Origin of the sequence: Modicisalibacter sp. MOD 31.J (assembly GCF_020147985.1) — a bacterium.
Taxonomy (GTDB): Bacteria; Pseudomonadota; Gammaproteobacteria; order Pseudomonadales; family Halomonadaceae; genus Modicisalibacter; species Modicisalibacter coralii.
Window position 1 is genome coordinate 1 of record NZ_JAGXFF010000007.1, and the last position, 57,671, is coordinate 57,671.

The 57,671-nt window shown below is 67.3% G+C and carries 50 protein-coding genes and 2 tRNA genes (1 of these 52 running past the window's edge); 22 read left to right on the plus strand and 30 right to left on the minus strand.

The window, feature by feature from the left end; all coding sequences use genetic code 11:
* Positions 1–239: 239 nt before the first annotated feature.
* Positions 240–1,436: a tyrosine--tRNA ligase gene (gene tyrS / locus KGR00_RS22035; protein ID WP_224418172.1), complete on the minus strand. Its 1,197-nt coding sequence runs from the start codon at positions 1,434–1,436 to the stop codon at positions 240–242.
* Between the two features lie 116 nt (positions 1,437–1,552).
* On the opposite strand from tyrS, the gene KGR00_RS22040 reads away from it, so the two are divergent.
* Positions 1,553–2,662, plus strand: a complete 1,110-nt coding sequence (locus tag KGR00_RS22040; RefSeq protein ID WP_224418173.1) for an anhydro-N-acetylmuramic acid kinase — start codon at positions 1,553–1,555, stop codon at positions 2,660–2,662.
* Positions 2,663–2,683: 21 nt separating this feature from the next.
* On the opposite strand, the gene KGR00_RS22045 is transcribed toward KGR00_RS22040, so the two are convergent.
* A complete protein-coding gene (locus KGR00_RS22045; protein WP_129138260.1) occupies positions 2,684–3,829 on the minus strand; it encodes a PilT/PilU family type 4a pilus ATPase in 1,146 nt (381 codons plus the stop codon).
* Between the two features lie 37 nt (positions 3,830–3,866).
* Complete coding sequence (locus tag KGR00_RS22050; RefSeq protein ID WP_129138259.1) at positions 3,867–4,904, minus strand: type IV pilus twitching motility protein PilT; 1,038 nt, start codon at positions 4,902–4,904, stop codon at positions 3,867–3,869.
* A gap of 45 nt (positions 4,905–4,949) precedes the next feature.
* On the opposite strand from KGR00_RS22050, the gene KGR00_RS22055 reads away from it, so the two are divergent.
* The 5 genes from KGR00_RS22055 to metW all read left to right on the plus strand — a co-directional run bounded on the left by KGR00_RS22055 (position 4,950) and on the right by metW (position 9,011).
* The gene (locus tag KGR00_RS22055; protein ID WP_224418174.1) at positions 4,950–5,657 is read left to right on the plus strand and encodes a YggS family pyridoxal phosphate-dependent enzyme; all 708 of its coding nucleotides are present in this window, start codon (positions 4,950–4,952) and stop codon (positions 5,655–5,657) included.
* Between the two features lie 30 nt (positions 5,658–5,687).
* Complete coding sequence (gene proC / locus KGR00_RS22060) at positions 5,688–6,521, plus strand: pyrroline-5-carboxylate reductase (RefSeq protein ID WP_224418175.1); 834 nt, start codon at positions 5,688–5,690, stop codon at positions 6,519–6,521.
* Positions 6,522–6,533: 12 nt separating this feature from the next.
* On the plus strand, positions 6,534–7,124 hold the full coding sequence (locus KGR00_RS22065) for a YggT family protein (protein ID WP_129138256.1): 591 nt from the start codon (positions 6,534–6,536) through the stop codon (positions 7,122–7,124).
* Between the two features lie 70 nt (positions 7,125–7,194).
* Entirely contained in the window at positions 7,195–8,352 is a 1,158-nt protein-coding gene (locus KGR00_RS22070; protein WP_129138255.1) for a homoserine O-acetyltransferase, read from the plus strand.
* Entirely contained in the window at positions 8,352–9,011 is a 660-nt protein-coding gene (gene metW, locus KGR00_RS22075) for a methionine biosynthesis protein MetW (protein WP_224418176.1), read from the plus strand. Before KGR00_RS22070 ends, metW begins: the two co-directional genes overlap by 1 nt.
* 13 nt (positions 9,012–9,024) lie before the next feature.
* On the opposite strand, the gene sfsA is transcribed toward metW, so the two are convergent.
* Positions 9,025–9,783 carry a DNA/RNA nuclease SfsA gene (gene sfsA / locus KGR00_RS22080; RefSeq protein ID WP_224418177.1) on the minus strand — a complete coding sequence of 253 codons (759 nt, stop codon included), beginning with the start codon at positions 9,781–9,783 and terminating at the stop codon, positions 9,025–9,027.
* A gap of 1 nt (position 9,784) precedes the next feature.
* Positions 9,785–10,951 carry a pyridoxal phosphate-dependent aminotransferase gene (locus KGR00_RS22085; protein WP_224418178.1) on the minus strand — a complete coding sequence of 389 codons (1,167 nt, stop codon included), beginning with the start codon at positions 10,949–10,951 and terminating at the stop codon, positions 9,785–9,787.
* 235 nt (positions 10,952–11,186) lie between these two features.
* On the opposite strand from KGR00_RS22085, the gene dksA reads away from it, so the two are divergent.
* From dksA to hisC, 11 genes are all read left to right on the plus strand, one after another.
* A complete protein-coding gene (gene dksA / locus KGR00_RS22090) occupies positions 11,187–11,624 on the plus strand; it encodes an RNA polymerase-binding protein DksA (protein ID WP_224418179.1) in 438 nt (145 codons plus the stop codon).
* 63 nt (positions 11,625–11,687) lie between these two features.
* The gene (gene gluQRS / locus KGR00_RS22095) at positions 11,688–12,575 is read left to right on the plus strand and encodes a tRNA glutamyl-Q(34) synthetase GluQRS (RefSeq protein ID WP_224418180.1); all 888 of its coding nucleotides are present in this window, start codon (positions 11,688–11,690) and stop codon (positions 12,573–12,575) included.
* A 101-nt stretch (positions 12,576–12,676) separates the two neighbouring features.
* Positions 12,677–12,853, plus strand: coding sequence for a hypothetical protein (locus KGR00_RS22100; protein WP_203234768.1), 177 nt, complete (start codon positions 12,677–12,679; stop codon positions 12,851–12,853).
* Positions 12,843–15,806: an ATP-binding protein gene (locus tag KGR00_RS22105; RefSeq protein WP_224418181.1), complete on the plus strand. Its 2,964-nt coding sequence runs from the start codon at positions 12,843–12,845 to the stop codon at positions 15,804–15,806. Before KGR00_RS22100 ends, KGR00_RS22105 begins: the two co-directional genes overlap by 11 nt.
* Complete coding sequence (locus KGR00_RS22110; protein ID WP_129138248.1) at positions 15,784–17,184, plus strand: sigma-54 dependent transcriptional regulator; 1,401 nt, start codon at positions 15,784–15,786, stop codon at positions 17,182–17,184. The genes KGR00_RS22105 and KGR00_RS22110 overlap by 23 nt, the downstream gene beginning before the upstream one ends.
* A gap of 840 nt (positions 17,185–18,024) precedes the next feature.
* The gene (gene pcnB, locus KGR00_RS22115; protein ID WP_224418182.1) at positions 18,025–19,434 is read left to right on the plus strand and encodes a polynucleotide adenylyltransferase PcnB; all 1,410 of its coding nucleotides are present in this window, start codon (positions 18,025–18,027) and stop codon (positions 19,432–19,434) included.
* A complete protein-coding gene (gene folK, locus KGR00_RS22120; RefSeq protein ID WP_224418183.1) occupies positions 19,427–19,927 on the plus strand; it encodes a 2-amino-4-hydroxy-6-hydroxymethyldihydropteridine diphosphokinase in 501 nt (166 codons plus the stop codon). Before pcnB ends, folK begins: the two co-directional genes overlap by 8 nt.
* Positions 19,928–20,053: 126 nt before the next feature.
* Entirely contained in the window at positions 20,054–20,845 is a 792-nt protein-coding gene (gene panB / locus KGR00_RS22125; RefSeq protein ID WP_129138245.1) for a 3-methyl-2-oxobutanoate hydroxymethyltransferase, read from the plus strand.
* Complete coding sequence (panC, locus tag KGR00_RS22130) at positions 20,845–21,696, plus strand: pantoate--beta-alanine ligase (protein ID WP_129138244.1); 852 nt, start codon at positions 20,845–20,847, stop codon at positions 21,694–21,696. Before panB ends, panC begins: the two co-directional genes overlap by 1 nt.
* A gap of 165 nt (positions 21,697–21,861) precedes the next feature.
* Complete coding sequence (locus tag KGR00_RS22135; protein ID WP_129141844.1) at positions 21,862–23,040, plus strand: acetyl-CoA C-acetyltransferase; 1,179 nt, start codon at positions 21,862–21,864, stop codon at positions 23,038–23,040.
* A gap of 167 nt (positions 23,041–23,207) precedes the next feature.
* Positions 23,208–24,266: a histidinol-phosphate transaminase gene (hisC, locus tag KGR00_RS22140; RefSeq protein ID WP_129141845.1), complete on the plus strand. Its 1,059-nt coding sequence runs from the start codon at positions 23,208–23,210 to the stop codon at positions 24,264–24,266.
* A 91-nt stretch (positions 24,267–24,357) separates the two neighbouring features.
* On the opposite strand, the gene pnp is transcribed toward hisC, so the two are convergent.
* The 15 genes from pnp to rlmE all read right to left on the minus strand — a co-directional run bounded on the left by pnp (position 24,358) and on the right by rlmE (position 39,622).
* Positions 24,358–26,481 carry a polyribonucleotide nucleotidyltransferase gene (gene pnp / locus KGR00_RS22145; protein WP_129141846.1) on the minus strand — a complete coding sequence of 708 codons (2,124 nt, stop codon included), beginning with the start codon at positions 26,479–26,481 and terminating at the stop codon, positions 24,358–24,360.
* 174 nt (positions 26,482–26,655) lie between these two features.
* Positions 26,656–26,925, minus strand: a complete 270-nt coding sequence (gene rpsO, locus KGR00_RS22150; protein ID WP_129141847.1) for a 30S ribosomal protein S15 — start codon at positions 26,923–26,925, stop codon at positions 26,656–26,658.
* 105 nt (positions 26,926–27,030) lie between these two features.
* On the minus strand, positions 27,031–27,939 hold the full coding sequence (gene truB / locus KGR00_RS22155) for a tRNA pseudouridine(55) synthase TruB (protein ID WP_129141848.1): 909 nt from the start codon (positions 27,937–27,939) through the stop codon (positions 27,031–27,033).
* Positions 27,939–28,328, minus strand: a complete 390-nt coding sequence (rbfA, locus tag KGR00_RS22160) for a 30S ribosome-binding factor RbfA (protein ID WP_224418184.1) — start codon at positions 28,326–28,328, stop codon at positions 27,939–27,941. Before rbfA ends, truB begins: the two co-directional genes overlap by 1 nt.
* A gap of 21 nt (positions 28,329–28,349) precedes the next feature.
* A complete protein-coding gene (gene infB, locus KGR00_RS22165; RefSeq protein ID WP_224418185.1) occupies positions 28,350–30,881 on the minus strand; it encodes a translation initiation factor IF-2 in 2,532 nt (843 codons plus the stop codon).
* Between the two features lie 27 nt (positions 30,882–30,908).
* Complete coding sequence (gene nusA / locus KGR00_RS22170; protein ID WP_129141851.1) at positions 30,909–32,402, minus strand: transcription termination factor NusA; 1,494 nt, start codon at positions 32,400–32,402, stop codon at positions 30,909–30,911.
* Between the two features lie 27 nt (positions 32,403–32,429).
* Positions 32,430–32,891, minus strand: a complete 462-nt coding sequence (gene rimP, locus KGR00_RS22175; RefSeq protein ID WP_129141852.1) for a ribosome maturation factor RimP — start codon at positions 32,889–32,891, stop codon at positions 32,430–32,432.
* 140 nt (positions 32,892–33,031) lie between these two features.
* A tRNA-Met gene (locus KGR00_RS22180) sits at positions 33,032–33,108 on the minus strand.
* A gap of 110 nt (positions 33,109–33,218) precedes the next feature.
* Positions 33,219–33,305: transfer RNA gene (locus KGR00_RS22185), tRNA-Leu, on the minus strand.
* Positions 33,306–33,424: 119 nt separating this feature from the next.
* Positions 33,425–33,787, minus strand: a complete 363-nt coding sequence (gene secG, locus KGR00_RS22190) for a preprotein translocase subunit SecG (RefSeq protein WP_129141853.1) — start codon at positions 33,785–33,787, stop codon at positions 33,425–33,427.
* Between the two features lie 6 nt (positions 33,788–33,793).
* Positions 33,794–34,543, minus strand: coding sequence for a triose-phosphate isomerase (gene tpiA / locus KGR00_RS22195; protein WP_224418186.1), 750 nt, complete (start codon positions 34,541–34,543; stop codon positions 33,794–33,796).
* Between the two features lie 69 nt (positions 34,544–34,612).
* Positions 34,613–35,962: a phosphoglucosamine mutase gene (gene glmM, locus KGR00_RS22200; RefSeq protein ID WP_129141855.1), complete on the minus strand. Its 1,350-nt coding sequence runs from the start codon at positions 35,960–35,962 to the stop codon at positions 34,613–34,615.
* Positions 35,959–36,822 (minus strand): dihydropteroate synthase, encoded by an 864-nt coding sequence (folP, locus tag KGR00_RS22205; protein WP_224418187.1) that lies wholly within the window; start codon positions 36,820–36,822, stop codon positions 35,959–35,961. The genes glmM and folP overlap by 4 nt, the downstream gene beginning before the upstream one ends.
* A gap of 100 nt (positions 36,823–36,922) precedes the next feature.
* Entirely contained in the window at positions 36,923–38,884 is a 1,962-nt protein-coding gene (ftsH, locus tag KGR00_RS22210) for an ATP-dependent zinc metalloprotease FtsH (protein ID WP_224418188.1), read from the minus strand.
* Between the two features lie 90 nt (positions 38,885–38,974).
* Positions 38,975–39,622 carry a 23S rRNA (uridine(2552)-2'-O)-methyltransferase RlmE gene (gene rlmE, locus KGR00_RS22215; RefSeq protein WP_129141857.1) on the minus strand — a complete coding sequence of 216 codons (648 nt, stop codon included), beginning with the start codon at positions 39,620–39,622 and terminating at the stop codon, positions 38,975–38,977.
* Between the two features lie 230 nt (positions 39,623–39,852).
* Between rlmE and yhbY the strand changes: the two genes are divergently transcribed.
* A complete protein-coding gene (yhbY, locus tag KGR00_RS22220; RefSeq protein WP_129141858.1) occupies positions 39,853–40,179 on the plus strand; it encodes a ribosome assembly RNA-binding protein YhbY in 327 nt (108 codons plus the stop codon).
* A 117-nt stretch (positions 40,180–40,296) separates the two neighbouring features.
* Here yhbY and greA read toward each other — a convergent pair whose 3' ends face one another.
* From greA to dapB, 4 genes are all read right to left on the minus strand, one after another.
* On the minus strand, positions 40,297–40,773 hold the full coding sequence (gene greA / locus KGR00_RS22225) for a transcription elongation factor GreA (protein ID WP_129141859.1): 477 nt from the start codon (positions 40,771–40,773) through the stop codon (positions 40,297–40,299).
* The gene (gene carB, locus KGR00_RS22230) at positions 40,770–44,000 is read right to left on the minus strand and encodes a carbamoyl-phosphate synthase large subunit (RefSeq protein WP_224418189.1); all 3,231 of its coding nucleotides are present in this window, start codon (positions 43,998–44,000) and stop codon (positions 40,770–40,772) included. Before carB ends, greA begins: the two co-directional genes overlap by 4 nt.
* 55 nt (positions 44,001–44,055) lie before the next feature.
* Positions 44,056–45,201: a glutamine-hydrolyzing carbamoyl-phosphate synthase small subunit gene (carA, locus tag KGR00_RS22235; protein WP_224418190.1), complete on the minus strand. Its 1,146-nt coding sequence runs from the start codon at positions 45,199–45,201 to the stop codon at positions 44,056–44,058.
* 275 nt (positions 45,202–45,476) lie between these two features.
* Complete coding sequence (dapB, locus tag KGR00_RS22240) at positions 45,477–46,301, minus strand: 4-hydroxy-tetrahydrodipicolinate reductase (protein ID WP_224418191.1); 825 nt, start codon at positions 46,299–46,301, stop codon at positions 45,477–45,479.
* Between the two features lie 253 nt (positions 46,302–46,554).
* Here dapB and KGR00_RS22245 point away from each other — a divergent pair, with 253 nt between their 5' ends.
* Genes KGR00_RS22245 through KGR00_RS22255 form a run of 3 tightly spaced genes read left to right on the plus strand, consistent with a single transcriptional unit; the run spans position 46,555 to position 49,485 of the window.
* On the plus strand, positions 46,555–47,682 hold the full coding sequence (locus KGR00_RS22245; protein ID WP_224418192.1) for an ABC transporter substrate-binding protein: 1,128 nt from the start codon (positions 46,555–46,557) through the stop codon (positions 47,680–47,682).
* Complete coding sequence (locus tag KGR00_RS22250; protein ID WP_224418193.1) at positions 47,675–48,742, plus strand: iron ABC transporter permease; 1,068 nt, start codon at positions 47,675–47,677, stop codon at positions 48,740–48,742. The genes KGR00_RS22245 and KGR00_RS22250 overlap by 8 nt, the downstream gene beginning before the upstream one ends.
* Entirely contained in the window at positions 48,736–49,485 is a 750-nt protein-coding gene (locus KGR00_RS22255; RefSeq protein WP_224418194.1) for an ABC transporter ATP-binding protein, read from the plus strand. Before KGR00_RS22250 ends, KGR00_RS22255 begins: the two co-directional genes overlap by 7 nt.
* Here KGR00_RS22255 and KGR00_RS22260 read toward each other — a convergent pair.
* From KGR00_RS22260 to grpE, 6 genes are all read right to left on the minus strand, one after another.
* The gene (locus KGR00_RS22260) at positions 49,463–50,359 is read right to left on the minus strand and encodes a DMT family transporter (protein ID WP_224418195.1); all 897 of its coding nucleotides are present in this window, start codon (positions 50,357–50,359) and stop codon (positions 49,463–49,465) included. The genes KGR00_RS22255 and KGR00_RS22260 overlap by 23 nt on opposite strands.
* A gap of 140 nt (positions 50,360–50,499) precedes the next feature.
* Positions 50,500–51,480, minus strand: coding sequence for a DMT family transporter (locus KGR00_RS22265; RefSeq protein ID WP_224418196.1), 981 nt, complete (start codon positions 51,478–51,480; stop codon positions 50,500–50,502).
* Positions 51,470–51,988: a MarR family transcriptional regulator gene (locus KGR00_RS22270; protein ID WP_224418197.1), complete on the minus strand. Its 519-nt coding sequence runs from the start codon at positions 51,986–51,988 to the stop codon at positions 51,470–51,472. The genes KGR00_RS22265 and KGR00_RS22270 overlap by 11 nt, the downstream gene beginning before the upstream one ends.
* Before the next feature lie 313 nt (positions 51,989–52,301).
* Positions 52,302–53,450: a molecular chaperone DnaJ gene (dnaJ, locus tag KGR00_RS22275; RefSeq protein WP_129141868.1), complete on the minus strand. Its 1,149-nt coding sequence runs from the start codon at positions 53,448–53,450 to the stop codon at positions 52,302–52,304.
* An 89-nt stretch (positions 53,451–53,539) separates the two neighbouring features.
* Positions 53,540–55,474 (minus strand): molecular chaperone DnaK, encoded by a 1,935-nt coding sequence (dnaK, locus tag KGR00_RS22280; protein ID WP_224418198.1) that lies wholly within the window; start codon positions 55,472–55,474, stop codon positions 53,540–53,542.
* Positions 55,475–55,597: 123 nt separating this feature from the next.
* A complete protein-coding gene (grpE, locus tag KGR00_RS22285; protein ID WP_129141870.1) occupies positions 55,598–56,233 on the minus strand; it encodes a nucleotide exchange factor GrpE in 636 nt (211 codons plus the stop codon).
* 185 nt (positions 56,234–56,418) lie between these two features.
* Between grpE and recN the strand changes: the two genes are divergently transcribed.
* Positions 56,419–57,671, plus strand: partial view of a DNA repair protein RecN gene (recN, locus tag KGR00_RS22290; RefSeq protein ID WP_224418199.1) — the 5' portion only. 421 nt of this gene lie beyond the right edge of the window; only the first 1,253 of its 1,674 coding nucleotides appear in the window; it begins with the start codon at positions 56,419–56,421; its stop codon lies off the right edge, out of view.

A 57,671-nucleotide genomic window follows, 5' to 3' on the forward strand; every position in this document is an offset into this window, starting at 1 on the left:
CCCTCGAAGAAACAGCCACTTGCTTCTCCCGTCACCGCCGGTGACGTGTCCCGTCGTCGGCAGCGGATGCGTACTTTACGCCTCACATTCGGCCCTGACAAGCCCTCGTTCGAGAAAAATTTCACGACCGCCCGAGACGGCTTATCCACACCCGGTCGCAACCATCGCCCGCCAACCCCTTGTGGATAACAAGACGCCCGCGCGAGGCGGGCGTTCAGCAGCGACTGGGCCGATGCGCGTCAGCTCAGAATGACCCGCGCATAACGCTTCTTGCCGGCCTGGATCACGTAGCTCCTGCCGGTGTCGAGCATGTGGTCCTTGGCGACGACCTCGCCATCGACCTTGACCCGGCCGTTGCCGAGCATGTCCTTGGCCTGGGCACTGTTGTTGGTCAGGTTGGCGCGGTTGAGTATCGCGGCGATCGGCGCCTGCCCACCGTCGAAATCGACGGTGACCTCCGGCAGGTCCTCGGGCAGCTCGCCCTCGGCGAGCTGGTTGCCGGCACTGCGATGCGCGTTGGCCGCCGCGTCTTCCCCGTGATAGCGGCCGATCAGCTCGCGCGCCAGCGCCATCTTGATGTCGCGCGGGTTGGCGCCGGCCTCGACGTCACGCTTGAGGGCCTCGAGTTCCTCGTTGGACTTCAGCGAGAGCAGTTCGAAGTAGCGCCACATCAGACTGTCGGGCATCGACACCAGCTTGTTGAACATGGTGCCCGGCGCCTCGTCGAGCCCCACGTAGTTGCCCAGTGACTTGGACATCTTCTGCACGCCATCCAGCCCCTCGAGCAGCGGCATGGTGATGACGACCTGCGGCTTCTGGCCGAAGTGCTTCTGGATCTCGCGCCCCATCAGCAGGTTGAACTTCTGATCGGTCCCGCCCAGCTCGACGTCGGCCTCCAGGGCCACCGAGTCGTAGCCCTGGACCAGCGGGTAGAGAAATTCGTGGATCGAGATCGACTGATTGGCCTTGTAGCGCTTCTCGAAGTCGTCGCGCTCGAGCATCCGCGCCACGGTGGACTGGGCGGCGAGTTCGATCATGTCCGCCGCCGAGAGCTTGCCCATCCAGTCGGCATTGAAGGCGACGATGGTCTTGTCGGGGTCGAGCACCTTGAAGACCTGCTCCCGGTAGGTCCTGGCGTTGGCCTTGACCTCTTCCTCAGTGAGCGGCTTGCGGGTGACGTTCTTGCCGGTGGGATCGCCGATCCGTCCGGTGAAGTCGCCGATCAGGAAGATCACCTCGTGCCCCATGTCCTGGAACTGGCGCATCTTGGTCAGCAGCACGCTGTGACCGAGGTGCAGGTCCGGCGCCGTGGGATCGAAGCCGGCCTTGATACGCAGCTTGCGCCCGGAAGCGAGCTTCTTCTCCAGCTCCTCCTCGAGCAGGATCTCGTGGGCGCCGCGCTTGAGCAGCGCCAGCGCATCGGCGACGTCGGTCATCGTACCCCTCTCTCGTAAATGGTGGTCCGTCATAAGGGTGGTCTGGCGAATGGAGCAAGATGGTAGCATGTCTCGACGTGACGGTTGAGCGCGGTCAACGAAGGAGAGAAACGCCCATGCCCCTGTTTGTCGGCCTGATGTCGGGCACCAGTCTGGATGGTATCGATGCGGCCCTGGTCCGCTGCGACGCCGAGCACGTCGAACTGCTCGACGCCGTGGGCGTGGCCATGCCGGGGGCGTTGCGCCAGCAGCTCCTGGCCCTGTGCCAGGCCGAGGCAGTGCGCTTCGCCGATCTGGCGAGCGCCGAACAGGCCTTCTGCCGCGTGCAGGCCGAGGCGGTCGAGCAGTTGCTCGAGCGCAACCGGCTGGACGCCGGCGCGATCGCCGCGATCGGCAGCCACGGCCAGACCATCGAGCACGCCCCGCAGGGCGAAGCGCCCTACACCTGCCAGCTCGACAACCCCAGCCTGCTCGCCGAGCTGACCGGCTGCCGCGTGGTCAGCGACTTCCGCCGCCGCGACCTGGCCGCCGGAGGGCAGGCCGCGCCGCTGGCACCGGCCTTTCATGCCGCGCTGTTCGCGGACGACGCCGAATGGCGGGTGGTGCTCAACCTGGGCGGCTTCGCCAATCTGACCCTGCTGCCGCCCCGCTCGCGGGCGATGCCGGTCACCGGCTTCGATACCGGGCCGGCCAACACCCTGCTCGACGCCTGGTTTGCCCGTCATCACGGCGACGGCCACTACGATGCAGACGGTCGCTGGGCCGCCGGCGGTAGCGTCGATACCGCCCTGCTCGAGCGCCTGCTGGCCGACCCCTTCTTCGCCCGGCACCCGCCCAAGAGCACCGGCCGCGAATACTTCCACCTCGCCTGGCTGGAGGCCCACCTGAGCGGTCATGAAGCGCCGCAGGACGTGCAGGCGACCCTCGCCGAACTGACCGCAAGGAGTGTCGCACTGGGCGTCGCTCAGACTCTCGGCCCGGTGCCCGCCACCCTGATTCCCTGCGGCGGCGGCACCCACAACGCCGATCTGCTGCAACGCCTGGGCCGCCATCTGCCGACCCTGATGCTGGCCGATTGCCAGACGTTCGGCTGGTCGGCCGACTGGCTGGAGGCCGGCGCCTTCGCCTGGCTGGCCTGGCGACGCCTGGAAGGTCTGCCCGGCAACCTCCCCGCGGTGACGGGCGCCGCCGGGCCGCGCGTGCTGGGCGGTGTCTACAGCGCCTGAGTCGCCCGGCGCGCCAGACGCTCAGTAGTCGTCGCTGTCGCGCAGCGACAACCGGTCGGCGGCATTCATCGCCTCGTCCACGCCGCGTTGTTCGCCATCGGCGAACTTGATCATCATGCGCAGGTCGTTGGCCGATTCGGCGTGCACCAGCGCCACGTCCTCGCTGATATCGCCGCGTCGATACAGCTCGAACAGCGCCTGATCGAAGGTCTGCATGCCCAGGTCGCGCGAGCGCGCCATCAGCGCCTTGATCTCGCCCACCTCACCCTTGCGCACCAGGTCGCCGATCAGCGGCGAACGGCGCAGCACCTCGATCGCCGCCACGCGGCCCTTGCCATCCTGCCGCGGCAACAACTGCTGGGCGACCACCGCCTGCAGGTTGAGCGACAGGTCCAGCCAGACCTGCTCGTGGCGCTCGCCGGGGAAGAAGTGAATGATCCGCTCCAGCGCCTGGTTGGCATTGTTGGCATGCAGCGTGGCCAAGCACAGATGGCCCGTCTCGGCGAAGGTCAGCGCCTGCTCCATGGTCTCCCGGGTGCGGATCTCGCCGATCATGATCACGTCCGGCGCCTGGCGCAGGGCGTTCTTCAGCGCCACCTCGAAGGACTCGGTGTCGATGCCCACCTCGCGCTGGTTGATGATCGCGCGGCGATGCGGGTGAATGTACTCGATCGGGTCCTCGATGCAGATGATGTGGCCACCGGCCGTCTCGTTGCGATGCTGGATCATCGACGCCAGGGTGGTCGACTTGCCGGTGCCGGTACCGCCGACGACGAACACCAGGCCGCGCTTGAGCAGCGCCAGCTCGCCCAGCGCGGCCGGCAGCGCGAGCGCGTCGAGGCCGGGGATGTCGAAGGCGATGCGGCGAATCACCATGGCCATCTGACTGCGCTGGTAGAAGGCGCTGACCCGGAAGCGCCCCTTGCCCTGCAGACTGAGCGCGAAATTGGCCTCGTGCTCGGCCTCGAAGCGCGTGCGCAACCCCTCGGGCAACGCCGCCAGCACCAGTTCGCGCACCTGGCCGATCGACAGCGCCGTCTCGCCCAGCGCCACCAGCTTGCCGCTGATCTTCAGCGAGGCCGGCGCGTTGGTCGAGATCAGCATGTCCGAGGCCTGCTTGTCGATCATGATGTCCAGCAACTGCTGCAGCCATTCAGCGGGGGTCATCGCCGCGCTCCTCGTCCGTGGCATCCCGGGGTCATGGTCAGGCCTCCGGCAGGTGCCCCTTGGCCTTGGCCTGGGCTTCCTGTCGGCTGACCACGTTCTGGCTGACCAGCTTGGCCAGCGCGGTATCCAGCGTCTGCATGCCCAGGTTGCCGCCGGTCTGGATCGCCGAATAGATCTGCGCCACCTTGTCCTCGCGAATCAGGTTGCGCACCGCGGAGGTCGCCACCAGGATCTCGTGGGCGGCGACCCGCCCCCCGCCGTGACGCTTGAGCAGCGTCTGCGAGATCACCCCCTGCAGCGATTCGGAAAGCATCGAGCGCACCATCGCCTTCTCGTCGCCCGGGAAGACGTCGATGACGCGGTCGATGGTCTTGGCCGCCGAGGTGGTGTGCAAGGTGCCGAACACCAGATGGCCGGTTTCCGCCGCGGTCAGCGCCAGACGAATGGTTTCCAGGTCGCGCAGCTCGCCGACCAGGATCACGTCGGGATCCTCGCGCAGCGCCGAGCGCAGCGCCTGGGTGAAGCCCTGGGTATGGCGATGGACCTCGCGCTGGTTGACCAGGCTGCGCTTGCTGGCATGCACGAATTCGATCGGATCCTCGATCGTCAGGATATGGTGGTGCTGGGTGTCGTTGATGTAGTCGATCATCGCCGCCAGCGTCGTCGACTTGCCCGAGCCGGTGGGGCCGGTCACCAGCACCAGCCCCCGCGGCAGTTGCGAGAAGTGGCGGAACACCTCGCCCAGCTCGAGCTCCTCGAGGGTCAGCACGCGTCCGGGAATGGTCCGGAACACCGCGCCGGCACCGCGATCCTGGTGGAAGGCGTTGACACGAAAGCGCGCCACGCCCGGCACCTCGAAGGAGAAGTCGGTCTCCAGGTAGGCCTCGTAGTCGCGGCGCTGCTTGTCGCCCATGATGTCGTAGATCATCTTGCGGACCTCGCGGTCCTCCAGCGCCGACACATTGAGGCGCCGGATGTCGCCATCGACGCGGATCATCGGCGGCAGGCCCGCCGACAGGTGCAGGTCGGAGGCGTTCTGCTTTGCCGAGAACGCCAGTAATTCGGTAATATCCATGCACTCCCCTGCTTTCGTTTGTTTCTTGTTGAGGTCGACGCCAGTATGCCAGACGCTCAGGTCAGTGAATCACTGTCGCGCGCCCGTCGACGTCTGGCCGCGGCCCTGGAACGAGCGCAGCGCCCCGCCGACGACGCCCAACTACTGGCCGTCAGCAAGACCAAGCCCGCCGGCGCGATCCGCGAGGCCTACCACGCCGGCCAGCGCGACTTCGGCGAGAATTACCTTCAGGAAGCCCTCGACAAGCAGGCCGAACTCGCCGATCTCGACGCTATCGTCTGGCATTTCATCGGCCCTTTGCAATCCAACAAGACGCGCGCCGTGGCCGAGCACTTCACCTGGGTGCATAGTGTCGACCGCCTCAAGGTCGCCCGGCGGCTCTCGGAACAGCGCCCCGCCGACCATGGCCCGCTCAACGTCTGCCTGCAGGTCAACGTCAGCGGCGAGTCCAGCAAGTCGGGCGTCGCCCCCGAGGAACTCGAGTCCCTGGCCCTGGCGGTCGCCGATCTGCCCAACCTGACACTGCGCGGCCTGATGGCGATTCCCGCGCCCAGCGACGACCTCGAGGCCCAGCGCCGCCCGCTGGCCCACCTGCGTCGGTTGCGCGACACCCTCAATGCGCGGCATCCGTCCCTCGCCCTGGATACCCTGTCGATGGGCATGAGCGACGACCTGGAAGCCGCCGTCCTGGAAGGGGCCACGCTGGTCCGGCTGGGCACCGCCATCTTCGGCGCCCGCGCGCCGCATCCCTGACCCAATTCACGCCAAGCAGAGGACTCCCGCATGGCAAGCCAAGTCACCTTCATCGGCGCCGGCAACATGGCCAGCGCCATCTTCGGCGGCATGATCGACAGCGGCTATCCGGCCACCGCGATCACCGCGACCAGCCCCGACGAACAGCGCCTGGAGACGCTCGCCGCCGACTACGGCATTCATACCGCGATCGACAACGCCGCCGCGGTCGCCGAGGCCGACGTGGTGGTCCTGGCGGTCAAGCCGCAGATGATGCACGACGTCTGCGCCGGCCTGCGCGACGCCATCCAGGCGCGACGCCCGCTGATCGTCTCGGTGGCCGCCGGTCTCACCGCCGAGACGCTGGACGAATGGCTCGGCGGCGGTCTCGCCGTGGTGCGCTGCATGCCCAACACCCCGTCGCTGGTGGGTGCCGGCGCCAGCGGGCTGTTCGCCAATGCCCGCGTCAGCGACGCCCAGCGCGAGCTCGCCACCACCCTGCTGGAGGCGGTGGGTCTCGTCGAGTGGGTCGACGACGAAGCCCTGCTGGAGGCGGTCACCGCGGTGTCGGGCAGCGGCCCGGCCTACTTCTTCTTGATCTTCGAGGCCCTCGAGGAAGCCGGTCAGCGCCTCGGCCTGCCCGCCGAGACCGCCCGCCGCCTGGCCTTGCAGACCGGCCTCGGCGCCGCCACGATGGCGCAACGCAGCGACGTCGAGCCGGCCCGACTGCGCCAGAACGTGATGTCGCCGGGCGGAACCACCGAACGTGCCATCCACTGCCTGGAAGACGGCGGCCTGCGGGCCCTGTTCGCCGAGGCGACCGAGGCCTGTGCCGCGCGGGCCCGCGAGATGGCCAGCGAACTGGGCAAGACGCCGAACCGATAACGGAGGGGATTCATGGGCAGTCAACTGGGAAGCGCCGGCCTGATGCTGGTCAACACCCTGATCAACATCTACCTGTTCCTGCTGATGCTGCGCTTCCTGCTGCAGGCATCGCGTGCCGACTACTACAACCCGATCAGCCAGGCGGTGGTCAAGGTGACCCAGCCGGTGGTCAAGCCGCTGCAGAGCTTCCTGCGCCCGATGGGCCGCATCGATCTCGCCACCCTGGGCGCCGGTTTCATCATCAAGGCGCTGAGCATCGCGTTGATCGTGCAGGTGGCGATCGGCGGTCTTCCGCCGCTGGGCGGCATCGCCATCGCCTCGGTGGCGGCGCTGGCCAGTGCGATCCTCAAGATCTACTTCTTCGCGCTGATCGGCATGATCATCCTCAGTTGGGTGGCGCCGAACGCCAGCCATCCGGGGGCCCTGCTGATCATGCAACTGGTCGAACCGATCATGGCGCCGGTGCGCCGGGTGATTCCGCCGCTGGGCATGATCGACCTCTCGCCGATCGTGGTGTTCATCGTCATCAACCTGATCGATGGGATCGTGGTCGGCTCGCTGACCCGCGCCGCCGGCATTTCCGGCGTCCTGGTCGGCCTGTAACCGCCGCGCGGCCAAGACAACGAGAGACAGGGCCGCAAAGGCCCTGCGCCGAACTGGACACTGACGCTTCATGCCCGAGACGCTTCCCGCCGACTCGGTCGGCCTGGTGACGCCGCAGCAGCAGCACTTCGACGACCCGCTGCCGCTGGCCTGCGGCAAGACCCTGCCGGCCTACGATCTGGTCTACGAGACCTACGGCGAGCTCAACGCCGCACGCGACAACGCGGTGCTGATCTGCCACGCCCTGTCGGGCCATCACCATGCCGCCGGCTATCACAGCGCGGACGAGCGCAAGCCCGGCTGGTGGGACGCCCATATCGGTCCCGGCAAGACCATCGACACCGAGCGCTTCTTCGTCATCTCGCTGAACAACCTGGGCGGCTGCCACGGCAGTACCGGGCCATGCTGCGTCAACCCCGATACCGGCCGCCTGTGGGGCCCCGAGTTTCCGGTGATGACCGTCGGCGACTGGGTCAACAGTCAGGCCCGGCTCGCCGACCGGCTGGGCATCGAACGCTTCGCCGCGGTGGTCGGCGGCAGCCTGGGCGGCATGCAGGTGCTGCAGTGGGCGCTGGCCTATCCCGAACGCATCGCCAACGCCGTGGTGATCGCCGCCACGCCGCGCCTGACCGCGCAGAACATCGCCTTCAACGAGGTCGCCCGCCAGGCGATCCGCTCGGACCCCGACTTTCACGACGGCTGGTACGCGCTCGAGGGCACGGTGCCCAAGCGCGGGCTCAAGCTGGCGCGCATGGTCGGCCACATCACCTACCTCTCCGAGCACTCGATGGGCGCCAAGTTCGGTCGCGACCTGCGCAGCGACGAGCTCAACTTCGGCTATGACGTCGAGTTCCAGGTCGAATCCTATCTGCGCTACCAGGGCGACACCTTCTCCACCGCCTTCGACGCCAACACCTACCTGCTGATGACCAAGGCGCTCGACTACTTCGATCCGGCGGCCGCCCACCAGGGCGACCTGGCCGCGGCCCTGGCGCCGGCCACCTGTCGCTTCCTGGTGGTCAGCTTCTCGACCGACTGGCGCTTCGCCCCGGAACGCTCTCAGGAGCTGGTCGACGCCCTGGTGCGCGCCGGCAAGCCGGTCAGCTACGCGGCCATCGACTCCCTGTACGGCCACGACGCCTTCCTGCTCCCCGATACCCGCTACCAGGCGGTGTTCGGCGGTTTCATGAAGCGCGTGGCCCGCGACCTCGGCCTGGAGGGCTCGTGATGCGCGCCGATCTCACGCTGATTCACGACTGGGTCCACGACGGCGCCCGGGTGCTCGACCTGGCCTGCGGCGACGGCACGCTGCTCGACGCCCTGGCCCGCGACAAGGACGTCTTCGGCTACGGCCTGGAGATCGACCCCGACGGCATCACCGCCTGTCTGGAGCGCGGCGTCAACGTCATCGAACAGGACCTCGATCAGGGCCTGGCCAACTTCGACGACGACGCCTACGACCTGGTGATCATGACCCAGGCACTGCAGGCCCTGCGGCGCCCCGACCTGATGCTCGACGAGATGCTGCGCATCGGCCGCGAGGCGATCATCACCTTCCCCAACTTCGCCTACTGGCGCCACCGCCTCTACCTGGGCTTCAAGGGCTTCATGCCGGTGTCGCGCACCCTGCCCCATGCCTGGTACGACACCCCCAACATCCACCTGTCGACCTTCAACGACTTCGAACGGCTGTGTCTCGACAAGCAGTTGGTCATCACCGACCGCGCGGTGGGCAACGGCGCGCACCAGAGCCACTGGAGCAGTCGGCTGTGGCCCAACCTGTTCGGCGAGATCGCGATATTCCGGGTCGGCCGCGGCCATGCCCGCCGACATGGCTGGCCCCTAGCGGCGAATGCCCGTCGGTCCCCTGCCAGGGCGAGTGGTTGACGTCCTGGCGGTGTCAGTCGACGACGCTGGCGTCGTGTATCTCGCGGTGCAGTGACACCGGTAGACGGCCAGCCAGTTCGATGGTCGCCGGCCGTTCGTCGCGCCGCCCCACCCGACAGCCGTAGGCCAGCACCTCGACGCCCGCGTCCGCGACGCGTCGCAGGGTCTCGGCATAACGCGGGTCGAGATGCGCGGCCGGGGCGACATCGTGGATGCCCCCGTGGGCGACGCAGAACAGCAGCACCGCGCGCTGCCCGGCGGCGGCCAGCCCGGCCAGCGTCTCGAGGTGCCGGGTACCACGCTCGCTCACCGCGTCGGGAAAGTAGCCGTGACCGTCGCGCTCCTTGAGGGTGACCTGCTTGACCTCGACGAAGGCGGTGCCGCGTTGTGGGTCGTCGAGCCGGAAGTCGAGTCGGGCGCCTTCGACCTTCGCCTCGCGCTTGAGCGCGGCGTAACCGGCCAGCGGCTCGATGCGCCCGGCACGCAGCGCCTCCTCGACGATGGCGTTGGTGCGCCCGGTATGCACGGAGGCCGTCGCCACCCCGCCCGCCGCCTGCGGCAGCTCGATCAGCTCCCAGGTCCAGGCCAGCTTGCGGGCCGGGTTGGTGCTCGGCGACAGCCACACCCGGCAGCCCGGCACATTGACCGCACGCATCGAGCCGGTATTCGGGCAGTGGGCCACGACCAGCGTGCCGTCGGCCAGCTCGACGTCGGCGAGGAAGCGCTTGTAGCGCCGGCGCAGGGTGCCGGGGACGAGCTCGGGGTAGTCCACGTCAGCGCCCCTCCCGCGCCAGGAAGCGGCCGAGGCGCTCCACCGCTTCCTCGAGCCGCGCGACGTCGTTGGTGAAGGCGATGCGCACGTGGTGCTCGCCGCCGCGCACGGCGAAGTCGACGCCCGGCGTGATGGCGACGTTCTCGGTCTCGAGCAGTTGCTGGCAGAAGGCCTGGCTGTCTCGGGTGTACTGCGACACGTCGAGCCACAGGTAGAAGGCGCCCTGGGGCGGCACCGCCGGCGCCAGCCCGAGGCGCCCGAGTCCCGCCAGCAGGGCGTCGCGGCGGCGGTGCAGCTCGCGGCGGCGCTCTTCGAGTTCCGCCGTGCATGCCGGCGTGAAGGCCGCCAGCGCGGCATGCTGCGACGGCGTCGGCGCGGCGAGGAAGACGTTCTGCGCCAGCCGGCTCAGCGGTTCCACGGCCGCCTCGGGGGCCACCAGCCAGCCCAGTCGCCAGCCGGTCATGCCGAAGTACTTCGAGAAGCTGTTGACGACGAACGCCTCGGGGGCCACCGCCGCTGCGCTGACCGGCTCGACGTCGTAGCTCAGCCCCTGATAGATCTCGTCGACCAGCAGGGCGCCATCGCGCCGCGCGACGACATCGGCCACGGCGCGCAGTGCCTCGGCGTCGAGCACGTGCCCGGTGGGGTTGGAGGGCGAGGCGAGCATCGCCAGACGGGTCGCCGGCTGCCAGTGGCGCTCGACGAGGCCGGCGTCGAGCTGCCAGCCGCTGTCGTCGCCCACCGCCACGCAATCCACCTCGGCATCGGCCAGGGCCATGAAGTGACGGTTGCACGGGTAGGTCGGGTCGGCCATCAATACCCGGTCGCCGCGCCCCACCAGCAGCTGGCTGGCCAGCAGCAGCGCGCCGGAGGCGCCGGGGGTGACCAGGATCCGGGCCGGATCGACCGTCGCGCCGAAGCGCTCGGCGTAATGCCCGGCGATCGCCTCGCGCAGGGCGGGGATGCCGCCGGCCGGCGTATAGCGCGTATGGCCCTCGGCCAGCGCCTGCCGACCGGCCTCGATGATCGGCCGGGGCGTGGCGAAATCGGGCTCGCCGATCTCCAGATGAATGACGTCGTGGCCGGCCGCCTCGCGGGCCTGGGCCTGTTCCAGCAGATGCATCACGCGAAACGGTTGCACCCGCTCGACGCGTGGATTCCAGTTCATGGCTGTCCTCGTTTCGTTGCCGCCATCGGGGCGGACCGACCAGTTGGCCCGTGGTAACGACCCGCGTCAATCCCGGGCCGCTCGGGCGACGCCGGTGGTTGCAATGCGCCGGCTTTTTCGCTAAATAAGCAAGGCTTCGGGTGGGCATGCCATCCGCGGACCCGTCGGGCACGCCGACGCGCGATCCGAGCGGCCGGGCCCCGGCCCAAGTCACTGTGAGTAATGAGGCAGCCCCATGCCAGTAGCGGAACAGAAAACGGAAGCGCCCAAGAAATTCACCCCGTACGAGCCGGCGCCGGGTGAAGAGTACATGAACGACAAGCAGCTCGAGCACTTCCGCCAGATCCTGCTCGGCTGGAAACAGGATCTCATGGAGGAGGTGGACCGCACGGTTCGCCACCTGCAGGAAGACGCCAACAATTACGCCGACCCGGCCGACCGCGCCACGCAGGAAGAGGGCTTCAACCTGGAACTGCGGACCCGGGACCGCGAGCGCAAGCTGCTCAAGAAGATCAACGAGACCCTCGAGAAGATCGACGAGGACGACTACGGCTTCTGCGAGGCCTGCGGCGTCGAGATCGGCATCCGCCGCCTCGAGGCGCGCCCCACCGCCACCCTGTGCGTCGACTGCAAGACCCTGGCGGAACTCAAGGAGAAGCAGTTGGGCGGCTGATCGCTCCCGCTTCTCGATATCACGGGCGCCCCTGGGCGCCCGTTTGCCTTTCAGGAGAGCCCGATGTCCGGTTATCGAGGCCGCTTCGCGCCCACCCCCTCCGGGCCACTGCACTTCGGCTCGCTGGTCGCCGCGCTGGCGAGCTTCCTCGATGCCCGCCACGCCGGCGGCGAGTGGCTGCTGCGCATCGAGGACGTCGACCCGCCGCGCTGCCCGCCCGGCACCAGCGAGACGATCCGACGCCAGCTCGAGACCTACGGCCTTCACTGGGACGGCGAAATCCGCTACCAGCACGCTCGCGACGTGGCCTACCAGGCCGCTCTCGAACGGCTCGCCGAGACCGGCCTCGCCTATCCCTGCAGCTGCTCGCGCAAGGAATGGCGCGACTACCCGATCTACCCCGGCTGGTGTCGCGACGGCCTGCGTCATCCTCACCGCCCGGTGGCCTGGCGCCTGCGCACCGACCGCGGGCCACGTCCGGTCGGCTGGCAGGACCGGCTGTTCGGCGAGCAGCGCTTCGACCCCGTCGATTTCGGCGATGTGGTGCTCAAGCGCAAGGAAGGCCTGTGGGCCTACCAGCTGGCGGTGGTGGTCGACGACGCCGACCAGGGCATCACCGACGTGGTGCGCGGCGTCGACCTGCTCGACAACACCCCCTGGCAGCTACAGCTACAGGCCGCCCTGGGCATGGCCACGCCGCGCTACCTGCACCTGCCGCTGATCGTCGCCGCCAACGGCCAGAAGCTGTCCAAGCAGAACCTCGCCCCGGCCCTGCCGACAGCGCCGGGCGCGGTGAATCGCTGGCTTCACGAGGCGCTGATCGCCCTCGAGCAGCAGCCCCCGGCAACCCTGCGCGAGGCACCGGTCGCCGAGCAGTTGGCTCACGCCATCGCGCGCTGGGACCCCGCGCGCCTGCGCGCGCAGAAGCACCACCGCATGCCCCGCCCCTGAGCCGTGACGCCACCGGGCCCGGGCCCCTGCGACTCAGGTCGGGTTGAGCCGGACAACGCCCCTCCCTACACTCGGGCCTCCGCTTTCCTGCAGGTACCCGGATGTACGTCTACCGCATCATGCTGTTCCTGGTCTTCGGCGGCTATCTATTGTCGCCGATGCTGATGAGCGGCTGGGCCGTCCCCGGCATGGCCTGGTACCGGCCGTTTCTGATCTGGGGCGCGCTGATCGCGCTGTCGGTATGGCTGGAGCAGAAGAGGAAGCTCGATGAGCATTAGCCTGGCCGGCCTGACGGCCCTGGTCGTCGGTTACCTGGTCCTGCTGCTCGTCGTCGCCGGCGCGACGCGGCGCGGCTGGATTCCGGCCCGGGTCGTCCATCATCCGCTGGTCTACGGGTTGTCGCTGGGCATCTACGTCAACGCCTGGGGGATCTACGGCAGCGTCGCCCTGGCGACGCAGATCGGCTACGGCTACCTGGACTTCTACCTGGGCGTGGCCGGCGCCTTCCTGCTGGCCCCGGTGCTGCTGGTGCCCATCCTGCGCCTGACCCGCACCTACCAGCTGGCGTCCCTGGCCGACCTGTTCGCCTTTCGCTTCCGCAGCCGCTGGATCGGCGCCCTGGTCACGCTGATCACCCTGCTCGCCGTGCTGCCGCTGCTCGCCCAGCAGGTCCGGGTGGTGGGCGATGTCGCTCACCTGCTCACCGGCAGCGCCTCGCCCGCCCTCCTGGCGCTGCTGTTCTGTGCCCTGGTGGCGATGATGGCCCTGGTGCTGGGCGCGCGACGCACGCACCTCACCGCCGACCATGCCAGCCTGGTCGCCGCGGTCGCCGTCGAGTCGCTGGTCAAGCTGGTGGCACTGCTGGTGCTGGCCGGCGTCGCCCTGTACGGCGTGTTCGCCGGTCCGGGCGATCTCCAGCACTGGCTCGACGGCCCGGGGCAATCCTTCCAGGTGATCGCCCGGCGTCTCGATCCGGGGCAATGGCGCACCCTGCTGTTATTGTTCTTCGCCGCCGCCTTCCTGTCGCCCCACATGTTCCACATGGCCTTCGCCCAGGCCCCGTCGCGCCAGGCGCTGTTGCAGTCGAGCTGGCAACTGCCGCTCTATCTGCTGTTGATGGCGCTGCCGGCCCCGTTGATTCTCTGGGCGGCGCAGTATCGCGACGTCGCGCCCCCCCAGGCCGGGCTCGCCTACCTGGTGTTCACGCTGTTCGACACCCCCGGGCTCGCCGGCCTCGCCCTGCTGGCCGGTCTCGCCGCCGTGTGCGGCACGCTGATCGTGATCGCCCTGTCGCTGGCGGGGATGGTGCTCAACCATCTGGTACTGGTCGCGCACCCGCCCGGCCGCCACGACGACCTCTACCGCTGGCTGCTGGGGCTGCGCCGGGTACTGATCGTCGCGGTGATTCTCGGTAGCTGGGTGTTCTACCGGGCGCTGGGCGGCGAGCACGACCTCGCCAGCCTGGGCCTGGTGGCCTTCGTCGGCATCGCCCAGTTCCTGCCGGGCATGCTGGCCCTGCTCTACTGGCCGGGCGCCAACCGCAAGGGCATGGTCTGCGGGCTGATCGCCGGCAGCCTGCTGTGGCTGGCCGGCCAGTGGCTGCCGCTGCTCACCGGCTGGCCGGCGCTGCTGTTCATCCCGCCCGGCCTCGAACTGCTCGCCGGCGAGCCGGTGTGGTACACGGTGACGCTGATCTCGCTGGCCGCCAACACCCTGACGCTGATCCTGGTCTCGCTGGTCACCCGCACCTCGGAGGCCGAGCGCGCCGCCGCCGAGGCCTGCTCGGTGGATGCGGTGATCCGGCCCAAGCGACTGCCGCTCAGCGCGCGCACCGGCGAGGACTTCAAGCGTCATCTCAGTGACGCCCTGGGCCCCGAGGTCGCCGACCGCGAGGTGGACGCCGCGCTCGACGCGCTGGGCATGTCGCCCCAGGAGAGCCGGCCCTATGCATTGCGGCGCCTGCGTGGCCGCCTGCAGGCCAACCTCTCGGGGCTGATGGGCCCCTCGGTGGCGCGCGACATCGTCGACCGCTTCCTGCCCTATCAGCAGGGGCCGAAGGCGGCGACCGACGACGTGCATTACGTGGAAAGCCTGCTCGAGGCCTATCGCTCGCGGCTCACCGGTCTCGCCCGCGAACTCGACGGCCTACGCCGCTACCATCGCCGCACGCTGACCCAACTGCCCATCGGCCTGTGTGCGTTCGGCGACGACGACGAACTGCTGATGTGGAACGACGCCCTGGCCCGGCTCTCGGGCATCGCCGGCGCCAGCGTGATCGGCGCGCGGCGCGAGAGCCTGCCGGCGCCCTGGGCGGGACTGCTCGAACGGACCTTCGAGCGCCCCGGCAGCCACCTCTACAAGCAGCCGGTGGAACTCGTCGGGGGTACCCGCTACCTGACCCTGCACACGGCGGACCTGGCCGTCGAGGACGACGAACGCGGCGGCACGGTGGTATTGATCGAGGACCACAGCGAGATGAAGTGGCTGGAGGACGAGCTGGTCCACGCCGAGCGACTGGCGTCGATCGGGCGCCTCGCCGCCGGCGTCGCCCACGAGATCGGCAACCCCATTACCGGGATCTCCTCGCTGGCGCAGAACCTGCGCTACGACACCGACGACGCCCTGGTGCTGGATACCGCCCACCAGATCCAGGCACTCACCGACCGTGTCTCGCGCATCGTCGGCTCGCTGGTCGGCTTCGCCCATGGCGGTGATCGTGGCAACGCCGGATCACGCCATGCCACCCTCGACGTGCAGGCGATCGCCGACGAGGCGTTGCACTTGATACGTCTGGCCCGCTCGGGCCAGGATATCGAATATCGCAATGCATGCCCCACGGCCCTGACCGTGCAGGGCGATGCCCAGCGCCTGGTCCAGGTGCTGGTCAACCTGCTCGGCAATGCGCGGGACGCCAGTCCTCCCGGCGGTCTGGTGGTGGTCGACGCGAGACGTCACGACGGTGGCGTGCGGATCACGGTGACGGACGCCGGTCACGGCATCGACGCCTCGATCCGCGACCACCTCTTCGAGCCTTTCACGACCACCAAGCCCCCGGGCGAGGGCACCGGGCTCGGTCTGTCGCTGGTCTACAGCATCGTCCAGGAGCATCATGGCCAGGTACGCGTCGAATCGCCCCTGCCCGAACTCGGTCACGGCACCCGCATAAGCCTGTGGCTGCCCCAAGCCCCTCACGCTGACAGAGATGCTGATGAGCCAGATCCTGATCGTTGAAGACGAAGCCATCATCCGTACCGCCTTGCGTCGGCTCCTGGAGCGTCACGAGTATATCGTCAGCGAAGCCGAGTCGGTGGCCGAGGCACGTCGTCTCGAGCTCAGGAACTTCGACCTGATCATCAGCGACCTGCGCCTGCCCGGCGACCCCGGCACCGCGCTGATCGATGCCGCTGCGCCGGTGCCGGTGCTGATCATGACCAGCTATGCCAGCATGCGTTCGGCGGTCGACGCCCTCAAGCAGGGCGCGGTCGACTACATCGCCAAACCCTTCGATCACGACGAGCTGCTCGCCACCGTGGCCAGAACGCTCGACGCTCACGAGCCGACCCGCGAGCCCCCGGCGTCCGCCACGCCGCCCGCCCCCGCGGACGCCACGCCCCAGGACATGATCGGCGACTGCCCGGCCATGCAGGCGGTCTACACGCGGATTCGCAAGACCGCCCCGGCCGACGTCACCGTGCTCATCCAGGGCGAATCGGGCACCGGCAAGGAACTGGTCGCCCGGGCCATCCACCGCCAGAGCCGCCGCGCCCAGGCGCCGCTGATCTGCGTCAACTGCGCGGCGATCCCCGAGACGCTGATCGAGTCCGAGCTGTTCGGCCACGAGAAGGGCGCCTTCACCGGCGCCAGCGCGGCACGCACCGGCCTGGTCGAGGCGGCCGACGGCGGCACGCTGTTCCTCGACGAGATCGGCGAGCTGCCGCTGGATGCCCAGGCGCGCCTGCTGCGCGTGCTGCAGGAGGGCGAGATTCGCAAGATCGGCTCGGTGGAGACCCGCCACGTCGACGTCCGCCTGATCGCCGCCACGCACCGCGACCTGCACGCGCTGTCGCGTAACGGGGAGTTTCGGCTCGATCTCTATTATCGCCTCAACGTGATGCAGATCGATCTGCCGCCGCTGCGCGAGCGCGAGGACGATATCCTCGAGATCGCCGATGTCCTGCTCGCCGCCGCCTGCCGGCGCCACGCCCGGGACGGCCTGAAGCTCTCGCGCGCGGCGCGGCGCGACATTCGCGACTACCCCTGGCCGGGCAACGTGCGCGAGCTGGAGAACGCCCTCGAGCGCGGGGTGATCCTGGCCGAGGGCAACCTCATCCACCCCGAGGACCTGGGCCTCAATCCCGTGTCGATGCCCGCCAGAACCGCGGCATCCCGCGGCAGCGCGCCGGGCGGGGGTGGCGCGGCGTCCCCGGAGGCGGCCGAAGAAGACCTGTCGCTGGAGGATTACTTCCAGCACTTCGTGCTCGAGCACCAGGACCAGATGAGCGAGACCGAGCTCGCCCAGAAGCTCGGCATCAGCCGCAAGTGCCTCTGGGAGCGTCGCCAGCGCCTGGGAATCCCCCGCAAGAAGAGCCCCCGCACCCGCTCCGCCTGAGCCGCCGCCGGGCAGGCAATACCATGGTCTAACACGCATTTTCGTCGCCGAACGCCTCGCGAAGGCCGGGCCGGACAGCGGGTTCGCACCACTTGTTACCATCCCACACAGCTTTTTCCCCATAACGGCGCACTCGGGGTAACACAGCACGGCCTCCCGAGGCGCCGATTCCGACCATATATTTTTAATTTATTGTTTTTAAAGAAAAAACCTGAATCTGGCACGACCACTGCAACTACCAGGACAAGAAGAACAACAACCGGATGCCGCCGACGGCAACAATAACAACAGGCTCGTCGGAAGGATTTTCGTCGGTCCGGCAACAACAAGAACAACCGAGACGACGACACGCGTTCTCCAGGCCCAACAACCATAAACCGCCTGTCGAGAAAGCGAGCGACCACAATAACGACAATGGCCGCGACGATCCGGTAACCGTATCGGGACGCGACGCTCCGCGCACAGGTCGAACAACGACAAATACCTGTCTGAGGAGCACCTCCGGCAACAACAACAAATCGCCGGGGGAAGGCAGACACCCTGCCGTCGTGGTTGGATTATTGTTTTGAATACGAGACGGTCGCCATCAGGAAGATGACCAATAACAAGACCATTGCTTGCCTGATGACTCCGAATTGGTGACTGTGGTGCGTATTCAAGGCGATGCGCCATCACGAAGAAGAATCAACAGCACGGATGCTGTCGAATTGCTTGATAGGGGGAGACCGAAAGGTCTCCCCTTTCTCATGGTTACTGGCCGGACGATGGTCGTAACGCTTTGCATCCTCCGGACGCTCGGCTACACTGGCCTTTTCGCGAACGGCGAGACACTATCGCGGCATGTTCAAAGGATTTACTCGCTTTCTCCAACGCCCCGGTGAACGTTTGAAGACTCTGTTCGGCAATCAGGATGGCACCGGCAAGGCTCCCGGGCTTCGCATCATTCCCCGAGAAGAACACGACATTTCGCGCCAGCTGTTCAGCGACAGCGCGCTCAAGGTCCTCTATCGGCTGCACAACGCGGGGTACGAGGCCTATCTGGTCGGCGGCTGCCTGCGCGACGCCCTGCTCGGCCAGACCCCCAAGGACTTCGACGTCGCCACCAATGCCACCCCGGAAGAGTTGCGCGACCTGTTCCGCAATTCGCGGATCATCGGCCGGCGCTTTCGCATCGTGCATGTCCGCTTCGGTCGCGAGATCATCGAGGTCACCACCTTCCGCGGCCGCCACACCAACGACCACGGCGAACACGTCTCGCAACAGTCCGAAGCGGGGCTGCTGCTGCGCGACAACGTCTGGGGCAACGTCGAGGAAGACGCCCTGCGCCGCGACTTCACCGTCAACGCACTGTACTACAACATTGCCGACTTCTCGCTTCACGACTGGGCCGGCGGCCTCGACGACCTCGAGCACCGCACGCTACGCCTGATCGGCGATCCCCAGGTGCGCTATCGCGAAGATCCGGTGCGCATGCTGCGTGCCATCCGCTTCGCCGCCAAGCTCGACTTCACCCTGGCGCCGGCGACCGAGGCGCCGATTCGCGAGCTCGCCCCGTTGCTGCTGCAGATTCCGCCGGCACGCCTGTTCGAGGAAGTGCTCAAGCTGTTCATGTCGGGCCAGGCCGTCGCCACCTATCATCTGCTGCGCGATTACGGGCTGTTCGCCATGCTGTTCCCCGAGGCGGACGAGACCCTGGACGAACTCGACTGGGCGGAGCCGTTGATCATTCAGGCCCTGGCCAACACCGACGACCGCGTGCGCCGGGAGCGCCCGGTGACGCCGGCATTCCTGTTCGGCGCCCTGCTCTGGCCCGGCGTGCAGCAGCGCGTCCAGCGCCTGCAGGCGGAAGGCATGCCGCCGATCCCCGCCCAGCAGACCGCCGCCCAGCAGGCCATCGCCCGCCAGCTCCAGCACACCTCGATCCCCAAGCGCTTCAGCCTGCCGATGCGCGACATCTGGGATCTTCAGCAGCGTCTGCCGCGCCGCCGTGGCAAGCGCGCCTACCAGACGCTCGAGCACCCGCGCTTCCGGGCCGCCTACGACTTCCTGCTGCTGCGCGAGGCGGCCGGCGAGGTCAAGCCCGGCCTCGGCGACTGGTGGACCGCCTTCCAGGAGGGCGACGAGCACGACCAGCGGCGCCTGCTCGGCAAGGTCGACGCCGACCCGGCGGGCACTGCGGCCCCGCGCAAGCGCCGCCCCCGCAAGCGTCGGCGCAATAACACGCGCCCGGACTCCGGCAACCATGACTGAAGAGGCGCTGCCGGTGGCCTATGTCGGCCTGGGCAGCAACCTCGAGGGGCCTCGGGACCAGGTGACTCGCGCCCTCTCGGAACTCGACCGCCTGCCGACGACCCGGCTGGTCAGCGCATCGCCGCTCTACGCCAGTACGCCGATGGGTCCCGCGGACCAGCCCGACTTCATCAATGCCGTCGCCAAGCTGATCACGCGGCTGTCGCCACTGGCGCTGCTCGATCAACTGCAGGCGCTCGAGCAGCGCCATCGCCGCCGCCGCCAGCGCCACTGGGGGCCGCGCACCCTGGATCTCGATCTGCTGCTCTACGCACAACGTCGTCAGACCTCGCCGCGGCTGACGCTGCCGCATCCCGGCATCGGCGAGCGCAATTTCGTGCTGGTGCCGCTGGCCGACATCGCCCCGGACCTCGAACTCGACGGCGTTCCCGTCGCCCGTCTGGCGGCGTCCCTCGGCGACGACGGGTTGCACCGGGTGTCACCGCGAAAGTAGGGTTGCAGCGCTTTTGTTACCATTCCACACTTCCTGCCCTGTAACGGGTAACAGCGGCAGTAACGCTCACGCCCGTTGGCGTCCCCGAGCCGGGCGCCATTTGCCAAGCCGACGAGAACGCCAGTCATGAAAACCGTCACTCTGAGCACGCTGCAGGCGGCCAAGCGCGCCGGCGAACCGTTCAGTTGCCTGACCGCCTATGATGCTTCCTTCGCCCAGGCCGCCAACCAGGCCGGTATCGAGGTCCTGCTGGTCGGCGATTCGCTGGGCATGGTCCTCCAGGGCCATACCAGCACGCTGCCGGTAACACTCGACGACATCGTCTACCACACCCGCTGCGTGGCCCGCACCAAGGGCACGAGCCTGTTGATGGCCGACCTGCCGTTCATGAGCAACGCCTCCCTCGAGGGTCTCCTCAAGGACGCCGGAGCGCTGATGCGGGCGGGCGCCGAGATGGTCAAGATCGAGGGCGAGGCCTGGATGGCCGAAGGGATCCGCGAGCTGACCCGCCGCGGCGTGCCGGTATGCGCCCACCTGGGCCTGACCCCGCAGATGGTGCATCAGTTCGGTGGCTTCAAGGTCCAGGGGCGCGATGCCGAGCACGCCGAGCGGCTGATCGCCGATGCCCGGCGCCTGGTCGAGGCCGGCGCCTCGGTGATCCTGCTCGAGTGCGTGCCCGCCAGCCTGGGCCGCGCCGCCCAGGCGGCGCTCGACGTACCGGTGATCGGCATCGGCGCTGGCGCCGATACCGACGGCCAGATCCTGGTCATGCACGACGTGATCGGCGTGAGCAGCGGCTACATCCCGCGTTTCGCGAAGAACTTCCTGACCGACACGGGATCGATCGAGGGCGCCTTCCGGGCCTACCATGACGCGGTCAAGACCCGTCGCTTCCCGGCCAAGGAGCACTCCTTCTGATGCAGACCCTCAGCGACATCGAGAGCCTGCGCCGCACCCTGGCGGATGTCCGTCGCAGCGGACGGCGTATCGGTCTGGCGCCGACCATGGGCAACCTCCACGACGGCCACCTGGCGCTGGTCGCCGCCGCCCGGCAGCGTGCCGATTTCGTGGTGGCGAGTATCTTCGTCAATCCCCTGCAGTTCGGTCCCGGCGAGGATTACGCCAGCTATCCGCGAACCCTCGACGCGGATTGCGCCGCGCTCGAGGCCGCCGGCTGCGACCTGGTCTTCGCGCCGCCCGCCGAGGCCCTCTATCCCAACGGCACCGACCGCCAAGCGACGGTCAGCGTGCCCGGGGTCTCCGACGGCCTGTGCGGTGCCAGCCGCCCCGGTCATTTCGACGGCGTCGCCACGGTGGTGACGATGCTGTTCAATCTGTTCCAGCCCGACCTGGCCTGCTTCGGCGAAAAGGACTACCAGCAGCTCGCGGTGATCCGCAAGATGGTCGCCGATCTGCACGTCCCCATCGAGGTCGTCGGCGTGCCCATCGTGCGGGCCGACGACGGGCTGGCCCTGTCGTCGCGCAACGGCTACCTGGATGCCGGCCAGCGCGCCCGGGCACCGCGTCTCTACGCCATGCTGGCCCAGGCCCGCGAGGCGCTGGAGCGTGGCGACGAGCCCGCCACCACGCTGCGCGAGGGGACCGCGCATCTGGTCGAGGCGGGTTTCAAGCCCGACTACCTGGAACTGCGCCGCGCCGACGATCTTGGGCCGGTCACCGACACTACCCGCCACGCCGTGCTGCTCGCCGCTGCCCATCTGGGGCCGGCGCGCCTGATCGACAACGTCAGGGTCACGCTGCCGCGCTGACCGCCGCCGGGCGAGCGCAAGCGGAGAGACGCCCGCGTCGCCAGCCCGGCACGCCGCCGCGACAATGCTGCCCACCGTCAAATTTCGACGGATTGGCAATTGTCGCGGCGCACAAGGTTCTCCTATGCTGACTGGGCATTTCGTCCTCGAGTCAAGGAGTCTCACATGCAAGACGTGGTCATCGTCGCGGCACGCCGCACCGCCATCGGCACCTTCGGCGGGTCGCTCGCCGGGATTCCCGCCGCCGAGCTGGGCGCCAAGGTGATTCAGGATATCCTCGCCAATACCGGCGTCGCCCCGGAGCAGGTCGACGAAGTCCTGCTCGGCCACGTCTTGACCGCCGCCTGCGGCCAGAACCCGGCTCGCCAGGCGTCGATCCTGGGCGGTCTGCCCCACGGGGTACCGGCGATGACCATCAACAAGGTCTGCGGCTCCGGCCTCAAGGCCCTGCATCTGGCCACCCAGGCGATCCGCTGCGGTGACGCCGAGCTGATTCTCGCCGGCGGTCAGGAGAACATGTCGCTGGCCCCCCACGCCCTGCCGAACTCGCGGACCGGCCAGCGCATGGGCGACTGGAAGGCGATCGACACCATGGTCTACGACGGCCTGTGGGATGCCTTCAACCAGTACCACATGGGCATCACCGCCGAGAACCTCGCCGAGAAGTACGGCATCACCCGCGAGCAGATGGACGAATTCGCCGCCGGCTCGCAGCAGAAGGCCAGCGCGGCCATCGAGTCGGGCCGCTTCGATAGCCAGATCGTGCCCATCGAGATCCCCCAGCGCAAGGGCGATCCGGTGGTCTTCAAGGCCGACGAAGGCCCGCGTGCCGGGATCACCGCCGAGAAGCTCGCCGGCATGAAACCGGCCTTCAAGAAGGACGGCACCGTCACCGCGGGCAACGCCTCGTCGATCAACGACGGCGCCGCGGTGACCATGATCTGCTCCGCGAAGAAGGCCCAGGAACTGGGGCTCGAGCCGCTGGCGCACATCAAGGCCTACGCCAACGCCGCCGTGGACCCGGCGATCATGGGTATCGGCCCGGCCCCGGCGACCCGGCGCTGCCTGGAAAAGGCCGGCTGGACGACCGATGACCTCGACCTGATCGAGGCCAATGAAGCCTTCGCCGCCCAGGCCCTGTCGGTCAACAAGGAGCTCGGCTGGGATCCGGCCAAGATCAACGTCAATGGCGGGGCGATCGCCCTGGGCCACCCGATCGGCGCCTCCGGCTGCCGGGTGCTGGTGACCCTGGTCCACGAGATGATCGCCCGCGATGCCAAGAAGGGCCTGGCGACGCTGTGCATCGGCGGCGGTCAGGGCGTGGCGCTGGCCATCGAGCGCTAAGCCTTCCCCCACTGTAGCGACACACACCATGACGAAGGCCGGCGTCGATCGCCGGCCTTCCTGCCTCTCGGGCCGAGGCGGGCCGCGACCGAATCGGCCTCCTTGCGCGGCCCGCGCCAGCACGTCACCATGGCGTCATCCCATTCCCACGACGCGAATCCAACGACATGAGCAAGTTCTGGAGTCCGGACGTCCGCGAACTGACGCCCTACGTCCCGGGCGAGCAGCCCCGCGAGCGCCTGATCAAGCTGAACACCAACGAGAACCCCTATCCGCCCGCGCCGGGCGTCGAGCGCGCCCTGCGCGACTACCCGATCGACCATCTGCGCCGCTACCCGGATCCCGACTCGCTGGCCCTGCGCGAGGCGCTGGCCCGCGAACATGGCGTCGACACCGAGCAGGTGTTCGTCGGCAACGGTTCCGACGAGGTGCTGGCGCTGGCCTTCCAGGCCTTCTTCCGGCAGCCGGAGCCGCTGCTGATGCCGGCGATCACCTACAGCTTCTACCCGGTCTACTGTCGCCTCTACGCCATCAACTACCGGACCCTGGCGCTCGACGACCACTGGCGGGTACCGCTCGAGGCGCTGACCGGCGAGAGCGGCGGGGTGGTCTTCGCCAACCCCAACGCCCCTACCGGGCATGGCCACTCGCGCTCCGCCATTGCCGATCTGCTCGGCCGGGTCACCGAACGCGTGGTGCTAGTCGACGAAGCCTACGTCGCCTTCGGTGGCGAGAGCTGCGTGCCGCTGATCGACAGCTATCCCAACCTGCTGGTGGTGGGCACCTTCTCCAAGTCGCACAGCCTGGCCGGGCTGCGCCTGGGCTATGCGATCGGCTCGCGGGAGTTGATCGAGGGGCTCGAACGGGTCAAGGATTCCTTCAACTCCTACCCCGTCGACAGCCTGGCGCTCGTGGCCGGCGTGGCCGCGCTGGCCGATCGCGAGCACTTCGAGGCCTGCTGCGAACGGGTCGTCACGACCCGCGAACGCGCCCGGCGCCGCCTCACGGAGCTGGGGTTCGAGGTCCTGCCCTCGCAGACCAACTTCCTGCTCGCCCGCCACGAGCGCTACGACGCCGGCGAGCTGTTCACTGGGCTGCGCGAGCGCGGCGTGCTGGTGCGTCACTTCAACAGCGAAGCGCTGCGCGACTTCCTGCGCATCACGGTGGGCACCGACGACGAGATGGACAGCCTGATCGAAGCCCTCGAGGCACTCTGCCGCGGGTGAGCCGTCACCCCCGGAAAAATCGCCGTCCATGAAAACGGCCCACCCGCTTGGCGGGTGGGCCGTCGTCGTTACCACGGCAACCGAGAGAGGATCACTCGGCCAGGCTGGCCTCGAAGGCGGCCTTCTCTTCGGCGCCCACTTCCTTGATCGACAGCTTGACGCGGTTGCGGTTGTCGATATCGAGTACCTTGACGATGACCTCGTCACCCTCGTTGAGGTAGTCGCGGACGCTGTTGACGCGTTCCGGCACGATCTGCGAGATGTGCACCAGACCGTCGGTCCCCGGCATGAAGTTGACGAAGGCACCGAAGTCGGCGATGCGCACCACCTTGCCCTGGTAGAGCTTGCCGATCTCGGCTTCGGCGGTAATGCCCAGCACGGTGTCGATGGCACGCTTGGCGGCCGCCTTGTCTTCGGCGTAGATGCGCACGGTGCCATCGTCGTCGATGTCGATCGAGGCGCCGGTATCGTCGCAGATCTGGCGAATGGTCGCCCCGCCCTTGCCGATCACGTCGCGGATCTTCTCAGGATCGATCTTGATGGTGGCCATCGATGGTGCGTTGGCGGAGACTTCCTCGCGGCTGCTGGCGATCACCTGGTTCATCTCGCCGAGGATGTGCAGGCGTGCCTCATGGGCCTGCTGCAGGGCAGTCTCCATGATCTCCTCGTTGATGCCCTCGATCTTGATGTCCATCTGCAGCGCGGTGACACCCTCGGCGGAACCGGCCACCTTGAAGTCCATGTCGCCGAGGTGGTCCTCGTCACCCAGGATGTCGGTCAGCACGGCGAACTTGTCGTCGTCCTTGACCAGACCCATGGCGATACCCGCCACCGGTGCCTTGAGCGGCACGCCGGCGTCCATCAGCGCCAGGGAGGAGCCGCACACCGAGGCCATCGAGCTCGAGCCGTTGGACTCGGTGATCTCGGAGACCACGCGGATGGTGTAGGGGAATTCCTCGTCACTGGGCAGCATGGCCTGGACACCGCGCCGGGCCAGACGACCGTGACCGATCTCGCGACGCTTGGGACCGCCCATGAAGCCGGCCTCCCCGACGCAGTACGGGGGGAAGTTGTAGTGCAGCAGGAAGCGGTCCTTGCGCTCGCCCTCCAGCGACTCGATCAACTGAGCGTCGCGCAGCGTGCCCAGCGTGGCGATGACCATCGCCTGGGTTTCGCCGCGGGTGAACAGCGCCGAACCGTGGGTCTTGGGCAACAGGCCGACCTCGATGTCCAGCGGACGCACGGTCTTGTGATCGCGGCCGTCGATGCGCGGCTCGCCATTGATCACCCGCGAGCGCACCACGCGCTTCTCGAGTGCGGCGAAGGCGCCGCTCACCGCCTCGGCGTCGAACTGGCCGGCCTCGTCGCCAGCGAGCTGCTCGACCGCCTCGGCCTTGAGCGCCGCCAGGGCGTCCTGACGCGCCATCTTGTCGGTGATGCGATAGGCCTCGCCGACCTTGGCCTCGAAGGCACCGGCGAGCGCTTCCTTCAGGGGGGTGTTCTCGGCGGCGGGCTGCCAGTCCCACTTGGGCTTGCCGGCCTCGGCGACGAATTCGTTGATCGCGCCGATCGCCACCTGCATTTCCTGGTGGCCGAAGAGCACGGCGCCGAGCATTTCGTCCTCGAGCAGCTCCTGGGCCTCGGACTCGACCATCAGCACGGCCTTCTCGGTGCCGGCGACCACCATGTCCAGCTCGGAGGCCTGGAGTTCCTCGACACTGGGGTTGAGGAAGTAGCCGCGATCCTCGGTGAAGGCCACGCGGGCGGCACCGATCGGCCCGTTGAACGGCACGCCGGAGATCGCCAGCGCCGCCGAGGTGCCCAGCATCGCGGCGATGTCCGGATCCTGATTGCGATCGGCGGAGAGCACGGTGCAGATCACCTGCACCTCGTTCATGAAGCCCTTGGGAAACAGCGGGCGGATCGGCCGGTCGATCAGCCGCGAGGTCAGGGTTTCCTTCTCGGTGGGGCGCCCCTCGCGCTTGAAGAAGCCGCCGGGGATCTTGCCGACCGAGTAGGTCTTCTCCTGGTAGTGCACCGACAGCGGGAAGAAGTCCTGACCCGGCTTGGTGTCTTTCCTGGCCACCACGGTGCAGAGCACCACGGCGCCATCCATGGTGACCTGAACGGCGCCGGTGGCCTGACGGGCGACGCGCCCGGTTTCGAGGGTGACGGTGCTGTTACCGTACTGGAATGTCTTTCTGACCGGATTCACAGGGCTTCCTTCAACTTGTCGATTGCATGTTCGGGACGTTTGACTCGGCGACCATTTTAGGCGTTCGCGGGGGCGAGGGCTACCGATGCGCCCGAGGGCGACACGCGCCCAAAAAAGAACAAGCAACCCCGAGGGGTTGCTTGTTCTGGAATCAGCCGGGGAATGACGGCTGGATCAACGACGCAGACCCAGGCGCTGGATCAGCGACTGATAGCGCTCGAAATCCTTGCGCTTGAGGTAGTCGAGCAGCTTGCGACGCTGGTTGACCATGCGGATCAGACCACGACGCGAGTGGTGGTCCTGCTTGTTGCTCTTGAAGTGATCCTGCAGGCCATCGATGTTGGCGCTCAGCAGGGCCACCTGAACCTCGGGGGATCCGGTGTCGTTGTCACCACGGCCGTATTCCTTGACGATTTCGGCCTTCTTTTCAGCGGTCAATGCCATCTGTTTCTCCAGTAAGCAATATGCCTGATGGGGATGAATGTCGGAGACCACGCATATTTGCAGTCTCCCCGTACGCCGCGTGAGCGGCGACGAAGGTGCCACCGCTCAGCCGGTGGCAATCAGTCGACGGGGGGCGATCTCCCCCGTCCCGGTCACCGCGACCAGGCCCAGGAAGGCCCCGTCGCGATAGAGTCGTGCCAGGTCGGCATCGGCCAACCCGGCGGTATCGGCGGCGGCACGCTGGCCGTGCAGCAACCGCGATGCCGCCTCGGGCTCGACGTCCAGGCGCGGCAGGTGGCGCACCAGCACGTCCATGGGCAGCAACGACGCCGTCAGCGTTTCGCCGCTCTCGGCCTCGAGACCCTCGAAGCCGACCATGTCGGTGGCCTGGAAAGGCCCCGTCTTGAGCCGGCGAAGTGCGGTGATGTGCGCACCGCAACCCAGCGCGCTGCCGATGTCCTCGGCCAGCGTGCGGATGTAGGTACCCTTGCTGCAGGCCACCTCGAGCTCAAAGCTCTCGGTGGTGCAACTGACGAGGCGCGTATCATAAACCGTCACACGACGTGGCGCACGCGCAATCGTCTTGCCCTCGCGGGCCAGTTCGTAGAGCGGCCGCCCCTGGTGCTTGAGCGCCGAATGCATCGGCGGGATCTGCTCGATCTCGCCGCGAAAGTCGTTCAGCACCCGCTGCAGGGTCGCCTCGTCGATGCCGGCCACCGGACGACGCTCGACGATGCTGCCGTCGGCATCGCCGGTATCGGTGATCTCGCCCAGCTTGACCCGGGTGCGATACACCTTGTCGGCCTCGAGCAGGTAGGACGAGAACTTGGTCGCCTCGCCGAAGCACACCGGCAACAGCCCGGTGGCCATCGGGTCCAGGGTCCCGGTATGCCCCGCCTTCTGCGCCTGGAACAGCCGGCGCGCCCGTTGCAGGGCATGATTGCTCGACACGCCCGGCGGCTTGTCAAGCAGCAACACGCCATCGATCGGCAGGCCGCGACGGCGACGCGCCATCAGCCCTCTTCCTCGTCATCGCCGTGACGGGAACGGTCGGCTTCGACCGCCTCGTCGATCAGCGACGACAGCTTGTGGCCGCGAGTCACGCTCTCGTCGTAGTGGAAGCGCAGTTCCGGCACGTGCCGCAGCTTCATGCGCCGGGCGATCTGACTACGCAGGAAGCCGCCGGCGCGCTTGAGCACCGCCAGGTTTTCCTTGATCCGCGCGGCATCGTCGTCGCCCAGCAGGGTGATGTAGACGTCGGCGTAACCCAGGTCGCGACTGACGGTCACGCCACTGACGGTGACCATGCCCAGCCGCGGATCCTTGACCTCACGCTGGATGAGGACCGCCAGCTCCTGCTGGAGCTGATCGGCCACCCGGTCGGTACGCTTGAACTCGCGCATCCGCTCACTCTCCTCGACGCGTCACAGGGAGCGTTCGACCTTGACCTGGTCGAAGACCTCGATCTTGTCGCCGACCTGCACGTCGTTGTAGTTCTTGACGCCGATCCCGCACTCCATGCCGTTGCGCACTTCGTTGACGTCATCCTTGTAGCGACGCAGCGATTCCAGGTCGCCCTCGTAGATGACCACGTTGTCGCGCAGGACACGGATCTTCTTGTTGCGATGCACGGTGCCCTCGACGACCATACAGCCGGCCACGGCACCGATCTTGGGCGCCTTGAAGACGTCGCGAACCTCGGCCACGCCGACAATCTCTTCCTTCCACTCCGGCGCCAGCATGCCGCTCATCGCCTGCTTGACCTCGTCGATCAGCTGGTAGATGACGCTGTAGTAGCGCAGGTCGAGACCCTCGCGCTCGATGATCTCGCGCGCGGCGGCATCGGCACGGACGTTGAAGCCGACCACGATGGCGTCACTGGCCAGCGCCAGGTTGGCGTCGGTACCGGTGATACCACCGACCCCGGAGGACACCACGGCGACCTGAACCTCGTCGGTGGAGAGTTCTTCCAGCGCGCCACGGATCGCTTCCAGCGAACCCTGGACGTCGGCCTTGAGGACGATGTTGACCTTGGCCACCTCGTCCTGGCCCATCTGGCTGAACATGTTCTCCAGCTTGGCCTTCTGCTGACGCGCCAGGCGTACCTCGCGGTACTTGCCCTGACGGAAGTTGGCGACTTCGCGCGCCTTCTTCTCGTCGGCGAGCACCATGAAGTCCTCGCCCGCCTCGGGGGTGCCGTCCAGGCCCTGGATCTCCACCGGCATCGACGGACCGACCTGCTCGACCTGCTTGCCGAGCTCGTTGGTCAGCGCCCGCACGCGGCCATAGTGGAGGCCGGCCAGGACGATGTCGCCCCGGTTCAGGGTGCCGTTCTGGACCAGCACGGTGGCCACCGGGCCGCGGCCCTTGTCGAGGCGCGATTCGACCACCACGCCCTTGGCCGGCGCTTCGGGGACCGCCTTGAGCTCGAGCACCTCGGAAACCAGCAGGACCGCCTCGAGCAGAGCATCGATGCCGTCGCCGGTCTTCGCCGAGACGTGGACGAACTGGGTATCGCCGCCCCACTCCTCGGAGATCACGCCGTGCTGCGACAGCTCGTTCTTGACCCGATCGGGATCGGCGCCGGCCTTGTCGATCTTGTTGACCGCGACCACCAGCGGCACACCGGCCGCCTTGGCGTGCTCGACCGCCTCGATGGTCTGCGGCATCACGCCGTCGTCGGCGGCGACCACCAGGATGACCACGTCGGTGGCCTGGGCACCGCGCGCACGCATGGCGGTGAACGCCGCGTGACCCGGGGTATCGAGGAAGGTGATGTCACCCGTTTCGTGCTCGACGTGGTAGGCGCCGATGTGCTGGGTGATGCCACCGGCCTCGCCGGTCGCCACCTTGGTGCGACGAATGTAGTCGAGCAGCGAGGTCTTGCCGTGGTCGACGTGACCCATCACCGTGACCACCGGAGCGCGAGTGATCTCCTCGCCCTCGTAGGAGATACCCTCGAGAACCTCGGTCTCCAGCGCATCGTCCTTGACCAGCTTGGGCTTGTGGCCCATTTCCTCGACGACGATCGCCGCGGTGTCCTGATCGATGGTCTGGTTGATGGTCACCGCCGCGCCCATGGTGAACATGGCCTTGATGACCTCGTTGGCCTTGATCGCCATCTTGTCGGCCAGGTCGGCGACGCTGATCGACTCGGGGATCGCCACTTCGCGCACGATCGGCTGCGTCGGCTTCTGGAAACCGTGCTTGCCGCCACCGCTGTCGCGACCGCCACGACGGCTGCCCCGACGCTCGGCACGCTTGACCTTCTTGCCGCTGCCGCGACGACGCTCGGCACGCTCTTCGCGATCCTCGTCGCGACTGGTGTCGTGGCGTCCCTTCTTGGCGGCGGCCTTCTTGGGATGGGCACGGCGGTTGTCGCTGCGCGGTTCCTTGGGCGGCGCCTCGACCACCGGCGGCTCTTCCGCGGGCAGCTCGAGCTCGGTGGGAATCTCCTCGGCCGGCTTGTCATCGGCCTTCGGTGCCGGCTCGGCGGCTTCCTGCTGCTTGGCCGCTTCCGCTTCCTCGGCCTGCTTGGCCTCGGCGGCCTGCTGCGCCTCGCGCTCGGCCTTCTCGCGCGCCTGGGTGGCATCGGCCATGTCACCGACCAGTTGCCGCGGCCCCTGATCGACGGCTTCCGGCGCCTCTTCCTCCTGAGCCTCCTCGCGCTTGACGTAGGTCCGCTTCTTGCGCACCGAGACCTCGATGCTCTTGCCGCGGCCGTCGCCGGAGCGAATCCGACTCTTGGTCTTGCGCGTCAGGGTGATGCGATTCTTGGCACCGCGACCGCCACCATGACTCTGGGTGAGATGGTCGAGCAGACGCTGCTTGTCCTCTTCGGACACCGCATCGCCCTCGGCCTTGTGCGGGAGCCCCGCTTCCTTCATCTGTTCCAGCAGGCGGGACGTGTCACGCCCCACCTTGGCTGCAAAATCTTTAACCGTCATTTCTGCCATTACGACCCTCCTGAGCCCGTGACCTAGTTACTCTTCACTCTCGAACCAGGGCGCACGGGCGGTCATGATCAGTGCCGCGGCGCGCTCTTCGTCCACGTCCTCGATGTCCTTGAGGTCATCGACGGACTGTTCGGCAAGATCCTCCATGGTGACGATGCCACGGCTGGCCAGAATGAAGGCCAGGTGACGGTCCATGCCGTCCATCTCGAGGAGGTCGTCGGCGGGCTGGGCGCCGTCGAGTGCCTCCTCGGAGGCGATTGCCAGGTTCAACAGCTCGTCCTTAGCGCGTGCGCGCAACTCTTCTACCAGGTCCTCGTCGAATTCCTCGATCTCGAGCATCTCCTCGAGCGGCACATAGGCGATCTCCTCCAGCGAGGTGAAGCCCTCCTCGACCAGGATCCGCGCCATTTCCTCGTCGACCTCGAGGTGGTTGATGAAGTACTCGACCAGGGTGTCGACCTCCTGCTCGCGCTTGCCCTCGGCCTCTTCCTCCGTCATCACGTTGAGCGTCCAGCCGGTCAGCTCGCTGGCCAGGCGCACGTTCTGGCCGCTGCGGCCGATGGCCTGGGCCAGGTTGTCCTCGGCAACGGCCACGTCCATGGCATGGGCGTCCTCGTCGACGAGGATGGACGCCACGTCGGCCGGCGCCATGGCGTTGATCACCAGCTGCGCCGGGTTGTCGTCCCAGAGGATGATGTCGACGCGCTCGTTGCGCAGCTCGTTGGAGACCGCCTGGACCCGCGAGCCCCGCATCCCCACGCAGGCGCCGACCGGATCGATGCGCTTGTCGTTGGTCTTGACCGCGATCTTGGCCCGCGAGCCCGGATCGCGGGCGGCGCCCTTGATCTCGATGAGCTGCTCGGCGATCTCGGGAACCTCGATCTTGAACAGCTCGATGATCAGTTCCGGGCGCGTCCGCGACAGGATCAACTGTGAGCCGCGCGCCTCGGCGTCGACCTTCCACAGCAAGGCGCGAACCCGCTCGTTCATGCGGTAGCGCTCGCCGGGGATCATTTCGCTGCGCGGCAGGAAGGCCTCGGCATTGTCGCCAAGGTCGATGATCAGCCCGTCACGTGTCGTCTTCTTGACGATCCCGGCGATCAACTCACCCTCGCGCTCGGCATAGTGGCGCACGATCTCGGCGCGTTCGGCTTCACGGACCTTCTGAACGATGACCTGCTTGGCCGTCTGCGCGGCGATGCGACCGAAGGCGGCGTTCTCGATGCGCTCCTCGACCACGTCGCCCAGGGTCAGCGGCGGATCACGCTGCTCGGCGAACGACTGCTTGATCTCGGCGTCGGGATTCTCGAACTCGTCATCCTCGACCACGACCCAGCGCCGGAAGGTCTCGTAGTCGCCGGTGACCCGGTCGATCTGGACCCGCACGCTCACTTCCTGGCCATCGAAGCGCTTGCGTGATGCGCTGGCCAGCGCCGCCTCGACGGCGCCGAAGATCACGTCGCGGGGCACGCCCTTTTCGTTCGAGATCGCGTCAACGACCAGCAGAATCTCTTTGCTCATGCCTTAAGCCTCGCCAGAAATCAGTCCTTATCCATCGAACTGCGGAACGATCCGCGCCTGATCGATGGTATCGATGGGAAAGCAATACTCTTCGCCGTCGAGCTGCAGCAACACCTCGTCGTTCTCGACGCCCGCCAGCAACCCCTTGAACTTGCGGCGCCCATCGAACGGCGAGCGCAGGCGCAAGGCCACGACATGCCCCTGGTAGCGAGCGAACTGCTCGAGCGTGAACAGGGGGCGATCCATGCCGGGCGACGACACCTCCAACTGGTACTGGCCAGGGATCGGGTCCTCGACATCGAGGATGCCGCTGATCTGCCGGCTGACGTCGGCACAATCGTCGACCGTGATGCCATCGGGACTGTCGATGTACACCACCAGACGGGAGTGCTTGCCCTGGGAAAGATGGTCGATACCCCAGAGCTCAAACCCCATGCCGGTCACCACCGGTTCGATGAGTGCGTTCAGCGCAGCGTCCTTGATTGCCACAGATGAAGGCTCCTACAGCAGTTGCATCAGGCACCTGACCGGGAGTAGAGAGGAAAGCTAGGTGGCTGATTGGCGTTAGCGTCAGCGGTGCGAACCGCTAACAAAAAGCCCCTTCATAGGAAGGGGCCTTTCAAGAAACTTGGTAGCGGGGGCCGGATTTGAACCGACGACCTTCGGGTTATGAGCCCGACGAGCTACCAGACTGCTCCACCCCGCATCATAGGTTGGCGATTATAAAAATCCGCTCGCCCCTCGGTCAAGGACCCGAGCGTATCGCCACGTCTTGCCAATCGTGCTTCTGAGCGGGCCGTCATGCGGGCCTTCAGATGGTGCCGAAGGGGGGACTTGAACCCCCACGACCATAAGGTCACTACCCCCTCAAGATAGCGTGTCTACCAATTCCACCACTTCGGCATCAGGGGGCGAACACACAGTCGATCTTGCTGACTCACCGTGTGCTCGTTGCTCGGACAACCTCGGAACCCGAAAACTGCCCGAAACAGCACTACATTTCAACGTCTAAGGCGTGGAGATCACTCTCCGGAATCCTCTAGCGTTGGCGCAGTATTATCCCCACCTTGATCGCTTTCGTCAAGGGTCGGCACCGATTTCTGCTGTTCGACCACCTTGGCGTCGGGAATCCCCACCTCAGGCGCATTGTCGGCCTGGGAGGAGGCGAAGTACGCCAGCGCCAGCGAGGTGGCGAAGAACGCCGCCGCCAGGGCGCCGGTCAGCTTGGCGAGAAAGCTCCCGCTGCCGCGCGAGCCGAACACGGTCTGGGAGGCGCCGCCACCGAAGGAGGCCCCGGCATCGGCACCTTTGCCCTGCTGCAACAGGACGAGGGCGACCAGCGCGATGGCGATCGCCACATGAATCATGAGAATGGCAACTTGCATGGTTGTTTAACCTGCTGACTGACAGATGGCTAGAAAATCGTCGACCTTGAGCGAGGCACCGCCCACCAGGCCGCCGTCGATGTCCGGCTGGGCGAGCAGTTCGGCCGCGTTGTCGGCATTCATGCTGCCGCCGTAGAGCAACCGCATTCCCTCCGCCAGCGAGCGATCGAAGCCGGCCTGATAGGCACGGATCTCGCTCATCACTTCCTGGGCCTGCTCGGGGGTCGCGGTGCGCCCGGTGCCGATCGCCCAGACCGGTTCGTAGGCGATGGTCACCGCGGCACGCTGCGCCGGCTCCAGACGCGCCATCACGGCCCCCACCTGACGCAGCACCACATCGCGGGTGCGGCCGGCATCGCGCTCCTCGAGCGTTTCGCCGACACACAGGATGGGGCGCAGCTCGGCCGTGAGCGCCGCCAGCAGGCGGTCGTAGACGTCGTTGTCGCTTTCCCGGTAGAGCGCCCGGCGCTCGGAGTGGCCGACCAGCACGTAGTCGACGCCGAACTCGCGCAGCATGCCGCCGCTCACCTCCCCGGTATGCGCACCACCGTGCTGGGGATTCAGGGTCTGGGCGCCGAGCATCACCGGCGTGCCGCCCAGGGCCCGCTGCGCGGCCGCCAGATAGGGAAACGGCGGAATCAGACAGACCTCCACGGACGGAGATAGCCCGGCCTCGGCGAACGCCTCGCCGAACCGCTCGACCAGCGTCAGGGAACCGTTCATCTTCCAGTTGCCGGCGATCAGCGGCATGCGCATGAGCTACCCCCTTTCTCGAAGTGGTGCAAGATGGTATAGGAGCGTCCCGGGCAAGACAACCGCCCCGGATCAGGCGATCAGTGCCTCGACCTCGGCGGCGATGCGTCGGGCCAGCCCCTGAACGTCGAAGCGCGGCCGTCCCTCGACCATCACCCGGATCAGCGGCTCGGTGCCCGACGGTCTCAACAGCACCCGCCCCTCGTCGCCCAGCTCCTCCTCGACCGCCGCCACGGTGCGGGTCAACGACTCGCTGGCCAGCAGTGCGGGCTTGTCGGTCTGGGGCGTCAGGCGCACGTTGACCAGGGCCTGGGGCGCTTTCTCGAAGCCGTCGAGCAACGACGCCAGGGAGCGTCCCTGGCCGACCATGATCGCCACCACCTGCAGGGCCGAGACGATGCCGTCGCCGGTGGTCTGGATGTGGCCGCAGACGATGTGCCCCGAGGATTCGCCGCCCAGCTGCCAGCCGTTGGCGATCAGCCGCTCCATGACGTAGCGGTCGCCGACCTTGGCCCGCTCGAAGGGAATCCCCAGCGCAGCGAGCGCCGCGGCCAGGCCGAAATTGCTCATCAGCGTGCCGACCACGCCGCCGCCCAGCACACCACGCTCGTGCCGGTCGCGGGCGATCAGGTAGAGGATGTCGTCGCCGTCGACCTCGCGGCCGTCGGCATCGACCAGGATCACCCGGTCACCGTCGCCGTCGAAGGCGATACCCAGGTCCGCGCCATGCTCGATGACCGCCGCGCGCAGCGACGCCGGGTGCGTGGAGCCGACCTTCTGATTGATGTTGAGCCCGTCCGGCGCCGAGCCCAGCACGCGGACCTCGGCCCCCAGCTCGCGGAATACGCTGGGCGCGATGTGGTAGGTGGCACCGTGAGCGCAATCGAGCACCACCTTGAGCCCGTTCAGTGCCAGACGCTGCGGAATCGTCGACTTGCAGAACTCGATGTAACGGCCCGGCGCGTCGCCGATGCGCACCGCCTTGCCCAGCCGGTCGGCGGAGACGGTCTCCAGCGGCTTCTCGAGCTCGGCCTCGATCGCTTCCTCGACGGCGTCGGGCAGCTTGGTGCCCTCGGCGGAGAAGAACTTGATGCCGTTGTCCTGGAAGGGATTGTGCGAGGCGGAGATGACGATGCCGGCATCGGCGCGGAAGGTCCGGGTCAGGTAGGCGATCGCCGGCGTGGGCATGGGCCCGAGCAGCGACACGTCGACGCCGGCGGCCGAGAGCCCGGCCTCCAGGGCCGACTCGAACATGTAGCCGGAGATACGCGTGTCCTTGCCGATCAGTACTTTGGCATTGGGATTGTGATGCTCCAGCACCCGACCCACGGCCCAGCCCAGCTTGAGCATGAAATCGGCGGTGATCGGATACTCCCCCACCGTGCCACGGATCCCGTCGGTCCCGAAGTAACGTCGTGTCATGGTTCAGCGCCTTCCTGTAGCACGGCCCAGGTCATGTTGATGGCATCCACGCTGGGGCCCACATCGTGAACGCGAAGAATCCGCGCCCCGCGTTCGACGGCCAGCGTCGACAGCGCCAGTCCGCCCGCCAGGCGCTCCTCGACCGGGCGGTCGAGCACCTGCCCGATCATGCGCTTGCGCGACATCCCGGCCAGTACCGGCAGGCCGAAGTCGGCCAGCGTGTCCAGGCGATTGAGCAGGCGCAGGTTGTGCGCGACGGTCTTGGCAAAGCCGAAGCCCGGGTCGAGGATCAGCCGCTCGCGGCGGATACCCGCCTTTTCGCAGGCGGCGATCCGCTCGGCGAGGAACGTCGCCACGGCCTGCTCCACCGGCTCAGCATAGTCGGCCGCCTGCTGCATGTCCCCCGGTTCGCCGAGCATGTGCATCAGGCAGACCGGCAGCCCGCTGGCGGCCGCCACCTCGAGCGCAGCAGGCCGGCGCAGCGCACGCACGTCGTTGAGCATGCCGGCACCGGCGTCGCTCACCGCGCGCATCACCTCGGGCGAGCTGGTATCCACCGAGACCAGGGCGTCGAGCTCGTGAACCAGCGCCTCGACGATCGGCACCACCCGGTCGAGTTCGGCCTGCTCGGGAACCGGCTCGGCCCCGGGGCGCGTCGACTCGCCGCCCACGTCGATGATCGCCGCACCCTCGGCGAGCATGGCCTCGGCATGGCGCAGGGCATCGTCGCGAACGGCGAAGCGCCCGCCGTCGGAGAAGGAGTCCGGCGTGACATTGAGGATCCCCATCACCCGGGGGTAGGAGAGGTCGAGCCGGTGCCGACCGCACTGCAACACGGCCTCGGATGCGACATCTGTCATGGCAGGGTCCCGATGGCAAAAAGCGTCACTCTAATCAGAGCCTCATAACGGTGCAAGGCGCCCCGAAGGGCGCCTTGTCCGTGGTCACGAAAGTGGACCGTCAGTGGCCGGCGGGGCCGCCCAGCGGATCGGATGGCCGGCGGCCGGGACGCTCGTCCTCGTCCTCGCCGTCGTCCGCCTCCGGCTGGTGGTCGATGACCGGCGACCCGCTGCCCGAGTCGTTGCCGTCGTCCCAGTCCTTGGGCGGGCGTGGCTTGCGACCGGCCATGATGTCCTTGAGCTGGTCGGCGTCGATGGTCTCGTACTGCATCAGCGCTTCGGCCATCCTGTCGAGCTTGTCGCGATTCTCGTCGAGCAGCTGCTTGGCGTGGGCGTAGCACTCGTCGATGATCCGCCGCACCTCCTTGTCGAGGCGCGTGGTGGTCTCGCCGGACTTGAGCTTGCCACCGCTCTGGCCCGGGCCGCCGAGGAACTGATGCGACTCGTCCTCATCGTACATGATCGGGCCCATCTCCTCGGACAGCCCCCACTTGGCGACCATGTTGTGGGCCAGTTCGGTGGCACGCTTGATGTCGTTGGAGGCGCCGGTGGTCACACCGTTGGGCCCCAGCGTCATCTCCTCGGCGATGCGACCGCCGAACAGCGAACAGATCTGGCTGATGATCTGCTGCCGCGAGAAGCTGTAGCGATCTTCCTCGGGCAGGAACATGGTCACCCCCAGGGCACGCCCGCGCGGGATGATGGTCACCTTGTAGACCGGGTCGTGCTCGGGCATCAGCAGGCCGATGATGGCGTGGCCGGACTCGTGATAGGCGGTGTTGAGCTTCTCCTTCTCGGTCATCACCATCGAGCGGCGCTCGGCGCCCATCATGATCTTGTCCTTGGCCAGCTCGAGCTCCTCCATGCCCACCAGGCGACGATTGCGACGCGCGGCGAACAGCGCGGCCTCGTTGACCAGGTTGGCCAGGTCGGCGCCGGAGAAGCCCGGCGTGCCGCGCGCGATCAGGCTGGGCTTGACGTCCTCGCCGAGCGGCACCTTGCGCAGGTGCACACTGAGGATGTGTTCGCGGCCGCGGATGTCGGGCAGCGGCACGGTGACCTGGCGGTCGAAGCGGCCCGGGCGCAGCAGCGCCGGATCGAGCACGTCGGGACGGTTGGTGGCGGCGATGACGATGATGCCGTCGTTGGCCTCGAAGCCGTCCATCTCGACCAGCAGCTGGTTGAGCGTCTGCTCGCGCTCGTCGTGACCGCCGCCCATGCCGGAGCCACGATGGCGGCCGACGGCGTCGATCTCGTCGATGAAGATGATGCACGGCGCCTGCTTCTTGGCCTGCTCGAACATGTCACGCACGCGCGAGGCACCGACACCCACGAACATCTCGACGAAGTCGGAGCCCGAGATGGTGAAGAACGGCACCTTGGCCTCGCCGGCGATCGCCTTGGCGAGCAGCGTCTTGCCGGTCCCCGGCGGGCCGACCATCAGCACGCCGCGGGGAATCTGGCCACCCAGGCGCTGGAACTTGGACGGATCCTTGAGGAAGTCGACCAGCTCCTCGACCTCCTCCTTGGCCTCGTCACAGCCGGCGACATCGGCGAAGGTGGTCTTGACCTGATCCTGGGTGAGCAGCTTGGCCTTGGACTTGCCGAAGCTCATCGGCCCGCCCTTGCCGGCACCGCCGCCCTGCATCTGGCGCATGAAGAACAGGAAGATCGCGAGGATGATCAGGATCGGGAAGCTGGCGATCAGCAGCCGCGTCCACAGGCTCTGCTCCTCGGGCTTCTTGCCGGTGACGCTGACGCTGTGCGACAGCAGGTCGTCCATCAGCTTGGGATCCTGCGCCGCCGGGCGCACGGTCTGGAACTTCGAGCCGTCGTCGCGCTCGCCGTTGATGGTGTAGCCGTCGATCGTCACAGAACGGACCTGACCGTTCTGCACCTGCTGGACGAACTGCGAGTAGTTCATCGTCTGCGGTGAGCTATCGACGCTGAAATTGTTGAACACCGTCAGCAGAACCGCCGCGATGACCAACCAGAGAATCAGGTTCTTCGCCATGTCGTTCAAGGGAATACCCTCATTGCATCAATCTGTCCGCCAAGCGTGCCCATGGCTCGACACTACCCTAGATGAGGGCGGTCGGCCACGCCTGCAAGCTCAGCCCTTGAATCCGTCTGCCAGCAGATAGACCTCGCGCGAGCGATCGCGCGACGCTCCCGGCTTGCGGGTGACCACCCGGGCGAAGCGGTCGCGCAGCGCCTTCAGGTAGTCGTCGAACCCTTCGCCCTGGAACACCTTGGTGAGAAGGCGCCCCCCGGGCGTCAATGTCTGGGTGGCCAGATCCAGCGCCAGTTCGACCAGGTACATCGCCTTGGGCTGGTCGATGGCGGCCATGCCACTCATGTTGGGTGCCATGTCGGAAATGATCAAATCCACCGGGCGCCCGTCGAGCTGCGCCAGGATCGCCTCCAGCACGGCATCCTCGGTGAAGTCGCCCTGCACGAAGCTGACGCCGGCCAGTGAGTCCATCTCGAGGATGTCGGAAGCGATCACCAGGCCGCCCGGCCCCACCCGCTCGGCCGCCACCTGGCTCCAGCCCCCCGGGGCCGCGCCGAGGTCGATCACCGTCAGGCCGGGCTTGAAAAGCCGATCCTTGTCGTCGAGTTCGAGCAGCTTGTAGCTGGCCCGGCTGCGATAGCCGTCCTGCCACGAACGCTGCACGTAGGGATCGTCGAAATGTTCCTTGAGCCAGCCGGCACTGCTCTTGCTGCCGGTGGCGGGCTTGCTGGAAGTGGTTCGCGCCACGCAATCACCTAAGCGGGCCTGCCCAAGGGGCGGGGCCTTGAATCACAGGGGTGTCGAGGGTGCGGGGAGAAACGTCGAGTGAGGTCAATCCGGCCGGAGCGCTTTGCAATGCCCGTCTTTCGCCTTACCATGGCGCGTTCAGTGGTCGCGACCCGGACCGATGCCGTCACGACCGTCGCCGACCGCACTTGCCGCTCCCCACGCACGCCAACCGGAACGATCACGATACCATGAGCTTGTCACAGGCACAAAAGAAAGCATTTCGCAGCATCGGCCATCATCTCTCGCCCATCGTGACGGTTTCCGACAACGGTCTGAGTGACGGCGTGATCGCCGAACTCGAGCGCGCGCTCGCCGATCACGAGCTGGTCAAGATCAAGATCGCCGTCGGTGAACGCGACACCCGCCGGGCCGTGGCCGAGCAGCTGTGCACCGATACCGGCGCCGAGCTGGTGCAGACCATCGGCAAGGTCGCGCTGCTCTATCGCGACAACCCCAAGGCCAATCCCAAGCTGTCGAACATCAAGCGCTTCGAGTCACATCACGGCCGGCACTGACCACCGCCCAGAGCGGTAAGCTTTAAGCCGTAAGCTGTAAGTAAAAGACAAAACACCCCCAAGGTTCAGCCTTGGGGGTGTTTTCTTACCGCTTACCGCTTATGGCTGCCCGAAGGGCTAGAGGTGCTCGACGCTGGAGATCTCGTACTCGACATCGCCGCCGGGCGTGCGCACGCCGACCACGTCGCCCTCCTCCTTGCCGATCAGCGCCCGGGCGATCGGCGAGGTCACCGAGATCTTGCCGGCCTTGATGTCGGCCTCGTCCTCGCCGACGATCTGGTAACGCACCTCTTCGTCGTTGTCGAGGTTGAGCAGTTCGACGGTGACGCCGAAGATCACCTTGCCGGTGCGGGGCATCTTGGTGACGTCGATCACCTGGGCCACGGAGAGCTTGGACTCGATCTCCTGGATGCGCCCTTCGATGAACCCCTGCTGCTCGCGGGCGGCGTGATATTCGGCGTTTTCCTTGAGATCGCCGTGCTCGCGCGCCTCGGCGATGGCATTGATCACCCGAGGACGCTCCACACCCTTGAGCTGGTTGAGCTCTTCACGCAGACGAACCTCGCCTGCCACGGTCATCGGGACCTTGTTCATGGTCTTGCTCCTGCGTGCAGTTCCTGAAGCCGCCGCACGGTGATCTGATTGCCGTACTCGAGCGCCATGCAAACGGCGCGCGCCCCCGCCAGCGTGGTGGCGTAGGGGACCTTGTGAGCAAGCGCGGTGCGACGGATCACGGAAGAATCGTTGATCGCCTGACGGCCTTCGGTGGTATTGACGATGTAGGCCACGTCGTCGTTCTTGATCATGTCGACGATGTGCGGGCGCCCCTCGAAGACCTTGTTGACGGTCTTGACCGGCAAGCCGGCCTGCTCGAGGGCCCGAGCGGTCCCGCGGGTAGCGATCAGATCAAAGCCTAATGCTAGCAAAGATTGCGCGACCTCGATAACGCCGACCTTGTCCGGTTCGCGGACCGAGAGGAAGGCGGTGCGATCGCCGGTGAGCGGCGGAATTGCCTCGCCGGCACCGAGCTGCGCCTTGTAGAAGGCCTCGGCGAAGGTCGAGCCGCTGCCCATCACCTCGCCGGTGGACTTCATCTCCGGCGACAGGATCGGGTCGACGCTGGGGAACTTGTTGAACGGGAAGACCGCTTCCTTGACGTTGTAGTAGCCGGGGATCAGCTCGGCGGTGAAGCCCTGCTCGTCGAGCGTCTTGCCGGCCATGCAGCGTGCCGCGACCTGCGCCAGCGAGGTGCCGATGCACTTGGAGACGAACGGTACGGTACGCGAGGCGCGCGGGTTGACCTCGATGACGTAGATCTCGCCGTCCTGCCAGGCCAGCTGGACGTTCATCAGGCCCACCACGTTGAGCTCGACGGCCATCTTCTTGACCTGCTCGCGCATCGCGTCCTGCACGTCCGAAGGCAGGGAATAGGGCGGCAGCGAGCACGCCGAGTCACCGGAGTGCACCCCGGCCTGCTCGATGTGCTGCATGATCCCGCCGATCACCACCGTCCTGCCGTCGGAGACGGCATCGATGTCGATCTCGATCGCGGCATTGAGGAAGTGATCGAGCAGCACCGGCGAGTCGTTGGAGACCTTGACCGCATGGGTCATGTAGTTCTCCAGCTCGTCCGCCGAATAGACGATCTCCATGGCCCGGCCGCCGAGCACGTAGGAGGGCCGCACCACCAGCGGGTAACCGATCTTCTCGGCCTTGGCGAAGGCGTCCTCGAAGCTGCGCGCCGTGGCGTTGGGCGGCTGCTTGAGACGCAGCTTGTCGATCATCTGCTGGAAGCGCTCGCGGTCCTCGGCGCGGTCGATGGCGTCCGGCGTGGTACCGATGATCGGCACCCCGGCGGCCTCGAGCTCGCGGGCCAGCTTGAGCGGCGTCTGGCCGCCGAACTGCACGATCACCCCGACCGGCTGCTCCTTGTCGGCGATCTCCAGCACGTCCTCCAGGGTCACCGGCTCGAAGTAGAGGCGGTCCGAGGTGTCGTAATCGGTGGAGACGGTCTCCGGATTGCAGTTGACCATGATGGTCTCGTAGCCATCCTCGCGCATGGCCAGCGCGGCGTGGACGCAGCAGTAGTCGAACTCGATGCCCTGGCCGATGCGGTTGGGCCCGCCGCCCAGCACCATGATCTTCTGGCGGTCGCTGGGCGCGGCCTCGCACTCCTCCTCGTAGGTGGAGTACATGTAGGCGGTGTGCGAGGCGAACTCCGCCGCACAGGTATCGACACGCTTGTAGACCGGGCGGATGCCGGCCTTCTGGCGGGCCTTGCGGAACTCCTTCTCGGAGACGCCGAGCAGCCTGGCCAGGCGCGCGTCGCTGAAGCCCTTGCGCTTGAGCCGGAACAGCGCGGCGCCGTCCAGCTCGGCCAGTGAGCGCTCGGCCAGCGCGCGCTCGGTGCGGATCAGATCCTCGAGCTGGACCAGGAACCAGCGGTCGATGTTGGTCAGCGCGAAGATCTCGTCGACGCCCATCCCGGCCCGCATGGCATCGGCGATGAAGAAGATGCGATCGGCGCCGGCGGCCTGCAGCTCGCCCTTGATCAGCGCCAGGTTCTCGTCGCTGAAGTCGGTGACCTTGGGATCGAGCCCGTCGTTGCCGGTCTCCATGCCGCGCAGCGCCTTCTGCAGCGACTCCTGGAAGGTGCGGCCGATCGCCATCACCTCGCCCACCGACTTCATCTGCGTGGTCAGGCGATCGTTGGCCTGGGGGAACTTCTCGAAGGTGAAGCGCGGAATCTTGGTGACCACGTAGTCGATGGCCGGCTCGAAGGACGCCGGGGTCTTGCCGCCGGTGATGTCGTTCTGCAGCTCGTCGAGGGTGTAGCCCACGGCCAGCTTGGCGGCGATCTTGGCGATCGGGAAGCCGGTGGCCTTGGAGGCCAGCGCCGAGGAGCGCGACACCCGCGGGTTCATCTCGATGACCACCATGCGGCCGGTGTCGGGGTCGACACCGAACTGCACGTTGGAACCGCCGGTCTCGACGCCGATCTCGCGCAACACCGCCAGCGAGGCGTCGCGCATGATCTGGTATTCCTTGTCGGTCAGCGTCTGTGCCGGTGCCACGGTGATCGAGTCGCCGGTATGCACGCCCATCGGATCGAAGTTCTCGATGGCGCAGACGATGATGCAGTTGTCGTTCCTGTCGCGAACGACCTCCATCTCGTATTCCTTCCAGCCCAGCAAGGATTCGTCGATCAGCAGCTCATGGTTGTTGGAGAGTTCGAAGCCACGGTTGCAGATCTCCTCGAACTCTTCCTTGTTGTAGGCCACCCCGCCGCCGGAGCCGCCCATGGTGTAGGAGGGCCGGATGATCACCGGGAAGCCCAGCTCGCGCTGGATCTCCCAGGCCTCGCTCATGGTGTGGGCGACCTGCGCCTTGGGGCACTCGAGGCCGATGTTGCGCATCGCCTTGTCGAACAGATCGCGGTCCTCGGCCTTGTTGATGGCGTCGGCATTGGCGCCGATCATCTCCACGCCGTGGCGGGCCAGTACACCGTGCTTGTCCAGGTCCAGCGCGCAGTTGAGCGCGGTCTGACCGCCCATGGTGGGCAGCAGCGCGTCCGGGCGCTCCTTCTCGATGATCTTCTCGACGGCCTGCCAGGTGATCGGCTCGATGTAGGTGGCATCGGCCATCACCGGGTCGGTCATGATGGTCGCCGGATTGGAGTTGACCAGGATGACCCGGTAGCCCTCCTCGCGCAGCGCCTTGCAGGCCTGGGCGCCGGAGTAGTCGAACTCGCACGCCTGGCCGATGACGATGGGGCCGGCGCCGATGATCAGGATGCTCTGGATGTCGGTACGTTTGGGCATGACGATTCCCGCTGAAGAATAAGTGACGAACGGCGACGAAACGGGGGACGGCGGATCAGCGGCGCGCCCGCAGCATCTCCACGAAGCGGTCGAACAGCGGCGACACGTCGCGCGGGCCCGGGCTCGCCTCGGGGTGACCCTGGAAGCTGAAGGCCGGCCGGTCGGTACGTTCGACGCCCTGCAGGGTGCCGTCGAACAGCGAGCGGTGCGTGGCGCGCAGCGTCGCCGGCAGGCTGGTCTCGTCGACCGCGAAGCCATGGTTTTGGCTGGTGATCATCACGTGGCCGCTGTCGAGATCCTGCACCGGGTGGTTGGCGCCGTGGTGGCCGTGGTTCATCTTCACGGTCGTCGCCCCGGAGGCCAGCGCCAGCAGCTGATGCCCCAGGCAGATGCCGAATACCGGCAGCCCGCTCTCGAGAATCTCGCGGATCGCCGCGATGGCGTAGTCACACGGCTCGGGATCGCCGGGGCCATTGGCGAGGAACACGCCGTCGGGGTTCAGCGCCAGCACCTCGCTGGCCGGGGTCTGCGCGGGCACCACGGTCAGCCGGCAACCGCGCGCGGCGAGCAGGCGCAGGATGTTGTGCTTGACCCCGTAGTCGTAGGCGACCACATGGTAGGGCCGTTCGCCCGCCGCGGCGTCGGCGTAGCCCTCACCCAGCGTCCAGTCGCCCTGGCTCCATTCGTAGCGCTCGGTGCAGCTGACCACCCGGGCCAGGTCCATGCCCTTGAGGCCCGGAAAGTCGCGCGCGATGGCCAGCGCCCGCTCGACGGCATCGTCGCCCTCGGCGTCGGGACCGGCGAGGATCGCGCCGTTCTGGGCGCCCTTGTCACGCAGGATACGGGTCAGCCGGCGGGTGTCGATGTCGGCGATGCCCAGCACGTTCTGGCGCTTTAGATACGTGTCGAGGCTCGCCTGGTTGCGGAAGCTGCTGGCGATGAGCGGCAGATCGCGGATCACCAGCCCGGCGGCGGCGATGCGCGTCGATTCGACGTCCTCGTCGTTGGTGCCGGTGTTGCCGATGTGCGGGTAGGTCAGCGTGACGATCTGTCGGGTGTAGGAGGGGTCGGTGAGGATTTCCTGGTAGCCGGTCATGGCCGTGTTGAACACCACCTCGCCGCTGGTCTGCCCATCGGCGCCGATGGCGCTGCCATGAAATACGCTGCCATCTTCCAAGGCCAGTATCGCGGGTCTGTTCAACGCAACGTCCTCCATTGCTCTTCGTCAGTCAGGATGCTCGCCCAGCTCGTGCCGCCGCGGGCTGTCATTCGGAATCTTCGGCGTGCCGATCGCCGCTGCCGTCGGGCGCGCAGGTCGTAAAAAAGCGGGACGAAACCCGGTAAAGATCGGTTTCATCCCGCTTGGTGTCATCGCTTCGCCCAACATGGCCTTGCGGGTTGCCTGAGCCCGGCCAAATTGACTGGATTCTACAGGATTTCCGGCCCGGCGACTACCCTCGACGCACCGGCGCCTGGCTAGTCGCCACCCAGTCCCAGCACGTCCTGCATGTCATAGTGGCCGGCCTCGCGCTCGGCGACCCAGCGTGCCGCGCGCACCGCGCCCTTGGCGAAGGTCATGCGGCTCGAGGCCTTGTGGGTGATCTCGATACGTTCGCCCTCGGTGGCGAACATCACCGTGTGCTCGCCGACGATGTCGCCGGCGCGCACCGTGGCGAAGCCGATCTCCTTGTCGGTGCGCGGCCCGCACTGGCCGACGCGCTCGAACACGCCGTATTCCTTGAGCGGGCGCTCCAGGGCATCGGCCATGACCTCGCCCATCTTCAGCGCCGTGCCCGACGGCGCATCGACCTTGTGCCGGTGGTGCGCCTCGATCACTTCGATGTCGTAGCCCTCGTCGCCCAGCGCCCGCGCGGCGGTGGCCAGCAGATTGAGGGTGAGATTGACGCCGACGCTCATGTTGGGCGCGAAGACCATCGGCACGCGATCACGATAGTCATCGAGTTCGGCCAGCTGGGCATCGTCGAGGCCGGTGGTGCCGATCACGATGCGCTTGCCGTGCTCGGCGCAGAACGCCAGGTTGGCCAGGGTGGTGGCGGGGTTGGTGAAGTCGATCAGCACATCGAAGTCATCGGCCACCGCGGGCAGGTCGTCGCTGGCGGTCACCCCCAGCCTGCCGGCACCGGCCAGCTCGCCCAGGTCGGCGCCGACCAGCGAGCTGCCGGGCTCGACGATGCCACACGCCAGGCTGGCCCCGGGGTCCTGATGCACGGCATTGACCAGGGTGCGGCCCATGCGGCCGGCGACACCGACGATGGCGATGCGGGGAGCGTGAGTGGACATACGGTCTCCTGGCAGTTGGCGAAAGTCGCGGCAGTATAGCAACTGCCGAGAAGCCACGCCCCCACCGCCATCCCCGGCGGAGCCTGCGCAGCGCGGTCGGCGCCGAGGCGCCCGAACCCTCTGGACGAGGCAGGCCGACCTCCTTCATAATCCTTCCGCGCAAATAAGAATCATGCGTAAAAGACAACAAGACACGTTGCTCGGCGCTTCACCGGTTAGCGACCTGTCACCTCAACGAGTACGGCACCCGCACATGGTTACATCACTGCTCAAGGCCGCCGTCGGCACGGCCGTCGCGCTAGGCTGCATGGCCGCCCAGGCCGACCCGATCACCGTCACCGACATCGCCGGCCGCCAGGTCACCGTCGATGCCCCCGTGGAGCGAGTGATCCTCGGCGAAGGCCGTCAGATCTATCTGATCGGCGCGCTGGAGCCCGAGTCGCCGTTCGCCCACGTGGTGGGCTGGCGCCACGACTTCTCCGAGGCCGATCCGGACAACTATGCCGCCTACGCTGCGAAGTTCCCGGAGCTCAAGGACATCCCCACCTTCGGCGGCTTCAAGGACGGCACCTTCGACGTCGAGCAGGCCGCCGCCCTCCAGCCCGACGTGGTGCTGATGAATCTCGAGGCCAAGGCGGCCACCGAGGATGCGGCCTACGACGACAAGCTGGCCCAGCTGGGCATTCCCATCGTCTACGTGGACTTTCGCGAGAAGCCGCTCGAGCACACCATCCCCTCGATGCGGCTGATGGGGCGCCTGCTCGGTGACGAACAGCGCGCCGAGGCCTTCATCGACTTCGCCGAGACCCAGCTGGCCCGGGTCACCGACACGATCGCGGCCGCCGATCCCGAGCGGCCAAAGGTCTTCATCGACCGTGCCGGCGGGTATTCGGAGGACTGCTGCATGAGCTTCGGCCCCGGCAACTTCGGCAAGTACGTCGAGCTCGCCGGCGGCGACAACATCGCCGACGGCATCATCCCCAACACCTTCGGCACGCTCAACCCGGAGCAGATCATCGCCGCCAACCCCGACCAGGTAGTGGTCACCGGCGGCAACTGGGACGCCTACGTGCCGGGCGGCGACTGGGTCGGCGTGGGGCCGGGGGCCGACCTGCAAAAGGCCCGCGCCAAGCTCGAGAAACTGACCCATCGCACCGCCATGACCGGCATCACGGCCGTCGAGACCGGCGACGTCCACGCCATCTGGCACCAGTTCTACAACAGCCCCTACTACTTCGTCGCCGTGCAGCGGCTGGCCAAGTGGTTCCACCCGTCGCTGTTCGCCGATCTCGACCCCGAGGCCACCCTGCGGACGCTCCACGAGCGTTTCCTGCCGGTGGACTACGAGCCCGGCTACTGGGTATCCCTGCAAGATGAGTGAAACGACCACCGCGGCCGACGCCCCCGACGAGGGCAATTTCTATCGCGCCCTGGTGATTCGGCGCCAGCTGATTCTCGCCGCGCTGACCCTGGCGCTGGCACTCAGCCTGTGCATCGACCTGGCGCTGGGGCCGGCGCGCTTCACGCTGTCCCAGGTCATCGCCGCGATTCTCACCCCCGATGCCGTCAGCCAGCCGCTGCGGGTCGTGCTGTGGGAGATCCGCATGCCGGTGGCGCTGATGGCGCTGGTGGTGGGCGCCAGCCTGTCGATCGCCGGCGCCCAGATGCAGACCATTCTCAGCAACCCGCTGGCCAGCCCGTTCACCCTGGGCATTTCGGCCGGGGCGAGTTTCGGTGCCGCCCTGGCACTCGCCTTCGGCGTGACGCTGGTTCCCGGGCTGGTCGATTACGTCATCCCGATCAATGCCTTCGTGATGGCGATGCTGACCGCCTTCGCCATCCATCTGCTGAGCCTGAAGCGGGGCGTGACGATCGAGACCATCGTGCTGCTGGGCATCGCCATGGTCTTCATCTTCAACTCGCTGATGGCGCTGATCCAGTTCTTCGCCAGCCAGCAGGCGGTCTCCGCGGTAGTGTTCTGGACCATGGGCAGCCTGACCAAGGCGACCTGGCCCAAGCTCGGTATCTCCGTCGCCGTGCTCGCGGTGGTGGTGCCGCTGCTGGCCCGCCATGGCTGGGCGCTGACCGCCATGCGCCTGGGCGACGCCAAGGCCGAGAGCCTGGGGGTCAGGCCGCGTGCGCTGCGCCTCGAGGTGCTGGTGCTGGTCTCGTTGCTGGCCGCCATCGCCGTCGCCTTCGTCGGCACCATCGGCTTCATCGGCCTGGTCGGGCCGCACATCGCCCGCCTGCTGCTGGGCGAGGATCAGCGTTTCTTCCTGCCCGGCTCGGCGCTCTGCGGTGCCCTGCTGCTGTCCGTCGGCTCGGTGCTGTCGAAGGTGATCATTCCCGGCACCATCATCCCCATCGGCATCATCACTTCGCTGGTGGGCATTCCGTTCTTCCTGTTCCTGGTGCTCAACCACAAGAAGGCTTCATGGTAACGCTGACTCTCGACGGCCTGTCGGCCCGCTACGGCCGGCGTCAGATTCTCGCCGGGATCACCACGCCCCCTTTCACCGGGGGGCAGGTCGTGGCCCTGCTCGGCCCCAATGCCGCCGGCAAGTCGACGCTCTTCCGGCGCATCCTCGGCTTGCTGGAGGGCAGCGGCGAGGTGCGTATCGAGGGCGCGACCAGCGAGCGCCCGGTCGCCTACATGCCCCAGGAAACCGGCGCCAGCGCGGTCCTGACGGTCTACGAGTCGGTGCTGCTGGCACGCATGCAGGGGCGCAGCCTCAAGGTCGCCGACGACGACCTTCAGGCGGTGGAGCGGGCCCTGGACGATCTCGGTATCAGCACGCTCGGCGCGCGCGACATCGATGACCTCAGCGGCGGGCAGCGCCAACTGGTGAGTGCGGCCCAGGCACTGGTCCAGGCTCCCGACATCCTCTTGCTCGACGAGCCCACCTCGGCGCTCGACCTGCACCGCCAGATCAGCCTGCTGGGCATCCTGCGGCAGTTGGCCCGCGAGCGCGGGATGCTGGTCATCGCCTCGTTGCACGACCTGGGCCATGCGCTGCGCTTCACCGACGAGGCTATGGTGCTCGAGAACGGCGGGATGATCGCCTGCGGGCCGACCGAGCGCGTGGTCACGCCGGCCCTGTTGCGGCAGACCTTCCGGGTCGAGGCGCGGATCGAACCCTGTTCCCAGGGCCGCCCCCAGCTCATTGTCGAAGCGGCCGTCTGAACCCACGCCCCTCGAACGCCGCCAGCGCGGCGCCCCCCGCCACGAACGGCAAGGCCAGCAGGAAACCCGGCGAGAGCGGCTGGCCGAACAGCCAGAGATCCGCCAGCACCGGCCAGATCAGCGCCACATACTCGAAGGGAGCCAGGCGCGAGACCTCGGCGTAACGCAGCGCCAGGGTCATGCAGATATGCGCCGCCCCGCCGAACAGCCCCGAGAGCACCAGCAACCCCAGGGTCGGCCAGGCCGTCCCCACCCACCCCAGCGGCAGGGTCGCCAGGCCCGCCAGGGCCGTGACCAGCACGAAGTAGAAGGCGATCGAGGCCGCGGTTTCGGTGCGCGAGATGCGGCGAACGGTCAGCAATGCCCCGGCCGTCAGCAGCGCCGCCAGGAGCCCCAGGGCATAGCCCAGCAGGCGCCCATCCATCTGGCCCTGCAGCTCGGGCAACACCAGGGCCGCCACGCCCACCAGCACCAGGGTCAATGCCACCGCCCGGTGCAGGCTGAAACGCTCGCCCAGCAACAGCACGCCCCCGACGGCCATGGCCACGGGGGACAACTGTGCCAGCAGCGTCGCCTCGGCCACCGGCAACCGCGCCACAGCGGCGAACGAGGCGAACATCGCCGCCGCCCCCAGCCCGGAGCGCATCAGGTGCCCCAGCGGGCGCCGGGTGGCCAGGGCACGCGGGAACTCCCGGCGCCAGATCATGAAGGCCACGATGGGCAGCAGCGCGAAGGCCGAGCGGAAAAACACCGTCTGCCCCAGGGGCACCTCGGTACTGACCGCCTTGACGCATACCATCATGCCGGTGAAGAGCAGGCCCGACAGCAGCCTGAGTAGAATGCCGGCCAGCGGGCGCTCGGCGATGTCGTGCATCTCGATGTTGTCCAACCTGCGGGGTGAAAAGCGCCTGCCGACACGCCAAGGCGTTTCCCGGCGGCCGCCTCGAGGCGCTGCTGATTATACCGGTGCACTGCCATGGCGTCTGTCATGCCGTCGGGAAAACGCCCGACGGGTCATGGCCGACGAGCCCCGTGCTTGTCGATGACGGCGGGAGCCACGGCCGGGCGATCGCCGGTCGCCCCGCCTTCGCGCTGCGCCGCATCACGACGCAGCAGCAGGACGATCGCGGCGATCACCAGGAGACTGCCGGGTAGCCACTGCCAGCCGATGTGCCGGGGCTCGCGCACGAACAGCACCAACATCGAGACGAACGGCACCAGATAGCCATAGGCGGTGACGGCGGCCGGTGTCAGCACCGCCGTGGCGCGCTGCTGCAGCCAGAAGGTCAGCCCGCTGGAGAACAGCCCCAGATAGACCAGCAGCGTGACGTCGCCGAGAGTCATGCCGGCCAGGTGGCCGGGCGTCTCCCCGACCAGCCCCAGCAGACCGATCAGGCCGCCGCCGACCAGCAGGCTCCAGAAGGTGCGCAGTCCCGCACTCGGCGACAGCCAGCCGCGCGCCATCCCCCACTTGCTGAGCACCGGGTACAGCGCGGACGCCACGCAGCCGAGGAAGAACGCCGCCTCGCCGAGGCCGAAGCGCATGCCGTCGAGCCGCCCACCGGATTCCGCCCAGGCCAGGCCCAGCGCGCCGATCGCCCCCAGCAGCAGCACACCCGGCAGTCGCCAGGCCAGCCTCTCGACGCGAAACACCAGGCCCAGGCCGAAGGCCAGCAGCGGCACGCTGACGAAGAGCGTTGCCATCGACAGCGCCGTGGCGCGGTGCGCCGCCCAGAACATGGTGCCGAAGAAGCCCGCCAGGCACAGACCCATGACCGCGTAGAGCGCCAGCCCTGCCCCACCCGGCCAGCGATCGGCGGAGCGCAGCAACAGCGGCGATAGGGCCAGCGCGGCGATGGCGAAACGTAACGCGGTCAGCAGCAACGGCGGCAGCCCCTCGCTCATCAGTCCCACGGCGGGGAACGACAGCCCCACCAGCAGCGCCCACAGCATCATCCCCAGGTGGGCGCGGGCGACGTCGCGGCTAGACGTCATCGGTCGCCTCCAGCGGGAGCAGCAGGGTGCGCAGGGCATCGGCCAGGGCCTGCTTCTGGGTGTCATCGAGCGGCGCCTGGAGTGCCTGCAACGTCGTCAGGTAGTCGTCGAGCAGATCCAGGAACAGACGCTCGCCGGCCGCGCTGAGCTGGATCAGCACGCTACGCCGATCCTCGGGGTTGGCCGTGCGCCGGATCAGTCCGGCACCCTCGAGGCGGTCCAGACGATGGGTCATGGCCCCCGAACTGAGCACCGCGGCGCTGCGCAGGGCGTTGGGAGTGAGCCCTCGGGCGTCGCCGCTGCGGTAGAGCGTCGCCAGCAGATCGAACTCTCCCTCGTGCAGACCGTGCTCGCGGAATACCCGGGTGACCCGGCGATCGACGTACTTCGACAGCCGATACAGACGGGTGAACAGCGCCATGGGCGAGGCATCCCGATCGGGTGCCGCCGACTGCCACTGGCGCAGCACGCCGTCGACATGATCGCCACCGGGATAGCCCAGGCTCATCGCTCACCCCCGCGTCCACCGCGTTGCGTCCGCCGACGCTTCTGCCCGACTCCTGCCTCGACGACGTCGATTCGCATGACCGCTCTCCCGATTGGAATACCGGCATTATAGTTTCAAATAAAGAATCTTTATGCAGAACCAAAAGCGTAGTCAGGAGCGCTATCCGTCCCACCCGGCCGAGTCCACTCGCCCGCCGAGGGGCAGCAGGCCCTGACCGCCCAGCGTGGCGAGCAACCCGGTGCGCCATGAAAGCACGAGGCCCCGACTCGCCAGGAGCGAGCGGGGCCTCGATTCGGCCGGGTCGGAAGACGCCTTACGGCTTCATGTCCTCGAAGAACTTCTTCACGCCGTCGAAGAAGCTCGACTTCTTCGGCGAGTGATGGCTGTTGCTGCCGTCGAGGCTCTCCTGGAAGCGGCGCAACAGGTCCTTCTGCTCGTCGCTGAGATGGACCGGCGTCTCGACCAGGACCTTGCACAGCAGATCGCCGGCCGGGCCGCCGCGTACCGGCTTGACGCCCTTGCCGCGCAGCCGGAACAGCTTGCCGGTCTGGGTCTCGGGCGGGATCTTCAGCTTGACCCGGCCGTCGAGCGTCGGCACTTCCAGCTCACCGCCCAGCGCGGCGTCGACGAAGTTGATCGGCACCTCGCAGTGCAGGTGGCGGCCTTCGCGCTCGAAGATCGGGTGGGGCTTGATCGCCACCTGGACGTAGAGATCGCCCTCCGGACCGCCGTTGGCCCCGGCCTCGCCCTCGCCGTTGAGACGGATGCGATCGCCGGTATCCACGCCGGCGGGGATCTTCACCGACAGCGTACGGGTCTCGCGTACCCGGCCTTCGCCATGGCACTCGCGGCACGGCACCTTGATGGTCTGGCCGGCGCCGTGACAGGTCGGGCAGGTCTGCTGTACGGCGAAGAAGCCCTGCTGCATGCGCACCTGGCCCATGCCGTGGCAGGTCGGGCAGGTCTCCTTGCTGGAGCCGGGTTCGGCGCCGGTGGCGTCGCAGTGGCCGCAGGCCACGTGGCGCGGCACGCGGATGTCGACGGTGGTGCCGGAGACCGCGTCCTCGAGATCGAGTTCGAGGTTGTAGCGCAGGTCGGCGCCGCGTTGCGGGGCGTTGGGATTGCGCCGTCCACCGCCGCCACCGAAGATGTCGCCGAACACGTCGCCGAAGATGTCGCTGAACCCGCCGGCACCGCCGCCGCCGAAGCCGCCGCCACCGAAACCGCCACCCTGGCCGTCGACGCCGGCATGGCCAAACTGGTCGTAGGCCGCGCGCTTCTCGTCGTCGGTCAGGACCTCGTAGGCCTCGGAAACCTCGCGGAACTTCTCGGCCGCGGTGTCGTCGTCCGGATTACGGTCCGGATGGTATTTCTGGGCGAGTCGTCGGTAGGCCTTCTTGATCTCCTTCTGATCGGCTCCGCGCTCGACGCCCAGCACTTCATAGTAGTCACGCTTGGACATGGATCTTGTCCGCCTCCGTGTCGGGTCACGGAAACAGCGACGCGGGAGTCATGCCCCCGCGCCGCCGGTCGCCGTGGAATCAGACGTGGTTACTGCTTCTTCTGGTCGTCGTTGACTTCCTCGTACTCGGCGTCGACCACGTCGTCCTCGGTCTTCTTGGCCCCGTCGTCGGCCTGCTCGGCGCCGCCCTGCTGGGCCGCCTCGCTCTGCTCGGCGTACATCTTCTGGGCCAGGCCGCCGGAGGCTTCGGTCAGCGCGTCCAGCTTGGTCTGGATCTCCTGCTGGTCGTCGCCCTTGACCGCTTCCTCGAGCTCGCCGATGGCGGCCTCGATGTTCTGCTTCTCGTCGTCGGTGGCCTTGTCACCGGCTTCGCTGAGCGTCTTGCGCGCGGCGTGGATCATGCCGTCGGCCTGGTTGCGCAACTGGACGAGTTCCTCGAACTTCTTGTCCTCGGCGGCATGCGCCTCGGCGTCCTGGACCATCTGCTCGATCTCTTCCTCGGACAGGCCGCTGGAGGCCTTGATGACGATCGACTGTTCCTTGCCGGTCGCCTTGTCCTTGGCGGAGACGTTGAGAATGCCGTTGGCGTCCAGGTCGAAGGCAACCTCGATCTGCGGCACGCCGCGCGGTGCCGGCGGAATGTCGCTGAGGTCGAAGCGACCCAGTGACTTGTTGCCGCTGGACTGCTTGCGCTCGCCCTGAAGCACGTGAATGGTCACGGCTGTCTGATTGTCATCCGCGGTCGAGAAGGTCTGGGTCTTCTTGGTCGGGATGGTGGTGTTCTTCTCGATCAGCGGCGTCATCACGCCACCCAGGGTCTCGATACCCAGGGTCAGCGGCGTGACGTCGAGCAGCAGCACGTCCTTGACGTTGCCGCCGAGCACGCCGCCCTGGATCGCCGCGCCCACGGCCACGGCCTCGTCCGGGTTGACGTCCTTGCGGGCGTCCTTGCCGAAGAACTCGGCGACCTTGGACTGCACCAGCGGCATGCGCGTCTGGCCACCGACCAGGATCACGTCGTCGATCTCGCTGTTGGACAGCCCGGCATCGGCCAGCGCGGTCTTGCACGGCCCCAGCGACTGCACCACCAGCTCCTCGACCAGCGACTCGAGCTTGGCCCGGGTGATCTTGACGTTGAGGTGCTTCGGCCCGGTGTTGTCGGCCGTGATGTACGGCAGGTTGACCTCGGTCTGCTGCGCGGCGGACAGCTCGATCTTGGCCTTCTCGGCGGCTTCCTTGAGACGCTGCATGGCGAGGTTGTCGCCGGACAGGTCGATGCCGCTGTCGGCCTTGAACTGATCGACCAGATAGTTGATCAGCTTGAGGTCGAAGTCCTCGCCGCCCAGGAAGGTGTCACCGTTGGTGGCCAGTACCTCGAACTGGGTCTCGCCGTCGACGTCGGCGACCTCGATGATCGAGATGTCGAAGGTCCCGCCGCCCAGGTCATACACGGCGATGGTCTTGTCGCCGCGCGACTTGTCCATGCCATAGGCCAGCGCGGCCGCGGTCGGCTCGTTGATGATGCGCTTGACCTCGAGACCGGCGATGCGCCCGGCGTCCTTGGTGGCCTGGCGCTGGGAATCGTTGAAGTAGGCCGGCACGGTGATCACCGCCTCGGTCACTTCCTCGCCGAGATAGTCCTCGGCGGTCTTCTTCATCTTCTTCAGCACCTCGGCGCTGACCTGCGGCGGTGCCAGCTTCTTGCCCTTCACCTCGACCCAGGCGTCGCCATTGTCGGCCTCGGCGATCTTGTAGGGCACCATCTTGATGTCCTTCTGGACCACGTCGTCGGAGAAGCGACGGCCGATCAGGCGCTTGATGGCATAGAGCGTGTTGCTCGGGTTGGTCACCGCCTGGCGCTTGGCCGCCTGGCCGACCAGCGTCTCGCCGTCGTCGGTATAGGCGATGATCGACGGCGTGGTGCGCGCGCCTTCGGCGTTCTCGATGACTTTGGGCTTGTCGCCGTCGAGCACGGCGACACAAGAGTTGGTCGTCCCCAGGTCAATACCAATGATGCGTCCCATGTAAACACCTCGAAGAATCGTTGCTTGCTGTTCCGTGCGGCACCCTCGCCGCGACTTTGTCGTCTATGTGGGGGCTAAGCGGCGTCTTTCAAGGGCCTGCGCCCCGCTCGTTCGCTTGAACGGTCACTGCGCCGCCTGGCTGACCACGACCATGGCCGGGCGGACCAGGCGACCGTTGAGTAGATAGCCCTTCTGCATGACATCGATCACCGTGTTGGGCTCGACATCGGGATTGGGCACCATGGCCATGGCCTCGTGGTACTGCGGGTCGAACGGTTCGCCGTGCGGTTCGACCGCCTCGACCCCGAACTTGGCCAGCACGTCGAGCTGCAGCTTCAGTGTCATCGACACCCCCTCGCGATGCGCCTCGGTGGCGTCCTCGCCCATCGTCTCGAGGGCCTTCTCCAGGCTGTCGATCACCGGCAGCAGTTCCTTGACGAACTTCTCGAGGGCGAACTTGCGAGCCTTCTCGACGTCCTGCTCGGCGCGCCGGCGCACGTTCTGGGCCTCGGCGGCGGCGCGCATCGACTGATCCTTGGCCTCCGCCAGCGCCTCCTCGAGTTCCTCGACCTTGGCCGCCAGGACCTCCGCTTCGGGATTGGTCATCGCCTCGGCATCGCTGGCCGCTTCCTCGGCAGCGGCTTCCTCGGCGGCATCGGCCTCGTCGAGTCGGCCCTCGAGAGGCTCCTCCTGCGGCTCGGCGCCCTGTTCGGCGCGTTGCAGTTCCTCGTCCAGCGGCGTCTGTGGGTCTTTGGCCATGTCGCTCTCCTGAAAGTCGTCCCGCGCCAGAGCGCGGGGATTCATCGGTTTGCCCCCTATATGGGGATGACGACGACGATCTCAAGGCGCAACGGCACCACCACCACGTGCATTGCAGCCACGCCATGGACTACTGTATAAACACACAGAACCGTTCCGCGCCGATCCCGTTTCCGGAGGTGGCCATGCTGGTGCAACTTGCGATTCGCGACTTCGCCATCGTCGAGCGTCTCGACCTCGATCTTCAGGGCGGCATGACCGCCATCACCGGCGAGACCGGGGCCGGCAAGTCGATCCTTCTCGACGCCCTGGGGCTGTGCCTGGGCGAACGTGCCGATGCCGGCAGCGTGCGTCACGGCGCCAAGCGGGCCGATCTCAGCGCCCGCTTCGATGTCACCCGTCTGCCCGCCGCCCGGGCCTGGCTCGAGGAACGCGAACTGCCCAGCGACGACTGCCTGCTGCGCCGGGTGGTCACCAGCGCCGGCCGCTCCAAGGCGTGGATCAACAGCCAGCTCTGCACCATCGGCGACCTGAAGGCGCTGGGCGAGACGCTGATCGAGATTCACGGCCAGCACGCCCACCAGGCACTCTTGCGCGAGGAGACCCACCGCCGGTTGCTCGACGAGTTCGCCGGCCTGAGCGGTGAAGTGAGCGAACTCAGCGAGACCTTTCGCCACTGGCAGGGCCTGCGCCGTCGGCTCAAGCAGCTCGCCGACACCAGCGATGAGTTGCAGGCGCGTCGGCAGCTGTTGCGTTATCAGGTCGAGGAGCTCGATCAACTGGCGCTGGCCGAGGGCGAGCTGGAGTCGCTGGAGAACGAGCAGGAAGCCCTGGCCCACGCCGAGCAGATCCTCGCCGACACCCAGTTCGCGGTGGAATGTTGCGACAACGACGAAGGTGGCGCCCTGAGCCTGCTGCATCAGGCGCTGAGCCGTCTCGAGGCACTGCCCGGCGCCGATCGCGGCCCGCTCGCCGAGGCCCGGGGGATGCTCGGCGACGCCCGCATCCAGATCGAGGAGGCCGCCCGCGAGCTGACGCATTTCGCCGAGCATACCGAACTCGATCCCGAGCGACTGGCGCATGTCGAGGAACGCCTCGGCGAGGTTCACCGTATCGCCCGCAAGCACCACATCATGCCCGAGGAGCTGGTCGAACTGCACGCCACGCTGGGCAAGGAGCTGGCCTCCCTGGAAGGCAGCGATCAGGACCTCGATGCCCTGACCCGTGACGTCGAGACAGCCCGCGACAGCTATCGACAGCAGGCGCGACGCCTCGGCGAGGCACGCCGTCAGGCGGCCACTGCCTTCGCCGAGGAGGTACAGTCCCAGTTGGGTTTCCTGGCCATGGGCAAGGCGCACTTCGCGGTGGATGTCGAAACCCGCGACACGCCGCAGCCCGAAGGGCTCGAGAGCGTACGTTTCCTGATCAGCGCCAATCC

Coding starts and splice junctions, on each gene's coding strand:
- tyrS (WP_224418172.1), bottom strand. CDS start 1,436: ATGACCGACGTCGCCGATGCGCTGGCGCTGCTCAAGCGCGGCGCCCAC.
- KGR00_RS22040 (WP_224418173.1), top strand. CDS start 1,553: ATGCCCCTGTTTGTCGGCCTGATGTCGGGCACCAGTCTGGATGGTATC.
- KGR00_RS22045 (WP_129138260.1), bottom strand. CDS start 3,829: ATGACCCCCGCTGAATGGCTGCAGCAGTTGCTGGACATCATGATCGAC.
- KGR00_RS22050 (WP_129138259.1), bottom strand. CDS start 4,904: ATGGATATTACCGAATTACTGGCGTTCTCGGCAAAGCAGAACGCCTCC.
- KGR00_RS22055 (WP_224418174.1), top strand. CDS start 4,950: ATGCCAGACGCTCAGGTCAGTGAATCACTGTCGCGCGCCCGTCGACGT.
- proC (WP_224418175.1), top strand. CDS start 5,688: ATGGCAAGCCAAGTCACCTTCATCGGCGCCGGCAACATGGCCAGCGCC.
- KGR00_RS22065 (WP_129138256.1), top strand. CDS start 6,534: ATGGGCAGTCAACTGGGAAGCGCCGGCCTGATGCTGGTCAACACCCTG.
- KGR00_RS22070 (WP_129138255.1), top strand. CDS start 7,195: ATGCCCGAGACGCTTCCCGCCGACTCGGTCGGCCTGGTGACGCCGCAG.
- metW (WP_224418176.1), top strand. CDS start 8,352: ATGCGCGCCGATCTCACGCTGATTCACGACTGGGTCCACGACGGCGCC.
- KGR00_RS22085 (WP_224418178.1), bottom strand. CDS start 10,951: ATGAACTGGAATCCACGCGTCGAGCGGGTGCAACCGTTTCGCGTGATG.
- dksA (WP_224418179.1), top strand. CDS start 11,187: ATGCCAGTAGCGGAACAGAAAACGGAAGCGCCCAAGAAATTCACCCCG.
- gluQRS (WP_224418180.1), top strand. CDS start 11,688: ATGTCCGGTTATCGAGGCCGCTTCGCGCCCACCCCCTCCGGGCCACTG.
- KGR00_RS22100 (WP_203234768.1), top strand. CDS start 12,677: ATGTACGTCTACCGCATCATGCTGTTCCTGGTCTTCGGCGGCTATCTA.
- KGR00_RS22105 (WP_224418181.1), top strand. CDS start 12,843: ATGAGCATTAGCCTGGCCGGCCTGACGGCCCTGGTCGTCGGTTACCTG.
- KGR00_RS22110 (WP_129138248.1), top strand. CDS start 15,784: ATGAGCCAGATCCTGATCGTTGAAGACGAAGCCATCATCCGTACCGCC.
- pcnB (WP_224418182.1), top strand. CDS start 18,025: ATGTTCAAAGGATTTACTCGCTTTCTCCAACGCCCCGGTGAACGTTTG.
- folK (WP_224418183.1), top strand. CDS start 19,427: ATGACTGAAGAGGCGCTGCCGGTGGCCTATGTCGGCCTGGGCAGCAAC.
- panB (WP_129138245.1), top strand. CDS start 20,054: ATGAAAACCGTCACTCTGAGCACGCTGCAGGCGGCCAAGCGCGCCGGC.
- panC (WP_129138244.1), top strand. CDS start 20,845: ATGCAGACCCTCAGCGACATCGAGAGCCTGCGCCGCACCCTGGCGGAT.
- KGR00_RS22135 (WP_129141844.1), top strand. CDS start 21,862: ATGCAAGACGTGGTCATCGTCGCGGCACGCCGCACCGCCATCGGCACC.
- hisC (WP_129141845.1), top strand. CDS start 23,208: ATGAGCAAGTTCTGGAGTCCGGACGTCCGCGAACTGACGCCCTACGTC.
- rpsO (WP_129141847.1), bottom strand. CDS start 26,925: ATGGCATTGACCGCTGAAAAGAAGGCCGAAATCGTCAAGGAATACGGC.
- truB (WP_129141848.1), bottom strand. CDS start 27,939: ATGGCGCGTCGCCGTCGCGGCCTGCCGATCGATGGCGTGTTGCTGCTT.
- rbfA (WP_224418184.1), bottom strand. CDS start 28,328: ATGCGCGAGTTCAAGCGTACCGACCGGGTGGCCGATCAGCTCCAGCAG.
- infB (WP_224418185.1), bottom strand. CDS start 30,881: ATGGCAGAAATGACGGTTAAAGATTTTGCAGCCAAGGTGGGGCGTGAC.
- nusA (WP_129141851.1), bottom strand. CDS start 32,402: ATGAGCAAAGAGATTCTGCTGGTCGTTGACGCGATCTCGAACGAAAAG.
- secG (WP_129141853.1), bottom strand. CDS start 33,787: ATGCAAGTTGCCATTCTCATGATTCATGTGGCGATCGCCATCGCGCTG.
- tpiA (WP_224418186.1), bottom strand. CDS start 34,543: ATGCGCATGCCGCTGATCGCCGGCAACTGGAAGATGAACGGTTCCCTG.
- glmM (WP_129141855.1), bottom strand. CDS start 35,962: ATGACACGACGTTACTTCGGGACCGACGGGATCCGTGGCACGGTGGGG.
- folP (WP_224418187.1), bottom strand. CDS start 36,822: ATGACAGATGTCGCATCCGAGGCCGTGTTGCAGTGCGGTCGGCACCGG.
- yhbY (WP_129141858.1), top strand. CDS start 39,853: ATGAGCTTGTCACAGGCACAAAAGAAAGCATTTCGCAGCATCGGCCAT.
- greA (WP_129141859.1), bottom strand. CDS start 40,773: ATGAACAAGGTCCCGATGACCGTGGCAGGCGAGGTTCGTCTGCGTGAA.
- carB (WP_224418189.1), bottom strand. CDS start 44,000: ATGCCCAAACGTACCGACATCCAGAGCATCCTGATCATCGGCGCCGGC.
- dapB (WP_224418191.1), bottom strand. CDS start 46,301: ATGTCCACTCACGCTCCCCGCATCGCCATCGTCGGTGTCGCCGGCCGC.
- KGR00_RS22245 (WP_224418192.1), top strand. CDS start 46,555: ATGGTTACATCACTGCTCAAGGCCGCCGTCGGCACGGCCGTCGCGCTA.
- KGR00_RS22250 (WP_224418193.1), top strand. CDS start 47,675: ATGAGTGAAACGACCACCGCGGCCGACGCCCCCGACGAGGGCAATTTC.
- KGR00_RS22255 (WP_224418194.1), top strand. CDS start 48,736: ATGGTAACGCTGACTCTCGACGGCCTGTCGGCCCGCTACGGCCGGCGT.
- KGR00_RS22260 (WP_224418195.1), bottom strand. CDS start 50,359: ATGCACGACATCGCCGAGCGCCCGCTGGCCGGCATTCTACTCAGGCTG.
- KGR00_RS22265 (WP_224418196.1), bottom strand. CDS start 51,480: ATGACGTCTAGCCGCGACGTCGCCCGCGCCCACCTGGGGATGATGCTG.
- KGR00_RS22270 (WP_224418197.1), bottom strand. CDS start 51,988: ATGAGCCTGGGCTATCCCGGTGGCGATCATGTCGACGGCGTGCTGCGC.
- dnaJ (WP_129141868.1), bottom strand. CDS start 53,450: ATGTCCAAGCGTGACTACTATGAAGTGCTGGGCGTCGAGCGCGGAGCC.
- dnaK (WP_224418198.1), bottom strand. CDS start 55,474: ATGGGACGCATCATTGGTATTGACCTGGGGACGACCAACTCTTGTGTC.
- grpE (WP_129141870.1), bottom strand. CDS start 56,233: ATGGCCAAAGACCCACAGACGCCGCTGGACGAGGAACTGCAACGCGCC.